Source organism: Streptomyces sp. AJS327, assembly GCF_013450295.1.
In the GTDB taxonomy this organism is placed as follows: Bacteria; Actinomycetota; Actinomycetes; order Streptomycetales; family Streptomycetaceae; genus Streptomyces.
The window spans coordinates 1-57,671 of record NZ_SKBR01000006.1 but is presented as its reverse complement, the minus strand read 5'-3'; the positions used below and the strand labels follow the sequence as shown (position 1 = coordinate 57,671).

The 57,671-nt window shown below is 74.2% G+C and carries 39 protein-coding genes and 1 riboswitch (1 of these 40 running past the window's edge); of the genes, 26 read left to right on the top strand and 13 right to left on the bottom strand.

The window, feature by feature from the left end; translation table 11 throughout:
- A protein-coding gene (gene guaA, locus E0L36_RS26420; RefSeq protein WP_180931855.1) for a glutamine-hydrolyzing GMP synthase crosses the window boundary here: on the top strand, window positions 1-1,168 show its 3' portion. The gene continues 437 nt to the left of window position 1, outside the view; 1,168 of the gene's 1,605 nt are visible here — the last part of the coding sequence; its start codon lies off the left edge, out of view; its stop codon occupies window positions 1,166-1,168.
- Between the two features lie 278 nt (window positions 1,169-1,446).
- Window positions 1,447-2,052, top strand: coding sequence for a Uma2 family endonuclease (locus E0L36_RS26415; protein ID WP_180931854.1), 606 nt, complete (start codon window positions 1,447-1,449; stop codon window positions 2,050-2,052).
- 37 nt (window positions 2,053-2,089) lie between these two features.
- Here E0L36_RS26415 and E0L36_RS26410 read toward each other — a convergent pair whose 3' ends face one another.
- Complete coding sequence (locus tag E0L36_RS26410; protein ID WP_308416952.1) at window positions 2,090-2,938, bottom strand: response regulator transcription factor; 849 nt, start codon at window positions 2,936-2,938, stop codon at window positions 2,090-2,092.
- Entirely contained in the window at window positions 2,935-4,260 is a 1,326-nt protein-coding gene (locus tag E0L36_RS26405; RefSeq protein WP_180931853.1) for an ATP-binding protein, read from the bottom strand. Before E0L36_RS26405 ends, E0L36_RS26410 begins: the two co-directional genes overlap by 4 nt.
- A 318-nt stretch (window positions 4,261-4,578) precedes the next feature.
- Here E0L36_RS26405 and E0L36_RS26400 point away from each other — a divergent pair, with 318 nt between their 5' ends.
- The gene (locus tag E0L36_RS26400; protein WP_180931852.1) at window positions 4,579-6,195 is read left to right on the top strand and encodes a PspC domain-containing protein; all 1,617 of its coding nucleotides are present in this window, start codon (window positions 4,579-4,581) and stop codon (window positions 6,193-6,195) included.
- A complete protein-coding gene (locus E0L36_RS26395) occupies window positions 6,192-6,521 on the top strand; it encodes a hypothetical protein (protein ID WP_180931851.1) in 330 nt (109 codons plus the stop codon). Before E0L36_RS26400 ends, E0L36_RS26395 begins: the two co-directional genes overlap by 4 nt.
- A gap of 145 nt (window positions 6,522-6,666) precedes the next feature.
- On the opposite strand, the gene E0L36_RS26390 is transcribed toward E0L36_RS26395, so the two are convergent.
- From E0L36_RS26390 to E0L36_RS26380, 3 genes are all read right to left on the bottom strand, one after another.
- Window positions 6,667-7,260, bottom strand: a complete 594-nt coding sequence (locus E0L36_RS26390; protein WP_180931850.1) for a DoxX family protein — start codon at window positions 7,258-7,260, stop codon at window positions 6,667-6,669.
- 261 nt (window positions 7,261-7,521) lie between these two features.
- A complete protein-coding gene (locus tag E0L36_RS26385; RefSeq protein ID WP_374705598.1) occupies window positions 7,522-8,970 on the bottom strand; it encodes a hypothetical protein in 1,449 nt (482 codons plus the stop codon).
- Window positions 8,971-9,033: 63 nt separating this feature from the next.
- Window positions 9,034-9,846, bottom strand: coding sequence for a class II aldolase/adducin family protein (locus E0L36_RS26380; protein ID WP_180931849.1), 813 nt, complete (start codon window positions 9,844-9,846; stop codon window positions 9,034-9,036).
- A gap of 172 nt (window positions 9,847-10,018) precedes the next feature.
- Here E0L36_RS26380 and E0L36_RS26375 point away from each other — a divergent pair, with 172 nt between their 5' ends.
- Window positions 10,019-10,372 (top strand): hypothetical protein, encoded by a 354-nt coding sequence (locus E0L36_RS26375; protein ID WP_180931848.1) that lies wholly within the window; start codon window positions 10,019-10,021, stop codon window positions 10,370-10,372.
- Between the two features lie 97 nt (window positions 10,373-10,469).
- Here the strand turns inward: E0L36_RS26375 and E0L36_RS26370 are convergent, their stop codons facing one another.
- Window positions 10,470-11,663 carry a C40 family peptidase gene (locus tag E0L36_RS26370; RefSeq protein WP_180931847.1) on the bottom strand — a complete coding sequence of 398 codons (1,194 nt, stop codon included), beginning with the start codon at window positions 11,661-11,663 and terminating at the stop codon, window positions 10,470-10,472.
- A 7-nt stretch (window positions 11,664-11,670) separates the two neighbouring features.
- Window positions 11,671-11,848: riboswitch (cyclic di-AMP (ydaO/yuaA leader) on the bottom strand.
- A 156-nt stretch (window positions 11,849-12,004) separates the two neighbouring features.
- Here E0L36_RS26370 and pcrA point away from each other — a divergent pair.
- Entirely contained in the window at window positions 12,005-14,473 is a 2,469-nt protein-coding gene (gene pcrA / locus E0L36_RS26365; protein WP_180931846.1) for a DNA helicase PcrA, read from the top strand.
- A gap of 106 nt (window positions 14,474-14,579) precedes the next feature.
- Here the strand turns inward: pcrA and E0L36_RS28385 are convergent, their stop codons facing one another.
- A complete protein-coding gene (locus E0L36_RS28385; protein ID WP_308416950.1) occupies window positions 14,580-16,781 on the bottom strand; it encodes a peptidoglycan DD-metalloendopeptidase family protein in 2,202 nt (733 codons plus the stop codon).
- Window positions 16,782-17,516: 735 nt separating this feature from the next.
- Between E0L36_RS28385 and E0L36_RS26355 the strand changes: the two genes are divergently transcribed.
- The gene (locus E0L36_RS26355) at window positions 17,517-17,927 is read left to right on the top strand and encodes a cobalamin B12-binding domain-containing protein (protein ID WP_180931858.1); all 411 of its coding nucleotides are present in this window, start codon (window positions 17,517-17,519) and stop codon (window positions 17,925-17,927) included.
- A 129-nt stretch (window positions 17,928-18,056) separates the two neighbouring features.
- On the opposite strand, the gene E0L36_RS26350 is transcribed toward E0L36_RS26355, so the two are convergent.
- Window positions 18,057-19,865: a DUF5691 domain-containing protein gene (locus tag E0L36_RS26350; protein ID WP_219637137.1), complete on the bottom strand. Its 1,809-nt coding sequence runs from the start codon at window positions 19,863-19,865 to the stop codon at window positions 18,057-18,059.
- 283 nt (window positions 19,866-20,148) lie between these two features.
- On the bottom strand, window positions 20,149-21,744 hold the full coding sequence (locus E0L36_RS26345; protein ID WP_180931845.1) for an SWIM zinc finger domain-containing protein: 1,596 nt from the start codon (window positions 21,742-21,744) through the stop codon (window positions 20,149-20,151).
- 244 nt (window positions 21,745-21,988) lie between these two features.
- Here E0L36_RS26345 and E0L36_RS26340 point away from each other — a divergent pair, with 244 nt between their 5' ends.
- From E0L36_RS26340 to E0L36_RS28095, 5 genes are all read left to right on the top strand, one after another.
- On the top strand, window positions 21,989-23,125 hold the full coding sequence (locus E0L36_RS26340; protein WP_374705600.1) for an AAA family ATPase: 1,137 nt from the start codon (window positions 21,989-21,991) through the stop codon (window positions 23,123-23,125).
- Window positions 23,122-27,027, top strand: coding sequence for a DUF5682 family protein (locus E0L36_RS26335; RefSeq protein ID WP_180931843.1), 3,906 nt, complete (start codon window positions 23,122-23,124; stop codon window positions 27,025-27,027). Before E0L36_RS26340 ends, E0L36_RS26335 begins: the two co-directional genes overlap by 4 nt.
- A 719-nt stretch (window positions 27,028-27,746) precedes the next feature.
- The gene (sucC, locus tag E0L36_RS26330; RefSeq protein ID WP_180931842.1) at window positions 27,747-28,919 is read left to right on the top strand and encodes an ADP-forming succinate--CoA ligase subunit beta; all 1,173 of its coding nucleotides are present in this window, start codon (window positions 27,747-27,749) and stop codon (window positions 28,917-28,919) included.
- Window positions 28,920-28,943: 24 nt separating this feature from the next.
- Entirely contained in the window at window positions 28,944-29,828 is an 885-nt protein-coding gene (sucD, locus tag E0L36_RS26325) for a succinate--CoA ligase subunit alpha (RefSeq protein ID WP_180931841.1), read from the top strand.
- 206 nt (window positions 29,829-30,034) lie between these two features.
- Complete coding sequence (locus E0L36_RS28095; RefSeq protein WP_374705597.1) at window positions 30,035-32,134, top strand: DUF6350 family protein; 2,100 nt, start codon at window positions 30,035-30,037, stop codon at window positions 32,132-32,134.
- 143 nt (window positions 32,135-32,277) lie between these two features.
- Here the strand turns inward: E0L36_RS28095 and E0L36_RS26315 are convergent, their stop codons facing one another.
- Window positions 32,278-33,132: a hypothetical protein gene (locus E0L36_RS26315; protein ID WP_180931840.1), complete on the bottom strand. Its 855-nt coding sequence runs from the start codon at window positions 33,130-33,132 to the stop codon at window positions 32,278-32,280.
- Between the two features lie 225 nt (window positions 33,133-33,357).
- Between E0L36_RS26315 and purN the strand changes: the two genes are divergently transcribed.
- Together purN and purH are read left to right on the top strand one after the other, a co-directional pair.
- A complete protein-coding gene (purN, locus tag E0L36_RS26310) occupies window positions 33,358-34,023 on the top strand; it encodes a phosphoribosylglycinamide formyltransferase (RefSeq protein WP_180931839.1) in 666 nt (221 codons plus the stop codon).
- A complete protein-coding gene (gene purH, locus E0L36_RS26305; RefSeq protein ID WP_180931838.1) occupies window positions 34,001-35,590 on the top strand; it encodes a bifunctional phosphoribosylaminoimidazolecarboxamide formyltransferase/IMP cyclohydrolase in 1,590 nt (529 codons plus the stop codon). Before purN ends, purH begins: the two co-directional genes overlap by 23 nt.
- 172 nt (window positions 35,591-35,762) lie before the next feature.
- Here the strand turns inward: purH and E0L36_RS26300 are convergent, their stop codons facing one another.
- A complete protein-coding gene (locus tag E0L36_RS26300; RefSeq protein ID WP_180931837.1) occupies window positions 35,763-36,530 on the bottom strand; it encodes an FHA domain-containing protein in 768 nt (255 codons plus the stop codon).
- A 286-nt stretch (window positions 36,531-36,816) separates the two neighbouring features.
- On the opposite strand from E0L36_RS26300, the gene E0L36_RS26295 reads away from it, so the two are divergent.
- Together E0L36_RS26295 and E0L36_RS26290 are read left to right on the top strand one after the other, a co-directional pair.
- Entirely contained in the window at window positions 36,817-37,671 is an 855-nt protein-coding gene (locus E0L36_RS26295; RefSeq protein WP_180931836.1) for a bifunctional methylenetetrahydrofolate dehydrogenase/methenyltetrahydrofolate cyclohydrolase, read from the top strand.
- Window positions 37,672-37,981: 310 nt separating this feature from the next.
- Complete coding sequence (locus E0L36_RS26290) at window positions 37,982-38,479, top strand: DUF3017 domain-containing protein (protein ID WP_180931835.1); 498 nt, start codon at window positions 37,982-37,984, stop codon at window positions 38,477-38,479.
- A gap of 99 nt (window positions 38,480-38,578) precedes the next feature.
- Here E0L36_RS26290 and E0L36_RS26285 read toward each other — a convergent pair whose 3' ends face one another.
- On the bottom strand, window positions 38,579-39,439 hold the full coding sequence (locus tag E0L36_RS26285) for an NAD(P)-dependent oxidoreductase (protein ID WP_374705599.1): 861 nt from the start codon (window positions 39,437-39,439) through the stop codon (window positions 38,579-38,581).
- A 176-nt stretch (window positions 39,440-39,615) separates the two neighbouring features.
- Here E0L36_RS26285 and E0L36_RS26280 point away from each other — a divergent pair, with 176 nt between their 5' ends.
- The 5 genes from E0L36_RS26280 to E0L36_RS26260 all read left to right on the top strand — a co-directional run bounded on the left by E0L36_RS26280 (window position 39,616) and on the right by E0L36_RS26260 (window position 47,374).
- Window positions 39,616-39,984: a helix-turn-helix domain-containing protein gene (locus tag E0L36_RS26280; protein ID WP_180931833.1), complete on the top strand. Its 369-nt coding sequence runs from the start codon at window positions 39,616-39,618 to the stop codon at window positions 39,982-39,984.
- Window positions 39,985-40,217: 233 nt separating this feature from the next.
- Window positions 40,218-41,435, top strand: a complete 1,218-nt coding sequence (locus tag E0L36_RS26275; protein WP_180931832.1) for an NADP-dependent isocitrate dehydrogenase — start codon at window positions 40,218-40,220, stop codon at window positions 41,433-41,435.
- Window positions 41,436-42,097: 662 nt separating this feature from the next.
- Window positions 42,098-43,786, top strand: coding sequence for an XRE family transcriptional regulator (locus E0L36_RS26270; protein WP_180931831.1), 1,689 nt, complete (start codon window positions 42,098-42,100; stop codon window positions 43,784-43,786).
- A 1,136-nt stretch (window positions 43,787-44,922) separates the two neighbouring features.
- The gene (locus E0L36_RS26265; RefSeq protein WP_180931830.1) at window positions 44,923-45,912 is read left to right on the top strand and encodes a malate dehydrogenase; all 990 of its coding nucleotides are present in this window, start codon (window positions 44,923-44,925) and stop codon (window positions 45,910-45,912) included.
- Between the two features lie 451 nt (window positions 45,913-46,363).
- Complete coding sequence (locus E0L36_RS26260) at window positions 46,364-47,374, top strand: hypothetical protein (protein WP_180931829.1); 1,011 nt, start codon at window positions 46,364-46,366, stop codon at window positions 47,372-47,374.
- A 32-nt stretch (window positions 47,375-47,406) separates the two neighbouring features.
- Here the strand turns inward: E0L36_RS26260 and E0L36_RS26255 are convergent, their stop codons facing one another.
- On the bottom strand, window positions 47,407-48,915 hold the full coding sequence (locus tag E0L36_RS26255; protein WP_180931828.1) for a hypothetical protein: 1,509 nt from the start codon (window positions 48,913-48,915) through the stop codon (window positions 47,407-47,409).
- A gap of 1,078 nt (window positions 48,916-49,993) precedes the next feature.
- On the opposite strand from E0L36_RS26255, the gene E0L36_RS26250 reads away from it, so the two are divergent.
- The 5 genes from E0L36_RS26250 to E0L36_RS26230 all read left to right on the top strand — a co-directional run bounded on the left by E0L36_RS26250 (window position 49,994) and on the right by E0L36_RS26230 (window position 57,609).
- Window positions 49,994-51,493, top strand: a complete 1,500-nt coding sequence (locus tag E0L36_RS26250) for an aldehyde dehydrogenase family protein (protein WP_180931827.1) — start codon at window positions 49,994-49,996, stop codon at window positions 51,491-51,493.
- A 208-nt stretch (window positions 51,494-51,701) separates the two neighbouring features.
- Window positions 51,702-53,249 (top strand): GMC family oxidoreductase, encoded by a 1,548-nt coding sequence (locus E0L36_RS26245; protein ID WP_180931826.1) that lies wholly within the window; start codon window positions 51,702-51,704, stop codon window positions 53,247-53,249.
- Window positions 53,249-54,349, top strand: a complete 1,101-nt coding sequence (locus E0L36_RS26240) for a glycine betaine/L-proline ABC transporter ATP-binding protein (protein ID WP_180931825.1) — start codon at window positions 53,249-53,251, stop codon at window positions 54,347-54,349. The genes E0L36_RS26245 and E0L36_RS26240 overlap by 1 nt, the downstream gene beginning before the upstream one ends.
- A 211-nt stretch (window positions 54,350-54,560) precedes the next feature.
- Window positions 54,561-56,492, top strand: a complete 1,932-nt coding sequence (locus E0L36_RS26235; RefSeq protein ID WP_180931857.1) for a proline/glycine betaine ABC transporter permease — start codon at window positions 54,561-54,563, stop codon at window positions 56,490-56,492.
- Between the two features lie 163 nt (window positions 56,493-56,655).
- On the top strand, window positions 56,656-57,609 hold the full coding sequence (locus tag E0L36_RS26230; protein ID WP_180931824.1) for a glycine betaine ABC transporter substrate-binding protein: 954 nt from the start codon (window positions 56,656-56,658) through the stop codon (window positions 57,607-57,609).
- Window positions 57,610-57,671 lie beyond the last annotated feature (62 nt).

Sequence of the window (57,671 nt, the reverse complement as noted above, 5' to 3'; positions counted from 1 at the left end):
GGACGCCTGCTCGGCGGCGCCGGAGGGCTTCACCGTCACCGCCTCGACCGACCTGGTGCCCGTCGCCGCCTTCGAGGACGACCGCCGCAAGCTGTACGGCGTGCAGCACCACCCCGAGGTGATGCACTCCACCCACGGCCAGCAGGTGCTGGAGCACTTCCTCTACCGCGGCGCGGGCCTGGACCCCTCCTGGACGACGGAGAGCATCGTCGACGAGCAGGTGGCGGCCATCCGGGAGCAGGTCGGGGAGAAGCGGGCGATCTGCGGGCTCTCCGGCGGTGTGGACTCGGCGGTGGCCGCCGCGCTCGTGCAGAAGGCCATCGGCTCCCAGCTCACCTGCGTCTACGTCGACCACGGGCTGATGCGCAAGGGCGAGACGGAGCAGGTCGAGAAGGACTTCGTGGCCGCCACCGGCGTGCAGCTCAAGGTGGTCGACGCCGCCGACCGCTTCCTGGCGGCGCTGGCCGGGGTCAGCGACCCGGAGGAGAAGCGGAAGATCATCGGCCGGGAGTTCATCCGGGTCTTCGAGCAGGCACAGGCCGAACTGGTCGCCGAGGCGGGGGCGGACGGCGCCGAGGTGGCCTTCCTCGTGCAGGGCACCCTCTACCCGGACGTGGTGGAGTCCGGCGGCGGCAGCGGCACCGCCAACATCAAGTCGCACCACAACGTCGGCGGGCTCCCGGAGGACCTGGAGTTCTCCCTGGTCGAGCCGTTGCGTCAGCTGTTCAAGGACGAGGTACGGATGGTCGGCCAGGAGCTGGGGCTGCCCGAGGAGATCGTCCAGCGGCAGCCGTTCCCCGGCCCCGGGCTGGGCATCCGCATCGTCGGCGAGGTGACCAGGGACCGGCTGGACGTCCTCCGCGAGGCGGACGCCATCGCCCGGGAGGAGCTGACCGCCGCCGGGCTGGACCGGGAGATCTGGCAGTGCCCGGTGGTGCTGCTCGCGGAGGTGCGCAGCGTCGGCGTGCAGGGCGACGGGCGGACCTACGGCCACCCCGTGGTGCTCCGCCCCGTCTCCTCGGAGGACGCGATGACGGCGGACTGGTCCCGCCTCCCGTACGACGTGCTCGCCCGGATCTCCACCCGGATCACCAACGAGGTCAGCGAGGTGAACCGGGTCACCCTCGACGTAACCAGCAAGCCGCCGGGCACCATCGAGTGGGAGTGACCCACGCCCGCCGGTGACCCCGGACCGGTGACCCCGGCCCCGCGACGCGGGCCGGGGTCACCGGCGTTCGGAGGCCCGCCCCCGCGCAGGGGGCCAGCCCGGCCGGTCCCCGCGTTCCGGGGTCGCGGATCCGGGGGCCGGGGGCCAGGGGGGCTCGCGCCGTGCCGCCGCCCCTCTCACCGGCGTCCCGGTTGAGCGCTCGCGCCTCGTCCACTCTTTCGAGGGGTCCTGACCGCTTTCGTATCGCTATGGTGGATGGACGGTATTGAATCCCGTCCATGGGAGGAACCTTGACCGCCGAGCCGACGCACACCACCTCACCATGGCCGGTTCCGCCGCTGGACGGCTACACCGTGGACGACCTGTTCCAACTGCCCAACCTCCCGCCGCACACCGAGCTGATCGACGGGAGCCTGGTCTTCGTGAGTCCGCAGCGGTTCTTCCACACCCTCGCGATGGATCTCCTGGTGAACGGATTGCGCGCGACGATTCCCGAGGATCTCCGGGTGCGCCGGGAGGTCGCCGTCGTCCTGGACGGCAAGAACGCGCCCGAGCCGGACATCACCGTGGCGCGGGCGAAGGCCGTCGTCGATCGGCGGCAGACGCGGTTCGATGCGGCGGACGTGGTGCTGGCGGTGGAGGTCGTCTCGCCGGACTCGGAGGCGCGGGACCGGGACACCAAGCCGCACAAGTACGCGCGGGCCGGTATCCCGCACTTCTGGCTGGTGGAGATGGCGGGTGAGCGGGAGATCCCGCTGGTGCGCACCTACCTGCTCAACCCCGTCAGCCGCGCCTACGACCCGACCGGCACCCACACCAAGCACCTCACGGTGGACGACCCGTTCCACGTCGACGTCGACCTCACCGCCATCGAGCGGCTGTGACCGCGCCCCGCGCTGGCGGTCAGCTCGGGCGCCGGGGTCAGACCAGGCGGCGGGCGGTGGCCCAGCGGGTCAGCTCGTGCCGGTTGGAGAGCTGGAGCTTCCGCAGCACCGCCGAGACGTGCGACTCGACGGTCTTCACCGAGATGTAGAGCTGCTTGGCGACCTCCTTGTACGCGTAGCCGCGGGCGATCAGCCGCAGCACCTCGCGCTCCCGCTGGGTCAGCCGGTCCAGGTCCTCGTCGACGGGCGGGGCGTCGGTGGAGGCGAAGGCGTCCAGGACGAAGCCCGCGAGGCGCGGGGAGAACACCGCGTCACCCTCGGCCACCCGGAAGATCGCGTTGACCAGGTCGTCCCCGGTGATGGTCTTGGTGACGTAGCCCCGGGCACCGCCGCGGATCACCCCGATGACGTCCTCCGCCGCGTCCGAGACGGAGAGCGCGAGGAAGCGGACGGGCTGTTCGGGGGCGCTCATCAGGGGCGCGCTGCGGCGCAGCACCTCGACCCCGCCGCCGCCCGGCAGGTGCACGTCGAGCAGGACGACGTCCGGGCGGGTGGCCTGGATAACCGTCACCGCTTGGTCCACGTCGCCCGCCTCGCCCACCACGTCGACGACGCTGGCCGTCCCCACCGGCCGGGCCGCGCCGGGGACGGCGGGGGCGCCGCTGCCCGTCGATCCGCCGATCTCGGCCTGCACCCCGGCGCGGAACATCCGGTGGTCGTCGACGAGGACGACCCGCACCCGGCGGACCTCCTCCGCGGCTCCCGCCCCGGCGGGGCCGCCGCCTCCCGGCTCGCCACCGGCGGTCTCCCCGGCACCGGGTGCCGCCGCCCGGCGTTCGTCGGACTGTCCCCGCTGGCCGCTCCGGCCCGCCGCTGACTCGCTCACGAATCCGCCGTCCTCTCCCTCTCCCGCTCCATCTCCAGCTCCACCTCGGTGCCCTCGCCCGGTGCCGAACGCAGCCGCGCGGTACCGCCGTTGCGGCGCATCCGCCCGATGATGGACTCGCGGACGCCCATGCGGTCCTCGGGTACGGAGTCCAGGTCGAACCCGGGCCCCCGGTCCCGTACGGAGATGAAGACCGTCCGGCCCTCCACCTCAGCGTAGACCTGGACGGCGCCGCCCTCGCCACCGTACTTGGCGGCGTTGACCATGGCCTCGCGGGCGGCCTGCACCTGTGCGCTCAGCCCCTCGTCGAGGGGGCACTCGCCGACGCAGACCACCTCGACGGGCACCCCGTGGTAGTCCTCCACCTCGGCCGCCGCGCCCTTCACGGCCTCGGTCAGGGTGCCCGGCCCCTCGCTCTCGTCCTCACCGGAGTCCTTCGCGCCGCCGGCAGGCCGCCGGTACAGCCACTCGCGCAGCTCGCGCTCCTGGGCCCGCGCCAGCCGGGCGACCTCGCGCGGCTCCTCCGCGTTGCGCTGGATCAGCGTCAGGGTGTGCAGCACCGAGTCGTGGATGTGGGCCGCCACTTCGGCCCGCTCCTGGGCCCGGATGCGCATCAGCCGTTCCTCGGAGAGGTCCTGCATCATCCGCACCAGGTACGGGCCCGCCAGCAGCGCGATGCCGACGAGGATCGCCAGCGCCGCCTGGAGCACGGGGCCCAGGTGCCGGGCCGACCCCTGGACCAGGACGATGCCCGCGACGCCCACCGCCACCAGCAGCACCCCGGCCGCGCTGCGCGCTATCGGCACCAGACCCTTGCGCCGGGTGACCGCCGCCCAGTGCGCTCGGCGGGCGTTGTCCGCCTGCCGCCACACCAGCGCGACGCCGACGCCGATGAGCACCACCGGCCAGAGATAGGTGTTGGCCCGGCCGAACTGGAGGTTCCCGGCGAGGACCAGCAACCCGCAGACCATCGCGGCGGCGGCGGCCAACTCGCCCTTGTCCGGCCGCCGGAAACCGTGACTCCCGCGCTTCGCCGCGGTGGGGGGTGGGGGGTGGGCCGCGCCCACGCCCCCGGCACCCAGCGGCACCACGAACCAGAACACCGCGTAGACCAGCGCGCCCAGGCCGTTGGCCATGGTCAGCCCGACGAAGACGACCCGGGTCCAGGACACCGGCAGCCCGAGGTGGCCCGCCAGCCCCCGGGCGACCCCGCCCAGCATCCGGCCCTCCGCGCTGCGGTAGAGCTTGCGCACCGGGGGGTCGTCGACGGGGTTCGGCCCGGTCGCGGCACTGGGGGGCGCGGTGGGCGGGGCGGTGGTCATGTACCGATCGTCACATGGGCGCCGGGGAAGGACATCAGGGTCGGCCCTGATCCGATCCCGGAGTTCCGCCGGTGCGCCGACGGCTCCGCCGGTCCCACCCGGTCCGGACGTGGGAGGCTTCCCCTCCGGCCGGTGCACGTTCGGCCCCGGGGCGGACGTGGGACGGGCCTCGGACGGAGGCGCGCGGACCCTGGGTGGGGCGGAGGTGACGCCCGGGGGCGGACGGGTCTCAGGGAAGAGTCCGGGGTGGCCCCCGATGCCGCCGGTGTGCCCGAGCGGAGACGATAGGCGTATGTGCGAGCGACGTGAGGCCGGCGGATGAGCCGTCCAGACCCGGTGGGCGAGGAGGGCCAGCCCCCCTCCGGCCCGGAGGACGCTGCCCGTTCGGGGTCCGCCGCCCGTGCTGGTCGGGGCGCGGCCGGTGGTTCCGGTGGGCCCCGGGCGGAGCGGGGCGCGCGGTCCGCCCCCGAGGGGGACCTCTCCGGGGGCGACGGCACGTCTTCCGGTGAGGACGCCGGGGGCGCCGGACGCCGACGGCTTACCCGTACGCGTCAGCACAAGGTGGGCGGGGTCTGCGGTGGCCTCGGCCGCTACTACGACATGGATCCCGTGATCTTCCGGGTGCCGCTCGCCGTGCTCTGTGTGCTCGGCGGTCTCGGGCTGCTCTTCTACGGCTTCGCCTGGCTGGTCGTGCCGATGGAGGGGGAGCGGGAGAACGAGGCGCGGCGGATGCTGTCCGGCCGCGTCGAGACCTCCACGCTGGCCGCGATCGTGACGGCGCTGGCCGGTTCCGGGCTGATGCTCGCCTCGCTGGGCAGCCGCACTCTGGTGTCCTCGGTGCTGCTGGCGGCCGCGGTCGCGGGGGCGGCCCACTGGTCGGTGCACCGCAGGTCGGCGGAGGCCGCCGGAGCCGAGGGCGTCCCGCTCGATCCGACGACGGCGCACGCGGTGGCGGACGCGCCGCCGGAGACGCAGGCGCCCCCGTCGCCGTCCTATCCCTCGTGGTGGCGGGAGCCGCTGACCAGGGAGGCGGGGGCGGTCAAGGGCACCGGCTACCTCTGGGGCCCCGAGGGCCTGCCGGAGTCCGCCGGGCATCCGGCGGCGAGCGGAACCCCGGACTCCCCGGGCCGTCCCGGTCCGGTCGCCTCCCCGCCGGAGGCCGCCCCCGAGCGGTGCGCCTCGATCGGCGGGCTGGTGCAGCTTCTGGCCTTCCTCACGTGCGCGGGGGGCGTGGTCGCCTCCTGGAGCCAGCGGCCGGTCGGCACCAGTCTCGCCTTCGGGCTGGGCTGCGCGCTCGCGGTGTACGGACTGGCCCTGGTGGTCAGCGCGTTCGCCGGGCGGGTCGGCGGGGGCACGATGGTCATGACCGTCCTCACGGCGCTCGCCCTGGCGGGCGCCGCCGCGCTGCCGAAGGACATCAGCACCGACTGGCGGGAGACGACCTGGAGTCCGGCCGGCGCCTCCGAACTGCGGCCGCGCTACGCGCTGGGCAGCGGCTCGGGCGAACTGGACCTGAGGAAACTGGGGTTGGAGAAGAAGGAAACGGTGCGCAGCTCGGCGCGGGTCGGCGCGGGAACCCTGCGGGTGCTGGTGCCACACGACGTGACGGTCCGGCTCACCGCGCGGGCGGACCTGGGTGCCATCCGGGTGGCGACCAAGGTCGAGACGAAGTCCGGTGGTGCGGGCGGCCATCGGGTGGTGCACGACGACAGCGGCGGGCTCGACACCGAACGCCGGATGACGCTCGTACCCGGAGACCTGCACCGGCCGAAGGGCGAACCGGTGCCCGACCGGGGGCGGTTGCACCTGAACCTGGACGTCGGTGTGGGCCACGTCGAGGTGGTGCGCGAACTGCCTACCGGCGAGCGCTCGGACCGGGTGGAGGAGGCGGCCGCGACGGCGGCGGCCCGGACGGAGGAGGTGAACCGCCCGTGACCCGGCACCCGTTCGAGCCCGCGCGGCTGCTGCTGGGCCTAGCCGCGCTCGGGTTGGCACTGGCGTACGTGATGGACGCGGTCGGCCCGTGGACCATCCCGCCGTGGACGGCGCTCATCCTGCTGCCGCCCGCGGTGCTGCTGGCCGGGTTCGCCGGACTGGTGACCCACCTCGTGCGCCGTCGCGGGGCCCGCCGTCTCGCCGGACGTGGCTCCGGCCCGCTCGGTACGGGCGATACCGGCACGGCCGACACCGACAGCGGCGGCCCGGATTCGGGCGGGCCCGGCGCGGGCGGCACCTCTCCGGGCGGCGTCGGCTCCGGCTGACCCGAGTGGAACCGGACAGCCGCCAACCTGCCCCGGCAGCTTGGCCGTTGGGTGGCGGACGGCGGTCCGGCGGTCCCGCCCCGGAACAGACCGCCGACGGGCCGCCGCGAAGGGCGGGTTGGGGCGGGGAACGGCGCTGCCGACCTCAGCCGAAGATGCGGTGCCCCCTGCGGCGTCGGCGCAGCGCGAGCAGCGCGTCCACCGAGTACGCCGGGGAGCCCGCCAGCACCAGCGGGATCCAGGCCATCAGGTACGGGAGGTCGTTGCCGTAGTAGTAGGGCTCGCTGCTCCAGCTGACCGTCAGCCAGAGGGACAGCGAGATCAGCACGCCGCCGACGGCGGCCAGCCGGGCCCACAGCCCGAGCAACGTGCCGACCCCGACGGCCAGTTCGCCCAGCGCGATGGCGACGCCGAAGCCCTCCGGGCTCTGCTGGGCCAGCTCGACCAGCCAGCCGGCGCCCGCCGTCCCGCGGACCGACTCCAGCGTCTGGGCCAGGGAGCCGGGGCCGTCACCGGTGAGGAAGGCGCTGTCGGTCAGCTTGTCGAGGCCCGCGTAGACGAAGGTGACGCCGAGGAAGAGGCGGAGCGGCAGCAGCGCGTGCCGCGCGGCGGCGGCTCTCAGCCCGCCGGTGAGGAAGCCGCCCCGGCCGACGCTGCCGGGGACGCCGCCCGACCCGCCGATCCCGCCGACGCCCGTCCGGCTCGCCGTGTCGCCGCCTGTCCGATCCCCCAGGGTCATGAGCGTCCCGCCTTCCGCATGCGTGTTCGGGGTGCGGGGGCGATTCTGCCCCCGGGATCCGGGCCGACGCCTCCCCCGCGCACCGGCCGCGCCGTCTCCACGGCACCGTGCCGTCCGTGCGCACCGGGCACCGTGCGCGTCCGTGCGCACCGGGCGCCGGAGACGGGGCGTCCCACGGGCCGGGGCCCCGCCCCGGACTCCACGCCCGACCGTAACCGCCCGCGCGCCCGGCCCGTCACCGCCCGGGGAGCCCGGTGTGGATCACTCCTGGACGTCGATCGGGCAGCGGTTGGTCTCCACCCCGGCGGCGGTGACCACCTGCACGTCCACCCGCCCCGGCTCGACCTCGACCGGGACCGGCACGGTGAGCACCGTGTCGCTCGGACTGACGAATCCGCCCTCCACGGGGATCAGCGGAACGTGGACGTGCACCGCGCCGACGCGGACCACCATCCGGGCCAGCCGCTCCGGAGTCCCCGCGCCCGGGGGCACGAAGCCGGCGCCCCGGATCTCGATGTCGTCACCGGTGCGGATGGGGGCGTGCAGATCGCCCAACTCGCGTGCCCGCACCACCGAGAGCACCACCGGCCGACCGCCCTCCGCGTACTTCCCGGCGAGGTAGACGGCGGCCGAGACCACGGTGAGCAGCGCCAGCCCCCATGGCAGGTCGGGCAGTCGTTCGGGCTGCCGCGCGAGCCGCACCGCGGTGAAGACCAGCGCGACGGCGTTCACCAGCACGTACTGCACGTCGGTGAAGGTGCCGCGCCCCGCGTCGTCGGTCAGCAGGTCGGTGGCGCGCGGCCGGTCGGCGGGGACCTTCTGCAACCGCTGCCCCGCCACCCGCACGGTCACCGTGCGCCGGACGACGACCGCCACCGCGCACGTCAGCGCCAGGACGGTCAACAGGGCCGCGCCGCGCGCCAGATCGAGCCCGGCGATCAGCGCGTCCCGCCGTCCGGGGTCCGAGCTGCCCGCGAGGATCCCGGACAGCACCAGGATCACGTAGACGGTCAGGAAGACCCAGCCCGCCGCCACCGCCCGCGAGGTGGACAGCCGGTTGTCCTCGCCGATCAGCGGGGCGAGCGCACCGCCGCGCGCCCGGTGGAAGCGGGCGGCCAGCGACAGCAGGGCGGCGGCGAGCGCCGCGGCGAGCAGCCCCGCCGTCCGCGCGACCGACCAGCCGCCGCCCACCGCGGTGAGCAACTGGCCGAAGAGCAGGGCGAAGAAGGCCGCCCAGACGCCGATCAGCGTGTGCCGCCAGAGCCGGGTGAGCCAGATCGCGCCCTCGGCCCGGCCGCGGTCGGCGACGTTCCGCGCCGAGCGGGTCAGCTCGTCGGAGATCCACTGCCGGGAGGCCCCGGCGGAGCGGGTGAGCGCGGCGGGCACACCCTCGCCGCGCGCGAACTCGTCGCGGCGGCGGGCGAAGACGGCGGCGGCCCGTTGGTGCGCGGCGCGCGCGCCGTGCGGGCAGTCGCCGCAGAGACAGCCCGAGCCGTGGCTGCCCGCCCCGGGTTCGTCGTCCTCCGCCGCCGGGCCACCACCGGACGTTCTGCCGGCCGGTGCCGGGACGGTGCCCGCCGCGCCCAGCTCGGCGCCGCCCTCGGCGGACGCGCTCCCGCGCGCGCCCTCGCGCCGCCTGACACCCCCGGTTTCCGTGCTGTCCGTATCGCCCGCGCCGTCCGCGCCGTCCCGAGCCGTGCCCACGGCCACAGAGCAACCCCGCCTCTCAACTTCCTTGGGTTGGAAGGGGATTGTGCCTTACTCGCGGCCGGTTCAGCTCAACAGGTCCGGTTCCGCGCGGGTGACGCTCGCGTACAGCGGCTGGTAGTTCATCCACGCCACGAGATCACTTCCCAGGTGCTCCCGGGTGGCGACGGCGTTCCGGTGGTCGATCAGCACCGGGTTCCCGGCGGCGCGGGCCGCCAGCTGGATCTGGCAGGCGCGGTCGAGCTGGAGGAACCACCAGGTCGCGGCGTCCACCGAGTCCCCGACGGTCAGCAGTCCGTGGTTGCGCAGGATCAGCGCCTTGTGCGAGCCCAGCGTCGCGGCGACGCGGCGCCCCTCCGCCTCGTCGACGGCGACGCCGGTGTAGGCACGCAGCACCGCGTGGTCCTCGTAGAAGGCGCAGGACTCCTGGGTGAGCGGGTCGAGCCGGACGCCGAGCGTGGCGAAGGCGCGGCCGTGGACGGAGTGGCTGTGCGCGACGGCGACGACCTCGGGCCGCGCCTGGTGAACCTGTGAGTGGACGAGGAAGGCCGCCTGGTTGACGTGCGCGCGGCCCTCGACCACCTCCCCGTCCCGGTTGACGAGTAGGAGGTCGCTCACGGTGAGGTGCCCGAACGGCATCCCGAACGGGTTCACCCACAGGCAGTCCGTGAACTCCGGGTCCCGGGCGGTGATATGCCCGGCGACCCCCTCCTCGTGCCCGTACCTGCCCAGCAGACGGAGGGCGGCGGCCAGCCGCCGCTTCCGGTGCTCCCGCTCCTCGGCGACGCTCCCGTGGCGCGGGGGAAGCGCGAACCGCAGCTGCCCGGCGGGGACCGGGGCCGGGGGAGTGGGTGGGGCGGACTCGCTGGGCTGGGACATGCGGCGGCTCCTCGATCCGGACGGTCGGCTCCGGAAGCTACCCGGGCCCGTCCCCTGCTGACCAGGCCGGTTTCGCGTGCCGGGAGAGCGGGCTCCAGGCGGCCCGGAGCGCCGCGGCCCGGCGTCCGGACCTGCCCGAGGGGGCGGTCACCGCCCCGGATACGCTCCGAGCATGGACGTACTTGTCAATGTTTTCGTCGGCCTGCACATCGTCGGTATCGCGGCGCTGCTGGGCGGGTTCCTCTTCCAGATGAAGGCGATGCGCACGGGCGAGGCGCGGATCCTCCCCGGGATGCTGCACGGCGCGCTGACCATGCTGATCACCGGCGTGGTGCTGGTCGGGCTCAACCAGGCCGACGACCAGGCGGTCAACAACGTCAAGATCGCGATCAAGCTGACGCTGCTGGTGGTGATCCTCGGACTGGTCTACGTCAAGCGGGACGAGGAGAGGCTGCCCACCCCGCTCTTCGGCACCATCGGCCTGCTGACCACGGCCAACATCTTCATCGCCGTGCTGTGGACCTGAACCGGCCCCCGGGGCCGGACCCGACCCGGCTGAACGGCCCCCGGGCGGACCGCCAGCGCCCCGGAGCCGCCCGTGGGCGGCTCCGGGGCGGCAGGGGTCAGGCGGGGCGCACCGCCGAGTGGAACGGCATGTAGTCGATCGACTCGTACTTCACGTCGTCGCCCGGCTTGGAGGCGTGGATCATCTGCCCGCCGCCGACGTAGATCCCGACGTGGCTGATGTCGTCGTAGAAGAAGATCAGGTCGCCCGGCTTCATGTCCGACTTGGCGACCTTGGTGCCGACCTCGACCTGGTCGTAGGTGACGCGCGGCAGCGAGATGCCCGCCGTCCGCCAGGCCGCCTGCGTGAAGCCGGAGCAGTCGTACGAGCTGGGGCCGGTGGCGCCCCAGACGTACGGCTTCCCCAGCTCCTTCTTGGCGAAGGCGATGACCTTCTCGGCCTTCGCGGCGTAGGAGCTGTCCGAACCGCCGGAGTCCGAGTCGCCGGAGCCGCCGCCCGAGCCCGAACCGCCCTCCTCGCGTTCCCGCGCCCGCTCGCGTTCCCGCTCACGCTCCTCAGCGGCCTCCCGCTTCCGCTCGGCCTCGGCGCGCTCCCGCGCCTTCTGCCGGGCCTCGGCCCGCTTCTTCCGCTCGATCTCCGCCAGCCGCTGCTTCTCCTCGACGGTCAGCTTCGAGAGCAGTTCCCGGGCCTCGCCCAGCTTCGCCTGGACCTCCTTCTTGCGCTCCTTGAGCGCCTGCTGCGAGGAGGAGAGGCCGCGCAGCTGCTTCGCGGCGGCGGAGCGCTTCTTGGCGGCCGTCCGCCGCATGCTCTGGTACTCGCTGACGGCCTCCTTCTGCTGGCTGGTCAGCCGGTCCATCAGGTGCGTCTGCTTGAAGAAGCCCTGCGGGTTCTTCGTCAGCAGCAGGGTGGCCGTCTGCGAGATGCCGCCGTCGCGGTACTGGGCGGCCGCGTAGGTGCCGAGCACCCGCCGCGACTCGTTCAGCTTCCCGGTGCGCTTCGCGACCTGGTCGAGCATCCGGTCGACCTTGACACGCTGGGCGTCGGACTTCTCCTTCGCCGCGTTGTAGCTCTGCGTCGCGGCGCCCGCCTGCTGGTACAGCGCGTCGACCCGGTTCTTGACCTCCTCGATGGAGGGCTTCTCGTCCTTGTCGGAGGGCGAGTTGGGGGTCGCGTTGGCGCTCTGCGAGAGCAGGGTCACGGAGGCCAGCGCCGCCGTGGTGACCCCGATGGTGCCGCGTCTGCTCGCGGCGGACTGGAGCATGCGGCTGCGCGGCTTGCGGTGCGACGCCACGATCGGCGACTCCTTCCGTACGCCGCCTACCGGGTTAGCTGTCGGGTTCGGGCGATCGGAAGGCTGCCCTACGGTGCGCGTGCCGCTGGACGCTGCTGCTGTGCCGGCGGTGCGCGCGCCGATTCACCCCTGATGATGCGGTGGGTCCCCGGCTCCGGAGTGACCGGATTCAGCGGAGGCCGCCCGTGCCGACGCTTTCGCCGACGAGCCAACCGGGCCGCCCGAGAGGGCACCGTAGCGACAGTGTGGGGTCCCTGTGAAGGCTGGTGAGCGATACGCCCGATATCTCTCCGTGACCTCGGAACGGGGATGACGGCGGGGGCGCCTAGACTCGGTCGACGATGAGCAGCCTCTTCGACGACAGCTTCCTGGAGCGGTACGAGCCCCCGGCGGAGGACACCCCGCCGCCCCCGCCGGACGACCCCGAGGGCGCGTCCGGGCGGGACGCGGCCGAGGAGATCCCGGCCGATCTCTTCGCGGGCACCTTCGAGGGCGGGGCCGCCGCCGCGCACTACCGGGGTGGTGCCCCCCGGCCGGTGGTGGACGCCGCCGCGCTGCTGGAGGGGATGAACGAACAGCAGCGGGCGGCCGTCACACACACCGGAGCGCCGCTGCTGATCGTCGCCGGGGCGGGTTCGGGCAAGACCCGGGTGCTGACGCACCGCATCGCCCACCTGCTCGCCGCCCGGGGCGCGCAGCCGGGGCAGATCCTCGCCATCACCTTCACCAACAAGGCGGCGGGCGAGATGCGGGAGCGGGTGGAGGAGCTGGTCGGCCCGCGCGCGGGCGCGATGTGGGTCTCCACCTTCCACAGCGCCTGCGTGCGCGTCCTGCGGCGGGAGAGCAAGCGGCTCGGCTTCACCTCGTCCTTCTCGATCTACGACGCGGCGGACTCCAAGCGGCTGATGGCGCTGGTCTGCCGCGACCTCGACCTGGACCCGAAGCGCTATCCGCCCAAGTCGTTCAGCGCGAAGGTGTCCAGCCTCAAGAACGAGCTGGTGGACGACGAGGACTTCGCCGGACGCGCGGCCGACGGCTTCGAGAAGACGCTCGCCGAGGCGTACCGGATGTACCAGTCGCGCCTCCGCGAGGCGAACGCGCTGGACTTCGACGACATCATCATGACGACCGTCCACCTCCTCCAGGCGTTCCCGGACGTGGCCGAGCACTACCGGCGCCGCTTCCGGCACGTCCTGGTCGACGAGTACCAGGACACCAACCACGCCCAGTACACGCTGGTGCGCGAGCTGGTCGGCCCGTCGGACGGCGAGCCCCCGCCCGCCGAACTGTGCGTGGTGGGCGACGCCGACCAGTCGATCTACGCCTTCCGGGGCGCCACCATCCGCAACATCCTCCAGTTCGAGGAGGACTACCCCCAGGCCCGGACGATCCTGCTGGAGCAGAACTACCGCTCCACGCAGACCATCCTCAGCGCCGCGAACGCCGTCATCGAGCAGAACGAGAGCCGCCGCCCGAAGAACCTGTGGACCGAGGCCGGGCAGGGCTCCCACATCACCGGGTACGTCGCGGACACCGAACACGACGAGGCCCAGTTCGTCGCGGACGAGATCGACCGGCTCACCGACGCCGGCGAGGCCCGGGCGTCCGACGTGGCGGTCTTCTACCGCACCAACGCGCAGTCCCGGGTCTTCGAGGAGGTGTTCATCCGGGTCGGCCTGCCGTACAAGGTGGTCGGCGGCGTCCGCTTCTACGAGCGCAAGGAGGTCCGGGACGTCCTGGCCTACCTGCGCGTCCTCGCCAACCCGGAGGACGCCGTCCCGCTGCGCCGCATCCTCAACGTCCCCAAGCGCGGCATCGGGGAGCGCGCCGAGGCGATGATCGAGGCGCTGGCGCTGCGCGAGCGGATCACCTTCCCGCAGGCCCTGCGCCGGGTGGACGAGGCGTACGGCATGGCCGCCCGCTCCGCCAACGCCGTCAAGCGGTTCAACGTCCTGATGGAGGAGCTGCGGACGGTCGTCGAGTCCGGCGCCGGGCCCGCCACCGTGCTGGAGGCGGTGCTGGAACAGACCGGCTACCTCGCCGAACTCCAGTCCTCCACCGACCCGCAGGACGAGACGCGGATCGAGAACCTTCAGGAACTCGCCGCCGTGGCCCTGGAGTTCGAGCAGGACCGGGCGGACGAGGAGCCGGGCACGCTCGCCGAGTTCCTGGAACAGGTCGCGCTGGTGGCCGACTCCGACCAGATCCCCGACGAACAGGACGCGGACGGCGAGGGCGAGGGCGAGGGCGGCGTCATCACCCTGATGACCCTGCACACCGCGAAGGGCCTGGAGTTCCCCGTCGTCTTCCTGACCGGCCTGGAGGACGGCGTCTTCCCGCACATGCGGGCGCTGGGCCAGACCAAGGAGCTGGAGGAGGAGCGCCGCCTGGCGTACGTGGGCATCACCCGCGCCCGTGAGCGGCTGTACCTGACCCGCTCGACGCTCCGTAGCGTCTGGGGCCAGCCCGCCTACAACCCGCCCTCCCGCTTCCTGGAGGAGATCCCCGACCAGTATGTCACCTGGAAGCGCACCGGCGCCGCCGGGCAGGGCGCCTCCGCGGTGGCCGCCTCGGTCTCCTCCTCCGCCTCGGCCACCCGCGGTGGGCCGTCCGGCTTCGCCACCCGCCGCGCGAAGGAGCGTCCGGTGGTCGCGCTGGAGACGGGGGACCGCGTCACGCACGACAGCTTCGGGCTGGGCACCGTGGTGGGCGTGCAGGGCAGCGGGGACCGCGCGGAGGCCACCATCGACTTCGGCGGCGAGAAGCCCAAGCGGCTCCTCCTGCGGTACGCCCCGGTCGAGAAGCTGTAGCCGGACCGGACCGGACCGGACGCCGGGCACACGGAACCGGCCCGCGGCGGAGGCCGCGGGCCGGGAGCGCCCGGCGGACCGGGCGAGCGCGTGGGGCGCGGGGGCGTCAGCCGATGCTGAGGCCCTTGCTCTGGAACCAGGGCACCGGGTCGACGGCCGCGCCGCCCCCCGGGCGCACCTCGAAGTGCAGGTGCGGACCCGTGGAGTTGCCCGAGTTGCCGGAGTAGGCGATGGTGTCGCCCGCCTTCACCTCACCCGAGCGGATCTTGGTGCTGCTGAGGTGGCAGTACCAGGTCTCGGTGCCGTCCTCGGCGGTGACGATCGCCATGTTCCCGTAGGACATGTCCCACTTGGTGCTGACCGTGCCGTCGGTGACCGCCATCACCGGGGTGCCGAAGCTCACCGGGAAGTCGATGCCGGAGTGGACCGACATCCAGTTGATACCCGCCTGGCCGTACCGCGCGCTGAGCGTGGTGTCCTCGACCGGCAGCGCGAACTTCGGCCGCATCGCCTCCTTGCGGGCGGCCTCCTTGATCTTCCGCTCCCGCTCGGCCGCCTGCCGCTCCTTGAGGTCGATGCGCTCCTGGGTGCGGCTGGCCCGGTCGGCGAAGTCGTCGGCGTCGGCCGAGAGTCCGGCGAGCTGGGTGTCGAGCTTGTTGTTCGCCTTCGGCGGCTTCACGTCCTCCCGCTCCTGCGCGGCCTGCGGGGCGGGCTCCTTGCTCTCCCCCCCGCTGTCCATCACGGAGGCGGCGGCGACCCCGGCGACGCCCATCACGGCGACGGACGGCACGGCGACGGTCAGCAGCGCCGAACGGCGGGGTTTGGGGGAGCGGCGACGGCCGCGGTGCGGGCTGATCGGGGCGAGCGGCGCGGGCCCGGCGTCGTCCGGGGAGTCGGTCGGCAGGTCGTCCGCGGCGTGTGCCGACCTCGCGTTCAGGGGCTCGCCGTCAGCGAAGAGCGCGTCGAACGCCTCGTCGATGCGGGGGCGTTCGTCCTCGGGGTGCTGGAGCGCGGGGGAGTGCGGGACGCCGTGCGGATCGTGGGTGTCGTAGGCGGTGTAGGGCTCGTGTCCGCCGGGCACCTCCTGCGCGGCGGCGACGTACGGATCGTCCGCTCCGTACACCCCGTGTCCCGCCCAGGCCCCGGTGGTCTCGTGGAGGTCGTCCGGGCCGAGTTGGTCCGGTGCGCCGCCGGGATGGCCGGTGGGCGGCAGGTAGGCGGCGGGGTCGTAGGCGCCCGTCTCGCCGGGGTCGCCGTAGGCGGGGTGGGTGGCGTAGGCGTCCACTCCGCCGAACCCGGCGAACTGGCCGGTCTGTTCGAAGGAGCCGGACGGGTAGGCGCCGGTGTCGAAACCGGACGGCGCCTCGCCGAGCGGTGCGCCGAGCGGGTCCGGCGCTCCGCCGGTCTCGTGTTCCTCCGCGCTCTGACCGCCGTACGCGAGGAGGTCGTTGGCGCCCCACTGGCCGGTGGCGTCCCACTGCCCGGTCGCGTCCCACTGTCCGGTGGCGTCCCAGCTGGCGAGGCCCCACTGGCCGCCGGTGTCCCACTGGCCGGTCGCGGTGTCCTGGGAGGCGCCGGGGTGGGTCTGCCACCCGCCGGTGTCCTGGCCGTCGGCCGGAGGGTAGCCCTCGGGAGACGGCCAGCCCGCGTGGGCCGACTGGGCCGGGTGCGCGGTGTGTTCGTCGGGGCCGGTCTCCCGCGCGGCGTAGCCGAGGACGTCCCACTGGCCGGTGCCGAAGACGATCTCGTCGGGCCCGGGCTGGGTGTTGATGCCGAGGTCGTCCGCGGGCGCCCCACCGGGGTAGCCGCCCTGGTCGTACCCGGCGGAGTCGTACCCGCCCGCCGGGTCGTACCCGGCCTGGGGATATCCGCCGGTGTCGTATCCGAGAGTCGCGTGTGTGCCGGTGTCATACCCGGGGCCGTCCTGGGCGCCGTAGGCGCCCGCGGCGTACCCCGCGGAGTGGTCGGCCGGATCGCCGGCGTATCCGGCGTACCCGCCCGCCGGGTCGTACCCGGCCTGGGCGTAGCCGCCGGTCTGGTAGGGGTCGGCGGCGGACGGATCGGTGAGGTGCGCACCGCCGTAGGAGCCGTAGGAGGGGTCGTACCCCGTGTGCCCGCCGGTGTCGTAGGCGTCGTACGCGGCGGGGTAGCCGGTGTCGGCTCCCTGCTGGACGTAGGTGCCGTACGTCGTCTGGCCGTAGGGCGCGTCGTATCCGGAGGGTTCCTGGGGATAGGACTCCGTCGACGACGAGTCGGAAGCGCTGCCTACCGGGCCGGAAACTCCCGGTGGCTGACGGTCGTTCACCACCAACTTCTCTTTCGCCTCGGCGACAGGGGCGGAGCAGTGCCAGGACTGTACCCGGCGGTATGCGACGCCGACAATCTTCCGAGGGTTTCCGGACTCGGGGAAGCGGGCATTCGGCTGCGTTTCGGCGGTCTACGGGCTGGTAGTCGCCCCACCGTTCGAGCGCGTTCGGCTGGGGCGGCCTTTATCGAACCCGCCGCCAACCGGAGGGCGATCCCGGCCCTTTCTCCGGCTTTCCATCAACTTCCCACGGAGATAGGGAATTTGGCCCTTCCTGGTGGAACGGCCCAGGTGACGACGGTCCGTTCGCCGTCCGCCGGGCCGCGCCCCGGCCGTCAACCTCGACCGGGGCGGCGGCGTGGCGCGCGGCGCCCCGGCGCCGGACGTGGACGACCCGGATGGGCCAGCCCCGCTCGGCGGTGGGCGGGAGCCGGGAGGAAAGCGCCGGGGAGGCCGCTCCCCGGCGGCGTTCGCCCTTCCGGCCGTGGCCCGCGCGCCGCCCGCCGTGGCCCGCGCGCCGGTGGCGGGCGCCGGGCGGGGCTCCGGGGGCCGGAGGCTTCGGAGGACGGGCGGGGAGGGGGCGGCCGGGGGCCGTCCGCGTGTGATTTCCCCCTCCCCGCGGAGCACGGACCGCGCCGGTGCGGGATGCTGGAGATAACGTTCGTTCACCTCGACGGTGCGGGCAGGGCGTGGCAACCGGTGCGGCCGGTCCGGGGACCGTGATGAATGGAGGCAGTGATGGGTGTGTCGGGGCCGATCCGTGTGGTGGTCGCGAAGCCGGGGCTGGACGGCCACGACCGTGGGGCCAAGGTCATCGCGCGGGCGCTGCGGGACGCGGGCATGGAGGTCATCTACACCGGGCTGCATCAGACGCCCGAGCAGATCGTGGACACCGCGATCCAGGAGGACGCGGACGCCATCGGCCTCTCGATCCTCTCCGGAGCGCACAACACCCTGTTCGCCAAGGTGCTGGAGCTGCTGCGGGAGCGTGAGGCCGAGGACATCAAGGTCTTCGGCGGCGGCATCATCCCGGACGGGGACATCGACGCGCTGAAGGAGCAGGGGGTCGCCGCGATCTTCACTCCGGGCGCCACCACCACCGAGATCGTGGAGTGGATCCGCGCGCACGTCGGTCCGGTCGCGGCCTGACGCTCGCGCCCCTCCCGGCGGCGTTCCCGCCGCCGGTGCCGGGCGGCGGGGACGTCCCGTCGCCCGCCCGGCCGTCCGGGCCGCCGGTGCCGTCCGGACGGGGCGGCGCCGGAGTCGGGGGCCGCCCCGTCAGGCACCGCCGCCCGCTTCCGGCCGGTCTCCGGGGGTGGCGGCCGTATCGTCCAGCTCGGCCGCACCGTCCAGTTCGGCGAGCATCACGGCCCGCAGCCGGAGGGTGCTCATCAGCCGGTGGAACGCCTCGGCCCAGTAGGTGTCGGCGCCCGGCGCCCCCCGCCGGGTGTCCGTGAGCGCGGCGAGCGGCGCGAGCCGCTCCGCGCCCGCCGGGTCCAGGCAGCGTTCGGCCAGCCCCATCACCCCGCTGAAGCTCCACGGGTGACTGCCCGCGTCCCGGGCGATCTCCAGCGCGTCCACCACGGCCCGCCCCAGCGGCGCGCTCCACGGCACCGCGCAGACACCGAGAATCCGGAACGCCTCCGAGAGCCCGTGGGCCTCGATGAACCGCGCCGCCCACTCGCTCCGCTCCGCCGTGGGGAGCACCGTCAGCAGCTTGGCCGGATCGCCGGGACCGTCGGTGAACGGCGTGGTGGGCGGCCCGATCAGGGCCCGGGCCCACTCCGCGTCGCGCTGCCGGACGGCCGCCCGGCACCAGGCGGCGTGGACGTCCCGCTGCCAGCCGTCGGCCACCGGCAGCGCGGCGATCTCGACCGGGGTGCGGCCCCCCAGGTGCTCCGACCAGATACCGAGCGGTGCCGCCGCGACCAACTGCCCCAGCCACCAAGACCGTTCACCTCGGCCCTTGGGCGGTTTGGGGACGACGCCGTCCCGCTGGGCCTCCGCGTCACACGCGGTCGGGGCGTCGACGACGATCCACGGTCCGTCCCCGGCCGCGTCCCCGTCCCGCCGCGCCTGTGGGTCCCGCTCCCCGGTGGCTCCGCCCCGCTCCCGTTCCGGCCGGGCCGGGGCGCTCGGTGGCTCCGGCGTCTTCGGGGCCTCCGCCGTGGTGGCGGCGGGTGGGGCGCCGGGCGCTGCGCCGGTGACCCGCAGATGCGCCCGTGCCCGGCCCGCCATCCGCGCGGCCAGCGCCGACTCGGGGAGTGCGGACAGCAGTTGGGCGGCGGTCGCCCGGACGGTGCTGCTGCGGTCGGCGAGCGCCCGCTCCAGGAACGGCTCGTCACCGGGGCAGAGCCGTTCACGCAGCGCGTCCATGAACATCATCCGGTCCTCGGCGCGTTCGGCGCGCCAGCCGCTCGCGAGCAGCGTCAGCCCGGCGGCCGGATCGCGGCGGCGGAGCGCCATCAGCAGCGCCACCCGCTCCGCGAACAGCCCCTCCTCCCACACCCGTTGGGTGTTCTCGTCCAGTTCCGGAGCGGCCTCCCGCGCGGTACGGGGCGAGGTGGCCGCACGCGCGGCGAGGTGCGGCGCGGGGTTGTCCCGCAGTGCGAACTTCCAGTCCGGGTTCAGCCGGGCGAGCCAGAGGGCGCGCGGCCCGGCGAAGGTCAGCGCCTCGGGACGCAGGTCGGTCCGGCCCCGCGCCGCCTCCAGCAGCGCGGGCAGCAGCGCCGACGGGGCGCGGTAGCCGCGCCGGTTGGCCGCCGCGAGCCACTGCGGCAGCAGTTCGCCGAGGTCGGGGGTGCCCCCGCCACGGCGTCCGCCCTCGTCACCCCGGCCGCCGGAGCGCTGGCTGAGCAGGGAGCGCAGCCGCCGTTCGGCGGCCTCCGGCAGCGGCGGGCGGTCGTCCTCCGGCGCGGGGGCGGGCGCGGGACGCGCCGCGAGCGGCGGCGCCCCCGCCCGCCGCTGCACGGTGCGGACGGCCGCGGCGTCCAGCAGCGCGGTGACGTCGCCGCCGGGCGGGGTGCGGCGCTGCGCTCCGAGCAGCGCCGCGGTGACGAGTTCGCTCCAGGGCACGGTGGTGGTCATCGGACGCGGCGCTCCTCGACTTCGGCGGACGTCGACTTCGACGGGACGGGTGCGGGCACGGAGACGGATGCGGACACGGAGACGGGTGCGGGGAACGGCGGTTCGGGCGCGGAGGCGGTGGGCGGTCCGCCGCCGCCCTCCGGGGCGTGGCCCAACCGCCCACCAGGGCCGTTCAGTTCACTGGGGGAGCGGCTGGCCGCGGGCCGGGGCGTGGTCGACGCCGGGATGGGGCCGCGAACCGGGACGTGCCCGATCTCCGGGGTGCGGACGGGGGTTGGCGCGGTCACAGCGGTACGGCGGTGCCGTCGGCGCTCCAGGCGCTGTACGGGGCGAAGCCCCGGTGCCCGTGCTCGCCGAACACGGTGAGCGGGGCGCCGCCGGAGAGCGCGAGGAGCTTCCAGAGCGCGCCGGACGCCGTCTCCGGATGGACGGGCACCGCGACCCACGCGCGACGCTGCCCCAACTCCTCAGTGGACGGGGCGGCTTCGGGACCCGTCTCCGTCTCCCGTCCGCCCGCGCGGCCCGCGTCTTCCGGGGCGGGCCCCTCGCCGGAACGGCCCTGCCCCGCCGCCTCGTCGGCCGGAGGCACGCCCAACTCCCAGCCTTCCGGGGCGGGTTCGGTGGCGAGCTGCCACTCCTCCGGACCGCCGTCCACCCCGGGCGGGATCGGCAGCACCCCGCGCAGCACCACCGGCCAGCCCTCCAGCCAGGGGTCCTCGGCGAGCGCCCGTGCGTACGCCGCCGGGGCCTCCGGGAGCGCCTCGCCGTCCGGCACGAAGCCCGCGCCGGGTGGGCCGTACCGCTCTCCGAGCGCGGCGCGGAGCGGCGGGGCTCCGGGGTGGAAGGCCAGGTCCGCCTCGACCGACAGGCCCACGGGGAGGGCCAGTTCGGGCGCGCCGCCGGGCGGGCCGAAGGACAGCAGGAGGGCGGTGCGCCCCGAGCGGTGGCCCCGGAGCCAGATCCGGCGGGCCGTCAGCCGCCCCATCGTCTCGTCCCGCCGCCCCAGGACCAGCCACTCGTCGCGGACCCGGGCCGCCGGGTCGGCCAGCAGCTCGGCGGAGTCCACCGTGTGGCCGACCCGGGTGCGGACCGTGGCCGCCAGCGGCTCGGGCAGCTCGTCCAGCCGCAGGCAGCTGACGTTGAGCAGGTGCAGCAGCGCGCACTCCGACAGCAGCCGCCCCGGCCAGTCGGCGCCCGTGGTGTGACTGCCCAACTCCCGTACACGGGAGGCGAGTCCGGGTGCCTGGGCGTCCACCATCCGGGCGGCCATCTCGTCCCACCGGGCGTATCCGGCGCGGTCGGCGCCGGCGAGTCCGCCGTTCAGCAGGTCGGCCAGGCGCTGTTCCAGCTCGGTGGCGCCCGCCGCGACGCGCTGGCTCCGGCGCTCCGCGCGGCGCCGGGCCGCCTCCGGGTCGGCGGGTGCCCGGCGCCGGGCACCGCCCGGAGTCTCGCCGCCCGCCGCGCCCTTGGCCGGTTCCCGGCCCGTGCCGCGCGCCGCCGCACCGTCCACGGCGCGTTCCGCGCGCGCCCGGCGGGCGTCCAGCCACTCCCGCGCCCAGTCCGGGCGTCCGGTGGCGGGCGCCACCGCCGTCTCCCCCTCGGACCAGCGCAGCAGCAGCGCCAGCGCGTGCTTGCAGGGGAACTTCCGGCTGGGGCAGGAGCACCGGTACGCCGGGGCCGGGTTCCCCAGGAGGTCGACGACGGTCTGGTAGCGCGTGCCGCCGCTGCCCGCGCAGCGCCCCCACACCGCCTCGCCGTCCGCCCCCGTCTCCGACCACGGTGACGGCGTCGCGAGCCGGTTCGCCGCCGAGCGTGACGAGGCGTCCGGAGCCAGCTCCAGCACCTGCTCCGACGTCCAGCGCAACCCCTGTGCAGTCATGCGAACGACGGTAGGAGCCGCCACTGACACCCGCCCGGCCCGAGCCGGGGACGGAGCGCGAGGACGGGCAGGGGAGGGAGCACGGGGACGGCCGTGTGCGTCCGTCGAGGGGCGTCCGGTCGCCGGGGTGGTGGTCACCCGGGGTGGTCGTCCGTGGCGGGGTGGTTGTCAGTGGTGCGGTGCAGGGTGGTCGGCACGTCGTTCCACCGCGTGTCGAGGGGGAGTTGTGACCCGTTCCCAATCCGTGGCTGAGGCCGCCGCACCGTCGTCCGGTGCTCCCACCGAGGTGTCCGGCGCGGCGCCGAACGCCCTGCGGCCGCACGCCGAGGACGCGTTCGCGGAGGAGCTGGCCGCGCTGGCCGAGGCGGACGACCGGCCGCGCCCGGAGCGCTGGCGGCTGTCCCCGTGGGCGGTCGCCACCTACCTGCTCGGCGGCGAACTGCCGGACGGCACCGTCATCACGCCGAAGTACGTGGGCCCGCGCCGGATCGTCGAGGTCGCCGTCACCACCCTGGCGACGGACCGGGCGCTGCTGCTGCTCGGCGTTCCGGGCACCGCCAAGACCTGGGTCTCCGAGCACTTGGCCGCCGCCGTGAGCGGCGACTCGACCCTGCTGGTGCAGGGCACGGCGGGCACCGCCGAGGAGGCCGTGCGGTACGGCTGGAACTACGCCCGGCTGCTGGCGGAGGGCCCCAGCCGGGAGGCGCTGGTGCCGAGTCCGGTGATGCGGGCCATGGTGGAGGGGAGCACCGCCCGGGTCGAGGAACTGACCCGTATCCCGGCCGACGTGCAGGACAGCCTCATCACCGTCCTCTCGGAGAAGACGCTGCCGATCCCCGAACTGGGGGAGGAGGCGCGGGCGGTCAGCGGCTTCAACCTGATCGCCACCGCCAACGACCGCGACCGTGGGGTCAACGAGCTGTCCAGCGCGCTGCGCAGGCGGTTCAACACCGTGGTGCTGCCGCTTCCGGCCTCCGCCGAGGAGGAGGTCGACATCGTCTCCCGCCGGGTGGACCAGATCGGGGGCTCGCTGCGGCTGCCCGCCGTGCCGGAGGGCGTGGAGGAGATCCGGCGGGTCGTCACCGTCTTCCGTGAACTGCGGGACGGCGTCACCGAGGACGGCCGCACCAAGGTCAAGTCCCCCTCGGGCACGCTCTCCACGGCCGAGGCGATCTCCGTGGTGACCGGCGGGCTGGCCCTCGCCGCGCACTTCGGGGACGGCGTGCTGCGCGCCTCGGACGTGGCCGCCGGAATCCGTGGCGCGGTGGTGCGCGATCCGGCCGCCGACCAGGTGGTCTGGCAGGAGTACCTGGAGGCCGTCGTCCGGGAGCGGGCGGGCTGGAAGGACTTCTACCGCGCCTGCCGTGAGGCCGCCGCGTGACGGCCCCGTCCGGGAGGGACGCCGCGCGGGCGGGCGGGGCGGACGCCGAACGGCCGGACGGGCCCCTGCTGTTGGGCGTGCGGCACCACGGCCCGGGCTCGGCCCGCGCGGTGGGGGCGGCGCTCGCCGCGTACCGGCCGGAGGTGCTGCTGGTCGAGGGCCCGCCGGAGGCGGACGCGGTGGTGTCGCTCGCCGCCGACGAGGGGATGCGGCCGCCCGTCGCGCTGCTGGCGCACGCGCGGGGCGAGCCGGGCCGGGCGGCCTTCTGGCCGCTCGCGGAGTTCTCCCCGGAGTGGGTCGCGATCCGCTGGGCCCTGGAGGCCGGGGTGCCGGTGCGGTTCGTCGACCTCCCGGCGGCGCACTCGCTCGCCCTGGCCGCGCCCGCCACCGAAGGGGACGCCCAACCTCCGTCGGATGAACCGGAGTTGGATAAGCCGCCCGAGGCCGGGGAGCCGTCCGCCCCCATGGAGCCGTCCACCCCCGGGGAGTCGTCCGAGGGGGCGGAGTTGCGGGCCGACCCGCTGGCCGCGCTCGCGCGCGCCGCCGGGTACGACGACGCGGAGCGCTGGTGGGAGGACGCCGTGGAGCACCGCCTCCCGGCCCCGGCACCCCACCCGTCCGTCCCCGCTGACCCCTCCGGTCCGGCCACCTCGTCCCAACCACCCAGCCCCTACGCCCCGTTCGCGGCGCTCGCCGAGGCGATGACGGCGCTACGCGAGAGTTTCCCACCCTCCGGGGAGACGGACGCCGCCAGGTCGGCGGGCCCGGGCACGGAGCGCCGCGACCTGATCCGGGAGGCCCATATGCGGCTCCGACTCCGCGAGGCACAGCGGGAGTTCGGCGCCGGGTCGGTGGCCGTGGTCTGCGGTGCCTGGCATGTGCCCGCGCTGGCCCGGCGGTCCACCGTCACCGCCGACCGCGCGCTGCTGAAGGGGCTGCCCAAGGTGCGCGCCGAGGTGACCTGGGTGCCGTGGACCCACCGCAGGCTCGCCCGGGCCGGGGGGTACGGCGCGGGCGTCACCTCGCCCGGCTGGTACGCGCACCTATTCCACTCCCCGGACCGGCCGCTGGAGCGCTGGATGACGCGGGTGGCCCGGCTGTTGCGGGCCGAGGACCACAGCGCCTCCTCCGCGCACGTGATCGAGGCGGTGCGGTTGGCGGAGAGCCTGGCGGCCCTGCGCGGCCGACCGCTCGCCGGGCTGGGCGAGTGTGTGGACGCGGTGCGGGCGGTGCTCTGCGAGGGCTCGGACGTACCGCTCGCGCTGGTGGAGGATCGGCTGGTCGTAGGGGAGGCACTGGGCGAGGTCCCGGAGGGCGCGCCCGCCGTGCCGCTCCAGCGAGACCTGAGCAGGGCGCAGCGCTCGCTGCGGCTCACCCCGTCGGCGGCGGAACGGCGGCTCGACCTCGACCTGCGGGGCGAGACGGACGCGGCGCGCAGCAGGCTCTTCCACCAACTGCGGCTGCTCGGCGTCGACTGGGCCCGGCCGGTCGCGGAGCGGGGCGGCACCGGAACCTTCCGGGAGAGCTGGTCGCTGTGCTGGGAGCCCGAGTTGGCGGTGCGCGTCGCGGAGGCCGGGGTGTGGGGTACCACGCTGCCCGGCGCGGCCACCGCCAAGGCGGAGGCGGAGGCGGTGGGCGCGGAGTCGCTGGCCGAGGTCACCGCGCTCGCGGAGCGCTGTCTGCTCGCCGGACTGCCGGACGCGCTGCCCGTGGTGATGCGCGCCCTCGCGGACCGCGCGGCGCTGGACACCAACGTCGGGCAGCTCGCGGAGGCCCTGCCCGCGCTGGTCCGCTCCGCCCGGTACGGGGACGTACGCGGCTCGGACGGCGCGGCGCTGACCGAGGTCGCGGCCGGGCTGGCCGAGCGCGTCCGGGTCGGACTACCGCCCGCCTGCGTGGGGTTGGACGCGAGCGGCGCGGAGGCGATGCGGGCGCACCTCGACGCCGTGCACCAGTCGGTCAGCCTGCTCGCCCAGACCGCGCCCGTCGACGACGCCGCGGACCCGGGCTCCGGCGTCCCGCCCAACCAGCCCGAACAGAGCGGCGCGGGGCGGGAGTTCGCCCCGGAGGGGCTGGCCGGGCTGCCAGCGCGCTGGCGCGCCGTACTGCGCGCGCTGGCCGAACGGGACCGGATACCGGGGCTGTTGCGCGGGCGCTGCGTCCGGCTGCTGCTGGACGACGGGCGGTTGGCGGACGCCGAGGCGGCGCGGCTGATGGGCCTCGCGCTGTCCTCCGGGGCCCCGGCGGCGGGGGCGGCCGCCTGGATCGAGGGGTTCCTCTCCGGCGGCGGGATGCTGCTGGTGCACGACGCGCGGCTGCTCGGGCTGGTCGACGGCTGGCTGGGCGGTGTTCCGGAGGACTCCTTCATCGACGTACTCCCGCTGCTGCGGCGCACGTTCGCGGACCTGGAAGAGGGAGTCCGGCGCACGGTGGGCGAGTTGGTGCGCCGTGGCCCGCGGGCGGGGAACGGCCCGCCAACGTCCGGGGGCGGGGGCCGCGATCCGGAGGCGGCGCTCGACCCGTCGCGCGCGCGGGCGGTGCTGCCGGTACTGGAGCGGCTGCTGGGCGCCCCGCCCACGGCGGTCGCGAGGGTCCCCGCGACACCGGACGCCGCGACGGCCGCGCCCCCCACCGGGCCCCGGCCCGACCCCGAACCGGCGTCCACGGCTGGGCCGTTCGCGCCATCCGTCGCGGGGCCGCTGGCCGAGCCGGAGGTGGACCGGGCCGGGGTGGTGCGCCGCTGGCGGCTGGTGCTGGGCGGTTCCGGTGAGACCGACGGCACCGGCTGCGTCCTCGGCGGCCGGGACGCCGCGCTGGACCGCACGCTGGAGGCGCTGTACGGCGCCCGTACCGGCAGGAGCGGCGGGTACGGCGCCGTGGGGCGCGGCCGCTCGGGCCGCTCGGCCGGGCTGGGCGGCTCGGCGCCCGACGTGGCGCGCTGGCTCGGGGACATCCGCGCCTACTTCCCCAGCTCCGTGGTCCAGGTGATGCAGCGGGACGCGATGGACCGGCTCGGGCTCTCCGCGATGCTGCTGGAGCCGGAGTTGATGGAGGCAGTCGAGCCCGACGTGCACCTGGTGGGCACCCTGCTGTCGCTGAACAAGGCCATGCCGGAGACCAGCCGGGAGACGGCCCGGGCCGTGGTGCGCCGGGTCGTGACCGAACTGGAGCGGCGGCTGGCCGGGCGGACCCGTTCGACGCTCGGCGGGGCGCTGGACCGTGCGGCGCGGATCCACCGGCCGCGCCACCGGGACATCGACTGGGACCGCACCATCCGCGCCAACCTGCGGCACTACCTGCCCGAGCACCGCACGGTGGTGCCGGAGCGGCTGGTGGGGTTCGGGCGCGCGGCGAACGCGGCGAAGAAGGAGGTGATCCTCTGCGTCGACCAGTCGGGGTCGATGGCCTCCTCGGTGGTCTACGCCTCGGTGTTCGGGGCCGTGCTCGCCTCGATGCGGTCGCTCAGCACGCGGATCGTCGTCTTCGACACCAGCGTCGTCGACCTGACGGACGCCATCGACGACCCGGTGGACGTCCTCTTCGGCACCCAGCTCGGCGGCGGCACGGACATCAACCGGGCGCTCGCGTACTGTCAGTCGCGGATCAGCCGTCCGAACGAGACGGTCGTGGTGCTCGTCAGCGACCTGTACGAGGGCGGTATACGGAACGAGATGCTGAAGCGGGTCGCCGCGATGCGGGCGGCCGGGGTGCGGTTCGTCTCCCTGCTCGCCCTCTCCGACGACGGTGCCCCGTCCTACGACCGGGAGCACGCGGCGGCGCTGGCCGCGCTGGGCGCCCCGGCCTTCGCCTGCACCCCGGACCAGTTCCCCGAGGTGATGGCGGCGGCCATCGAACGCCGGGCCCTGCCCGCCCCGGAGGCCACCGCGACGGGAGCCGCCTGACCCCGGGGAACGAGCCCCCGCCCCGCGCCACCCGCCCGGTGACCAGCGCGCGTCGAACCGATACGCGCCGAACCAGTACGCCTGACCTGACCTGACCTGACCTGACCTGACCCGGACCGGTCGTCCCGTCTCCCACGGGGCGGCCGGTCCGCCGTGCGTCCGCCCCCGGCCGTCCCGCTCTCCCCTCCCTACCCGGTCCACCCCGGCGGCGCATTCCCCGGGTTTCCGGGAATTCCCCTGAGTTTCCGCCGAGTTCGCGCGAATTCCCCGCTGTCGCGGGTGGGTTCCGGGTGTTCCGGGTGTTCCCGGCGGCCTCCGGGAGGTGCCCGCCGCCCGCCTCTCCCGGCCGGTCGCCGGGTGGGCGCGTTCCGTCGGTCGTCGCCTGCCGCCAACAGGCCACCGGTTCCGTCGCTGGTGAGCCGGGGTGGCGCGGCTGCGCCCCGGGTCCGGGCCGGGGTGTGTGGCGCTCGTGCCCCGGTGCGGGCGGCTGAATGTGGACGGCTCCACCCCGCTCTGTGACGGGTTTCACCGCTCCGGTGTGAGCTGGGATTTATGAAGCGCAGACGTGCGGAGCTAATCTGCAAGACGGACATGCCGCGTACCTGGGTCTGAGCGGAAGATCGTGTGCGCCCTCGTAGTGACCGCGTCGTCACGCCGCCCCAGCGGCACGCCCACGCTGAGAACGACCGCGATACCACTGACTAAGGGGACGGACGCGCGTGGACCTGTTCGAGTATCAGGCGAGGGACATCTTCGCCAAGCATGACGTTCCGGTGCTGGCCGGTGAAGTCATCGACACCCCTGAGGCCGCTCGTGAGGTGACCGAGCGCCTCGGTGGCCGCGCCGTTGTGAAGGCCCAGGTCAAGACCGGTGGCCGCGGCAAGGCCGGCGGTGTGAAGCTGGCTTCCGACCCGGCCGAGGCCGTCGAGAAGGCCGGCCAGATCCTGGGCATGGACATCAAGGGCCACACCGTCAACAAGGTGATGCTGGCCCAGACCGCGGACATCGCGGAGGAGTACTACGTCTCCTTCCTCCTCGACCGCACCAACCGCACCTTCCTCGCGATGGCATCCGTCGAGGGCGGCGTGGAGATCGAGGAGGTGGCCGCCACCAACCCGGAGGCGCTCGCCAAGATCCAGGTCGACGCGCTGGACGGCGTGACCGAGGCGAAGGCGCGGGAGATCGCCGAGGCGGCGAAGTTCCCCGCCGAGCTGATCGACCAGGTCGTCAACGTGCTCCAGAAGCTGTGGGGGGTCTTCGTCAAGGAGGACGCCCTGCTGGTCGAGGTGAACCCGCTGGTCAAGACCGGCGACGGCAAGGTCATCGCGCTGGACGGCAAGGTCTCGCTGGACGCGAACGCCGAGTTCCGGCAGCCCGACCACGCCGCGCTGGAGGACAAGGCGGCGGCGAACCCGCTGGAGGCGGCGGCCAAGGCGAAGGGCCTCAACTACGTCAAGCTCGACGGCCAGGTGGGCATCATCGGCAACGGCGCCGGGTTGGTCATGTCGACGCTGGACGTCGTCGCGTACGCGGGCGAGGCCCATCAGGGCGTCAAGCCCGCCAACTTCCTCGACATCGGGGGCGGCGCCTCCGCCGAGGTGATGGCGAACGGGCTGGAGATCATCCTCGGGGACCCGGACGTGAAGTCCGTCTTCGTCAACGTCTTCGGTGGCATCACCGCCTGCGACGCGGTGGCCAACGGCATCGTCCAGGCGCTCGAACTGCTCGCCTCCAAGGGCGAGGACATCTCCAAGCCGCTCGTCGTCCGGCTGGACGGCAACAACGCGGAGCTGGGGCGCAAGATCCTCACCGACGCCAACCACCCGCTGGTGCAGCAGGTGGACACCATGGACGGAGCGGCCGACCGCGCCGCCGAGCTGGCCGCCAAGTAACAGGGACGAGGACACCGACACACCATGGCTATCTTCCTCACCAAGGAGAGCAAGGTCATCGTCCAGGGGATGACCGGCTCCGAGGGCCAGAAGCACACCAAGCGGATGCTGGCCTCCGGCACCAACATCGTCGGCGGGGTCAACCCCCGCAAGGCGGGCACGACCGTCGACTTCGACGGGACCGAGGTCCCCGTGTTCGGCGGCGTCAAGGAGGCCATGGAGGCCACCGGCGCCGACGTGACCGTCATCTTCGTCCCGGAGAAGTTCACCAAGAGCGCCGTGATCGAGGCCATCGACGCCGCGATCCCGCTCGCCGTGGTGATCACCGAGGGCATCGCGGTGCACGACTCCGCCGCGTTCTGGGCCCACGCGGGCAAGCACGGCAACGCCACGCGCATCATCGGCCCGAACTGCCCCGGTCTCATCACCCCCGGGCAGTCCAACGCGGGCATCATCCCGGCCAACATCACCAAGCCGGGCCGTATCGGACTGGTCTCCAAGTCCGGCACGCTCACGTACCAGATGATGTACGAGCTGCGCGACATCGGCTTCTCCACCTGCGTCGGCATCGGCGGTGACCCGGTCATCGGCACCACGCACATCGACGCCCTCAAGGCGTTCCAGGAGGACCCGGAGACCGACCTGATCGTCATGATCGGGGAGATCGGCGGGGACGCGGAGGAACGTGCCGCCGACTACATCAAGGAGAACGTGACGAAGCCCGTCGTGGGGTACGTCGCGGGCTTCACCGCCCCCGAGGGCAAGACGATGGGCCACGCGGGCGCCATCGTCTCCGGCTCCTCCGGCACCGCGCAGGCCAAGCAGGAGGCGCTGGAGGCCGCGGGTGTGAAGGTCGGCAAGACGCCCTCCGAGACCGCGCGGCTCGCCCGCGAGCTGCTCGCGGGCTGAGGAGCGTCCCCTGCCCGCGGTCCGGCCGCGAGCAGCGCGAACCGAGGCGGCGACCGTTGTCCGGACGGGCCCGCGCCGAGTGCGGCGCGGGCCCGTCCGACGTCCGGTGGCCAGGCCCGGCGGTCTCGAGGGACCGGACCCGCGCCGACACCACGATGGATACGGACGTACCGGGGTAAATAGGGCGCTGTTGGCAGCATGACGGGGTGAGTCAGACGACGCGTCCCAGCCAGTCACCGCCCCCGAGCCGCCGCTCACTCCGCCACCGGGCCCCCGCCGTGACCGGCTGGCTGTTCGCCGGCGCGCTCGCCGCCGTGCTGGGGCTCGGGCTGATCGCCGCCCTGGTGCTCCTGCTGTGGACCCTCTCGCCCTACCCGGACAGCGGTCCCAGCGGCGCCCTGCACATCGCCGCCGATCTCTGGCTGCTCGCGCACGGCGCCGACCTGCTCCGCACCGGAACGCCCTCCGGGGTGCCCGCGCCCATCGGTCTGACGCCGCTGCTGCTCAGCCTCCTCCCCGCCGGACTACTGTTCCGCGCGGCCCAGCAGGCCGTCGCGGAGGCCGAGTTCGCGCGTGAGCACGCCGCCGACCGGGCCGTCCCGGACGAGCGCGCGGTGTCCGAGGGCCGGGCCGTCCACGGCCGCCCGGACGGGGACGGGCGGGGCGCGGCGGAACCGGACACCGACCGGCACGCGGGCCGGCCGGGGGAGCGGGTGCCGGAGCCGCTGGAGGGCGCCACCCCGCGTCGCATCCTCGGCTGGGTGTGCGCCGGGTACCTGCTGGCCGCCACCGCCGCCGTCGGCTACGCCGCCTCCGGCCCGATCCACGTCGACGTGGTCACCGCCGTGACCCACCTCCCGCTGTTCGTCCTGATCGTGGCCGCCGCCGGTGCGTGGATCGGCTGCGGCAGCCCCGTACCGGAACCGCCCGGCACCCGTGGACGCTCCGGCTTCGTCCGGCGCGGGCTGGCGCGCGAACCCCGGGAGCGGCTGCTCACCGCGCTCCGCGCGGCGGGCTGGACGGGCGGGGTGCTCTGCGCCGGTGGCGTACTGCTCACCGCCGCCGCGCTGGTGTGGGACGCCAACTCCACCAGCGCGCCGCCACCGCTGCTGACCAGCGCTTTCTCCGGACAGCTCGGGGTGCTGCTGCTGGTGTGCGCGCTGGTGCCCAACGCGGCGGTCTGGGCCGCCTCCTACCTGCTGGGCCCGGGGTTCACGGTGGGCGGCGGAAGCCTCGTCACCCCGCTCGACGCGCGAGGCTACCCGGACCTGCCCAACTTCCCGCTGTTCAGCGCCGTTCCGGCGGAGGGGACACACGGCCCGTACGCGATGGCGCTGGCCTGGGCGCTGCCCGCGCTGGCGGGCGTGGTCTGTGGCTGGAGCGTCGGCCGCGACACCGTCCCGGTCCGTGGACGGCGGTGGGTCCTGCGCGGCTGGCGCGGCACGCTCGGCACCGCGCTGCTCGCCGCCTGCGCCGTCGGCGCGGGCATGGCGGCGCTCGCCCTGCTGGCCGGGGGAGCGATGGGTACGGGCGAGCTGGCCCGACTCGGGCCGCGCTGGTGGTACACCGGGCTGGTCGCGCTGGGCTGGGCGGCGCTCGCCGGACTGCCGAGCGCCCTGGTCGTACGCGGCTGGCGGCTGCGTGGCACCCGGGCACCGCACACCCCCTCCGCCGGAGCCCGCACCCGGCACCTCCCCGCCGCGAGCGCCGTCCCGCCCGGGGGCCCTGTCCCGTCCGGCGGCCCGATCCGGCCCGGAAGGCCGGTCCCGTCCGGAGCGTCGCGGGACCCGCGCGGCGCCGGGGAGCGGCCGACGAGGAGGACCGGGGCCACCACCCCGGCGCCCCCGGCGCTGTCGGTACCCCCAGCGGCCACGACCTCCGGAACCGGCGTGACCACGGTGGCGCTCGCTCGCCCGCCCGCCACGGCCCGCGCCTCGGGAACGTCGCCCGGAAGCGGGGTGGCCGCCGACGGTGCCGCCGGGGCGACCCCGGAGCCGCGCGAGGACCGGGGCGCGCGACGGCGCTGGTGGGGAGGGCGCCGCACGCGGGCCGCCAGCCCGGTCCCACCGGAGACCCGCCCCGCCACCGCGACCACCCCGAGGAACGCCCCCGCGACCGCGTCGCGGAACACCACCGCGACCGCGTCGCAGAACGTCACCGCCCCACCAGAGGCCACCGCCGACGGCGTGGCCACGGGGGACACCGCCCGGTGGCACGAGACCGGGGCCCGGCAACGCCGGTGGGCCGCGCTCCGCGAGGCGTCCGGCGGGCTGGTGCCCGACTTCGAGCCCCGCCACCCCGACTGACCGGTCCCACCCCGACTGACCCGGTCCGACGGCCGCCCGGACCGAGGGCCCGGACCGAGGGCAGCCCGGCGCGGAACCTGGCCGGGGTCCGCCGGAATCCGGGGCCGGGAAGGGCTACCGCTCCCGGCGTCGGGGCGTCCGGGTCAGGGCCGGTTGTCCAGGATGGACCGGAGATTGTCCGGAAGGAGCCGGTCACACTCCTCGCGGGACGCGGTGGTGAGCGAGTCCTCCTCGCAGGCGTAGTAGTCGCGGTAGACCAGCTCGACGGTGAAGGTCGCGGCGACCAGACAGAGCGCGAGGCCGGAGGTCACCAGACCGCTGATCGCCGCTGTCCGCTGCGCCTTGGCCGCCTGCGCCGGGCCCACCGCTACCGGCGGCCCGCCCGGAGTGGGCTGCCGCTCCCCCTCGGGCTCACCGTGCCGGTCGGTTCCGGCCACGTCCTCCGGCTCGGCGCCACGACGGCCGCGCCCGCCGCGCCGCTCCCGCTCCTCGCCGTCCTGCGGCTGCCTCCGGCCGCGCAGCGCGTTGATGCCCCAGTACAGCGAGAGCGCACCGAGCAGCAGCGCGATCTGCGGCAGGCTGAACAGCACGAAGAACAGCGCCCAGATGCCGGTGTGCAGGGAGTAGCGGGCGTGCCGCTGGAGCCGGTCTCGCGGGTCCCAGCGCATACCGCGCCCGCCGGAGCCGTTGCCGCGCCCGCCGTCGCCCTCGTCCTGTCCGTTGGAGGGGCGGCCGAAGCCGCCGCTGCCGCGACCAGGTTGGCGGCTGCTCCACTGGCTGCCCCAGCGCCCGCCGTTCTGCCCGGAGCCGGAGTCGCCGTCGGAACCGGAATCCTGGCCGGAGGAGCCGTCTCCCTCGCCGTTCGAGGAGTCCCCGGGATCGCGGGGCTGCCACGGTCGCTCCGGCCGCCCCTCCGGCGGAGGCGCGAAGGGGTTGTCCTCGCGGGGCTCGCGGGAGGAGCTGTCGGATGGGGCCGCACCGCGGCGTCGGTCGGTCATGTGGAGAGTGTCTTCCCCTTGTTGTTGCTTCGGCACATGCGGACACGTGGCTCCGACGCTACCTGGCGTGTGCGCCCCCGTCCCGTGGGGGCCCGAGTGTGTGCCGGTATCGTTGCCGACGGTCGGGGGCCGTCCAGAGTTCCCCGGGAACCCTCGTTCACCGGCTCGTTCGTCCGCATCCGTGTCCGCACCGACCGCGCAACCAAGTGCGAGAGGGAGCCCGCCGTGGCCGCGCAGCACCCCCGGCAGTCCAGCCCTCCGGCCCGGCTCGCCGTACTCGTCTCCGGTTCCGGAACCAACCTCCAGGCCCTGCTCGACGCCGTCGAGGCGCGCGGCGCCGAGGCGTACGGGGCGCGGGTCGTCGCGGTCGGCTCCGACCGGGAGGGCGTCGAGGGGCTGCGGCGGGCGGAGCGGGCCGGGATCCCCACGTTCGTCCGGCGGCTGCGGGACTATCCGGACCGCGCCGCCTGGGACCGGGCCCTCGCCGAGGCGACCGCGGCCCACGCGCCCGACCTGGTGGTCTCGGCGGGGTTCATGAAGGTCGTGGGGGCGGAGTTCCTGGCGCGCTTCGGCGGCCGGTTCGTGAACACCCACCCCGCGCTGCTGCCCAGTTTTCCCGGAGCCCACGGCGTGCGGGACGCGCTCGCGTACGGCGCCAAGGTCACCGGGTGCACCGTCCACTTCGTCGACGACGGCGTCGACACGGGACCGGTGATCGCGCAGAGCGCGGTCGACGTCCTGGAGGGGGACGACGAGTCCGCTCTGCACGAGCGGATCAAGGACGCCGAACGACGGCTCCTCGTCGACGTCGTGGGTCGCCTCGCGCGCGACGGCTACAGCATCGAGGGACGAAAGGTACGTCTGGGACATGAGCGAGCACGACATCAGTGAGAGCCCCGACCCGAGCGACCGGCGGCCGATCCGCCGCGCGCTGATCAGCGTCTACGACAAGCGGGGGCTGCCGGAGCTGGCCCGCGGCCTGCACGCGGCGGGCGTGCGGCTCGTCTCGACCGGCTCGACCGCCCGGCGGATCGCGGAGGCCGGGGTGCCGGTGACGCCGGTCGAGGAGGTGACCGGCTTCCCGGAGTGCCTGGACGGCCGCGTCAAGACCCTGCACCCCCGGGTACACGCGGGCATCCTCGCCGACCAGCGGATCGAGGACCACCGCGCGCAGCTCGCCGAGCTGGAGGTCGAACCGTTCGAGCTGGTCGTCGTCAACCTCTACCCGTTCCAGGAGACAGTCGCCTCCGGGGCAGCCCCCGACGAGTGCGTGGAGCAGATCGACATCGGCGGCCCCTCGATGGTCCGCGCCGCCGCGAAGAACCACCCCTCGGTCTCGGTGGTCGTCAACCCCGCCCGCTACGGGGACGTGCTCCAGGCCGTCGCGGACGGCGGCTTCGACCTCGCCACCCGCAAGCGGCTCGCCGCCGAGGCGTTCCAGCACACCGCCGCCTACGACGTGGCCGTCGCCGGATGGTTCGCGCACGGCTACGCGGCGGTCGACGACTCCGGGCTGCCGGACTTCGTCGGCGCCACCTTCGCCCGCACCGGGCTGCTGCGCTACGGCGAGAACCCGCACCAGCCCGCGGCGCTCTACTCCGACGGCAGCGGCGCCGGGCTCGCTGGCGCGGAACAGCTGCACGGCAAGGAGATGTCGTACAACAACTACGTCGACACGGAGGCGGCGCGGCGGGCCGCGTACGACCACGCCGACCCCTGCGTGGCGATCATCAAGCACACCAACCCCTGTGGAATCGCCGTCGGTTCGGACGTGGCCGAGGCGCACCGCAAGGCGCACGCCTGCGACCCGCTCTCCGCCTACGGCGGGGTCATCGCCGTCAACCGGACGGTCAGCCGGGAGTTGGCCGAACAGGTGGCGGAGATCTTCACCGAGGTCATCGTCGCCCCGGACTACGCGGAGGGCGCCGTGGAGGCGCTGTCCCGCAAGAAGAACATCCGGGTGCTGCGCTGCGCCGGGGCACCGGGCGCCACCGCGGAGTTCCGGCCCATCGAGGGCGGAACCCTCGTGCAGGTCGCCGACCGGCTCCAGGCGGAGGGCGACGACCCGGCCAACTGGCGCCTGGTGGCCGGGGATCCGCTCACCGGAGACGACCTCGCCGAGCTGGCCTTCGCCTGGCGGGCGAGCCGCGCGGTGAAGTCCAACGCGATCCTGCTGGCCAAGGACCGGGCCACCGTCGGCGTCGGCATGGGCCAGGTCAACCGGGTCGACTCCGCGCGGCTCGCGGTGAGCCGGGCCGGGGAGGAGCGGGCGGCGGGCTCCTTCGCCGCCTCCGACGCCTTCTTCCCCTTCCCGGACGGCCTGGAGGTCCTCACGGCCGCCGGGGTGCGAGCGGTCGCCCAGCCGGGCGGATCCGTCCGGGACGAGGCGGTGGTGGAGGCGGCGAAGGCCGCGGGCATCACCATGTACCTCACCGGCACCCGGCACTTCTTCCACTGAGCCGTTCCGCCACCGGTCCCACGGGCCCCGGCGCGCAGCCGGCCCCGTGGGACCACGGCACGCCAACCGCTCGCACGAACACGCCCCGCCCGTCGACGAACACGTCCCGCGTGACGAACAGGTCCCGCCCTGACGGGAGTTGGTGACTGTCCCGGGTCGGGGGGTGTTGGGGTCAGAGGGGGACGAGGGAGGGGTTGAGGACCTCCAGGTCGTCCTCGGTGACCAGCTCGAAGCGGAGGGCGAGGGCGGCGAGGGTCTCGGCCAGGCCCTGGCGTCCCCGGTCGTCCTCCGCGCCGCCGGGCGCGGGGCGCAGGCCGACCTTGACGGCGAGGTAGTCGAGGTTCCACTCGACTCCGGCGCGGGAGATGCCGGGCCAGAGCGGGCGGAGTCGGCGCACGACCTCCTTGACGCTGGGTGGCGGGGCGGTGGGGTGGTCGCGCAGTCGGGGTTCGCAGAGCGCGGCGAGCACCAGGAAGTACCGTTTGTCCCGGTCGAGGGGGAAGGCCGGGGTGGCGGCGGGGGCGACGCCCGCCGGTTCGGCGTCGTCCGGCCCCTCCAGGTAGTCGTGGCGGGGTGCCCACACGTCGAAGGTCAGCCGCTGGTTCGCGGCGGGCAGGACGACCCGGGAGAACTCGAAGGGCACCGGGGCGTCCGCCCGGCCCGGCGCGATCCGGACGTGTTCGCCGGGGCTCTCCGGGTTCTCCACCAGGTACGTCAGATCCCGGCTGAGGTTGGTGAGCGTCCAGAAGGCGCCGGTGGCGGTGATCAGCCCCGCCGAGCGGGGGATGGCACGGTGTCCGAGGGTGAGACTGCCGCCGCTGCCCCGGGTGAGCGGGGAGACGGCGGGCATCCGGCCGAACCCCAGGGTCTCCCCGGGCGCGAGCCGGAACTGCCCCTCCAGCGCACCGCCGCTCTCGGGCACCACGATGATGCTGTACATGGTCCGTCCTTCCCCCACGGATGCGGTTCAGCGTAGGGAATGGGCGGGCGTCGCCGCACGGTTTCCCCGCGCGTCACGTCGATCCGCCGCAGGGCTGTCACCGTCGCCGTACGCCTGTCACCGGTGCGCCACCGCTGTCACGGGAGTCGGACACTCCGTTTGGTGCCCGCTCGCGCCGCGCGCCCACGCGCCCCGGCGTGGCCCCGTCGCGCCGTCCCGGGGGCCTTCCGCCGCCCAGCGTGAGACCCGTTGGTGAGCGGTGCCGTCCATCCGGGAGGATGGACCCATGACGGCGCAGATTCTCGATGGCAAAGCAACAGCGGCCGCGATCAAGGCCCAGCTCACCGAACGGGTGGCGGCGCTCAGGGAGCGGGGCGTCACGCCCGGCCTGGGCACCCTGCTCGTCGGGGACGACGTGGGCAGCCAGAAGTACGTGGCGGGCAAGCACCGCGACAGCCAGCAGATCGGCGTCCACTCCATCCAGCGTGAACTGCCGGGCACGGCCACCCAGGAGGAGATCGAGGCCGTCGTCCGGGAGCTGAACGAGGACCCGGCCTGCACCGGGTACATCGTCCAGCTGCCGCTGCCGCGCGGTATCGACACCAACCGGGTGCTCCAGCTGATGGATCCGGCCAAGGACGCGGACGGACTGCACCCGATGAGCCTCGGGCGGCTGGTGCTGAACGAGCCCGCGCCGCTGCCCTGCACCCCGCAGGGGATCATCCGGCTGCTCCGGGAGCACGACGTGGAGATCGCCGGGGCGCACGTGGTGGTCGTCGGGCGCGGAGTGACCGTCGGCCGCTCGCTCCCGCTGCTGCTCACCCGGCGCAGCGAGAACGCCACCGTGACCCAGTGCCACACCGGCACCCGCGACCTGCCGGAACAGCTGCGGCAGGCGGACATCGTGGTGGTCGCGGCGGGCGTGCCGCACCTGGTCCGGCCGGAGCACGTGCGGCCGGGCGCCGCCGTGCTGGACGTCGGCGTGAGCCGGGACGAGAACGGCAAGATCGTCGGCGATGTGCACCCCGGGGTGCGCGAGGTCGCGGGCTGGGTGGCGCCCAACCCCGGCGGGGTGGGGCCGATGACCCGCGCTCAGCTGCTGGTCAACGTCGTCGAGGCGGCGGAGCGCGCGGCGGGCTGACCCGGCGGCCAGGCCCGTGCGGGCCGGTGTGACGGCCCACCCCCGGAGCTGGCGTGCTGGGGCTGGCGCCGGGTCCGTGCCGGCCGGGTGGCTCGACGGGCCGCGCCGGGGCGGCCGTTCGGACGCGGCGCTCCGCGTCCCGGCGGGCGGCCACGACATCCCGTGGTGCGCCCGGGGCGGCGGAACGGGGCCGGACCCGTCAGGGTGAACCGGTGCGGGGTGGCGGAACCGGGGCGGGACGCGCGGGCGTCGGCCCCGTCGGTGGAGCGGACATACGCGGACAGGCAAGGACGGGAGAGGGACTCGGCCGATGGCTGAAGAGAACGAGCGGGCGGCGGAGGCACCGTCCGGGGAGGAGCGGCCCGGGCAGGCGCCGTCCGGGGAAGCGCCGTCCGGGGAGGACGCCCCGCCCGTCGCCACGCGGACGAGGTCCCGCCGCTTCCCCGTGCTCACCCGGGGAACGTCCCGGCCGGAGGGCGGCGGCCGGGCGCTCGGCGGCGAGCACGCCGCCCCCTACCGGCAGTGGCCGCTGCTCGTGGTGTGCCTCGGGGCGCTGGCCGGACTGCTGGTCACCGTCGTCGAGTTCCGGGCGGGGATGCTGATCGTGGGGCTGTCGCTGCTGGCGGGCTGCGTGATGCGCTGGACGCTGCCCGCCGTCGGCATGCTCGCGGTGCGCTCGCGCTTCACCGACCTGCTCACCTACGGCGTACTGGGTTTCGCGATCGTGCTGCTGGCGATGATGGCCCAGCCGAACCCCTGGGTGTCCATCCCCTTCCTGGAGGACATCGTCCGCTTCCTCATCCGCTGAGGCCGCGCGGCCTCGGCCCCCGCCCCGCCCCCGCACCCGCTCCCCGGGTGTGGGGGCGGGGCGTGTACGGGGCGCGGGGCGGGTGGTGGTCCCGCGCGGTCAGCGCGGGGAACGGATGCCGTCGACGACGCGGGTCCAGCCGTCGCCGCCGTGTCCGTCCCCGATCGCGCGCCGGTAGTGCGCCTGTACGGCCCGGGGGAGCGTGGTGTCGAGGCCGAGGGACGTGCTGGTCTCGACGATGTGGTCGGCGGTCGCGCCCATCATGGTGACCGAGCTGAGGTCACCGGGGTGCTCTCCGGCGTCCATCGCGGCGCCCAGCTCCTCCTCGGCACCGCGCAGCATGTCGCCGATCGAGGCGACCAGGCCGAGCATCGCGGGCAGCGTCTCCACGGCCCGCACACCGGCGGTACCGAGCATCGCGGTGCCCTGCATCATCGCGGACAGGGTGCTGAGGAACACCGTGAGCTGGGCCTGGTACATCAGCTGGGCGAGGCCCGGGTCCTCGCCCAGGTACCTCGGCGTGCCCAGCGGGGTCAGCGCCGCCAGGTGGCGGTCCATCGTCGGGCCGGGGCCGCTGTAGTAGACGTGCGACGCCTCCGTGCCGACCATCGGCGCAGGGACCATGACGCCTCCGGTGAGGAAGGTGGCGCCGTGGCCCGCCGCCCAACCGGCCGCCTCGCGTGTGCGGTCGGGGGTGTCGGAGCTGAGGTTGACCAGCGTCCGTCCGGCGAGCGAGGCGGTCGCGTCGTCGAGGATCTCGTACATCGCGCGGTAGTCGGTGAGGCTCAGGATCACGAGGTCGCTCGCCTCAACCGCCTCGCCGGGCGTCGCCGCGCGCCGCGCCCCGTCGGCGACGACGCCGTCCGCCCGGCTGGCGGTGCGGTTCCAGACGGTGACCGGGTGGCCGGTGGTGAGCAGGGTGCGCGTCATCGCCTGGCCCATCGGGCCCAGCCCGATCACGGTGACGGCGGCCTTCTGGCTGTTCGGACTGGTCTGGCTGGTCTGGCTGTTCGGACTGGTCTGACTGGTGGGGTGGTGCTGTTCGGCGTTCACCCCCTCATGGTCAGAGAGCGTCACTACGCTCGGAAGTACCTACTTTTTTCTGCGGTACTCACCTTTTGGTAAGGGGGATCAGGATGGCCAGAACGCCCAGACGCGGGCCGTACGTCTGCGGTGTCGACGCCGCGATCGACGTCCTGAACGGCAAGTGGAAGTCGACGATCCTCTGGGAGCTGGACTCGCACGGCGTGCGGCGCTTCGCCGAGCTGCGCCGTGCCATGGCCGGGGTGAGCGAGAAGATGCTGACGCAGCACCTGCGGGAGCTGGAGGAGGACGGTCTCGTGCACCGCGAGGTCTACGCCGAGGTGCCGCCGCGGGTGGAGTACTCCCTGACGGAACACGGGCGCACGCTGAACCACGCGCTGGTGCCGCTCGGCCTCTGGGGGGACGAGCGGATGCTCCGGGAGCGCTCCGAGGTGATCGCGGTGGAGCCCGCGCGCGAGTAGGCGTTCGCCGGCCGCCGGACCGTCGCGGCGGTGGGGTGGGCGCGTCGCGGTGGCGGGGTTTCGGCGGCCGCCGGGGCTACGGTGGTTCGGGATCTTGTGGGACGTATCGGCGGAAAGCTTCTCCTTTCGGTGATTTCCAACGGTTTTCGCCGATCTCATCGGTTTCTGCCGTGTGCCCGCCGTGATCCCGCCGGTTACCGGAGCCACCGCCGCGCGAGAGGGACGTACACCCCATGGCCAAGATCAAGGTCGCCCGCCCGGTCGTCGAACTCGACGGCGACGAGATGACCCGTGTCATCTGGCGGCTCATCAAGGAGAAGCTGGTCCTGCCGCACCTCGACGTCGAGCTGCGCTCCTACGACCTCGGCATCGAGAACCGGGACGCCACCGACGACCAGGTCACCGTCGAGGCGGCGAAGGCCATCCGGGAGCACGGCGCGGGCGTCAAGTGCGCCACGATCACGCCGGACGAGGCGCGGGTCGAGGAGTTCGGGCTGCGCCGGATGTGGCGTTCCCCGAACGGCACGATCCGCGACCTCCTCGGCGGGGTGCTCTTCCGCGAGCCCATCGTGATCCGGAACGTGCCCCGGCTGGTGCCGCGCTGGACGGAACCGATCATCATCGGGCGGCACGCCTTCGGCGACCAGTACCGGGCCACCGACCTCCGGATCCCCGGGCCCGGCACGCTCACCATGAACTTCGTCCCCGAGGGTGGCGGCGACCCCGTCGAGCTGGAGGTGCACGACTTCCCCGGCCCCGGCGTGGCCCTGGGCATGTACAACCACGACGCGTCGATCCGCGACTTCGCGCGGGCCACCTTCCGCTACGGGCTCGCCCGGAACTACCCGGTCTACCTGTCCACCAAGAACACGATCCTCAAGGTCTACGACGGCCGGTTCAAGGAACTGTTCCAGGAGGTCTACGACACCGAGTTCGCCGAACGGTTCGAGGCGGCGAGGCTCACCTACGAGCACCGGCTGATCGACGACATGGTCGCGGCCGCGCTCAGGTGGCCCGGCGGCTACGTCTGGGCGTGCAAGAACTACGACGGCGACGTCCAGTCCGACGCCGTCGCCCAGGGCTTCGGCTCGCTCGGGCTGATGACCTCGGTGCTGATGACCCCGGACGGCGGCACGGTGGAGGCGGAGGCCGCGCACGGCACCGTCACCCGGCACTACCGGCGCCACCAGCAGGGGCTGCCGACCTCCACCAACCCCATCGCCTCGATCTTCGCCTGGTCCCGGGCCCTCGCCCACCGGGCCGAGCTGGACGGCACCCCGGACGTCGGGGAGTTCGCGCACACCCTGGAGCGGGTGTGCGTGGAGACGGTGGAGGGCGGCCGGATGACGCGGGACCTGGCGCTTCTCGTCGGCCCGGACACGCCCTACCTGACCACCGAGCAGTTCCTCGACGCGCTCGCCGCCGAGCTGACCCGTCGCCTCACGTCCTGAGCCGGGTCAGGTCCTGAGCCGGGTCAGGTCCTGAGCCGTGGCACGTGCGGAGTCGGGTCGCGTGCGGGAACCGCCGCACGTCCCGAGCCGGGGCACGTGCGGGAGCCGCGAAACGGTCCGAGTCGCGGCGCGTCCGGGCGGGCCGCCCCTCCCGCCGGGGGTTTCCAGCCCCGGAGCTGTCCGGTTCCCGTGGGATCCCGGCTCGCCCGTGGGGCGGGGGCGGCGGTCCGCCGGGCGGGCTCTCACGGGTTCGGGGGCGTGGGGCGGGGCGGGCGGATGGCCGTGTGGGGCGGGCGCGGGAGCCGGGTGGCGCGGTGGCCGGATCCCGGGCCCTCGCGCGGCTCCGTGGCCGGATCGTGGCTTTCCGTGCCGGGAATTTCATGGCGTTACGGCCGGGTATGCCCGGCGGGCATCGATCGTACGGCCGAACAGATCACAGTCGGGGGCCGGGGGACGGACGGTGCACGAGTGGCAAACTGGGGGCGGCGCAGTGCCAAGGGGGGCGTGCGCAGGTGTGGCAATCTCGCACGAATTGCCCCCGTGCGCCCCCGAACTCGGAACTGACATCCTGGCTTTCTGCATCCCCCTGGACAGCCAGTGCGTCGTCCGCAGGGCGTGCGGCACGGGGGGAGTCGGGACATTCGGGGGACAAGGGGGAGGCAATGCCTCGTTGGAAGGCGCTACCGGAGGAACTGGATCCGCAGATCCACGAGTTCGCGAGCCAGCTGCGCGGACTCGTGGACCGCAGCGGGCTGAGTATCGCCACGGTCGCGGACCGCACGGGCTACAGCAAGTCCTCGTGGGAGCGGTACCTCAACGGCAGGCTGCTGCCACCCCGGGGCGAGGCACGGGCGCTGGCCGAGGTCACCGGCACGGACGTACGGCACCTCGCCACCATGTGGGAGCTGGCCGAACGGGCCTGGAGCCGCAGCGAGATGCGGCACGACGTCACGATGGAGGCCATCCAGGTCGCGCAGGCGCGGGCCGCGCTCGGTGAGATCACGGACGAGCCCGCCAAGGGCCGTCGCCGCGGCCGCGGCAAGGACCGGAGCGCCACGGCCCGGCCCGTGGCAGAGGGGCCCGTCGCGCCGCCCGCCGCCCAGCCGCCCGCCGCCGCGGGCCGTCCGGCGGCCTCGGGGTCGCCCGCCGCCTCGGCTTCCACGGGGTCCCCGGCCGCCGCGCCCGCGGAGTCGACCGTCCCCGCTCAGCGCGGGCCGGGCGCCCGTCCGGAACCAGCCACCGAGGCCCCCACCACCGCCGTGCCGTCCGTCGGCGCCGGGACGCCCGGGCCGTCGGGGCGGCCGTCCCCCACCGGTGGCCCGGCGCGGAACACGCCCGCCGGGGACGGCTGGCCGGAGATGGACGACCGGACGACGGTGCTGCGCCGCAGCGCCATCCTCGGCCACGGCCCCGGCGGCGCCCCGACGGGCACCCCGCCCGGCGGTGGCGCTACCACCCAGCTGCACTGGGGCACCGGAACCACCCAGGAGCCGGGGGCCCGGTCCGCCTCCGCCTCCGCCTCCGCCTCCGCGCCCACGGCCTCGCCCGCCCCGGCGACCGCGCCGCTGCCGAAGGTCCCGGGTTCCGGGGCGGACGGCCCGCAGCGCGACGTCGCGTCCTGGGGCCGGGAGCGCGCCCGGCGCGAGGCGGCGGGCACGGAGGCGCGGAGCGCTGGCGGACCCTCGTCCGGCGGGTCCCCCTCGGGGCGGCCCCCGGCCGGAAGCGAGGCGCTCACCACGGCCCAGCCCTCGGTGAGCGGCGTCCGCCCCGCGTCCGGGGGGAGCGGCGCGGGGGTGCCGGGCCCGCCCGCCGGTGCCGAGCCGCCCGGTCCGCCCGCCCCGGAGATACCCGGCTCCGCTTCCCGGGGTTCCGGGAAGCGGAGGGTCACGATGTTCCTCGTCGGCGCGGTGGGCGCGCTCGTCCTGATCGCGGGGGCCGTGTTCGCCTTCGACCGGATGGGCTCCGAGAAGGAGGCGGCGCCCGCCAAGCCCTCGCCGACGGCGAAGGACCCCGACCTGCCGAAGGGGGTCAAGTGCCAGGGCGCGGACTGCTCGGGCAAGGACCCCGAGGACATGGGCTGCGGCGGGCAGTACGCGAAGACCTCGACCTCCGGCTGGGTCGGGCAGAGCTATGTCGAGGTGCGCTACAGCAAGGTCTGCCGAGCGGCGTGGGCCCGCATCCAGAGCGCCGTCAAGGGCGACAAGCTGGTGATCACGTCCGGCGAGCAGTCCGAGACCGACACCGTGGGCACCACCAACGACGCGTACACCGCGATGGTCTCGGTCACCCGGGGCAAGCAGGCCCGGGCCTGCGCGACGCTCGCCGCGGGCGGCAAGGGCTGCACCAAGTAGGCCGCGTGGGCCCGGGAGGCCCCGCGGGCCGGTTGGCCCCCGTGGGACGCGCGTGCCGTGCGGGCCGGACGTATCGCGTGGGCCGGACGCCTCGCGGGGGCTGAGCGCGTGCGGGCTGAGCGCCGTCTTCCGGGCGGTGTCTCCCGGGCGCCCCCGGGGCGTGGTGGCCCGGGGCGGGGGCGCTCGCGCCCCTCGCCCGCCGGACGCGGGGCTCCGGCGGACCGGCCGCCGGTTCCACCCCGCCCGGCGCCTCCGCACACCCGTCCGGCCCGGCCGTGCGCGTCCGGTGGCCGGTCGGCCGGTAGCGGCCGCCGGGGAGTTCCGCGCGCCGCCCGGCCGTCCGTCCGGCGCTGGCCACCGTCCTCCTCGGCCCCTCCGCCTTCCGGTCCGCCTTCCGGTGGCCGTTCCCGGCGGGTCGTTATCCGTACGGGGGACATCCGCGTGGTTTCCGGTGCGCGCACCATCCGGGCGGGGGAGTCGGGGAATGCGGCGGCCGGAAACGGGCAGATCCCTGGTGGCCCTTCGGGGTGCAGGCCGTCGGCGGCAGCCGTCCGGTTTCCCCTCCTTGACGGACGGCTGCCCCTCAGACGGTCCGGTGCCACGCGGTGGCGGGTCGCCAACCCGCCTCCGACACCCGGCGACCGGCCCGCCCGGCACGGGCGGGCGGTGGCTCCGGCCGCCCCCCCCGCGCACGTCCCCCGGACCCCCGGAACCCCCCCGGGGAGTGGAGCTTCTCGGGCCCGTGTAGCGACCCACGGGACGCTCCCCTCGGCCCTCCCGTGGCTGGGTGGGTCACCGGCGGCTGCGCGGGCCCGTACCGGTCAGCTCGCCGCCTCGCTCGCGGGGCGGAGCGCGCGCCGGGGGCGAGGGCCGATACCTCGCGCGGGGGGCCGTCGGATAGCCTGCCCTGGGTCTCTTGATGTAGAGAGACCCGCCGCCAGGCCGGGGCCGAGCCAGGACGCCCGCGGGGTCGGTGCCCGCAGCGGCCGTTCCCCGGGACTCCCGGCCACCGTCCCGGAGGGCGCTCCGGGGCCGAACGCCCCGGGGGCACCTCGGGGTTGACGCTCCGGGGAACCCGGTCCCTCGCGCCTCGGCTCGGGGATACCTCAACGACGTCAGGTACTACGGAGATCGCCATGACCCGCACCCCCGTCAATGTCACCGTCACCGGAGCCGCCGGCCAGATCGGTTACGCGCTGCTCTTCCGTATCGCCTCCGGCCAGCTGCTCGGTGCCGATGTGCCGGTGAACCTCCGGCTGCTGGAGATCACCCCGGCGCTCAAGGCGGCCGAGGGCACCGCCATGGAGCTGGACGACTGCGCCTTCCCGCTGCTCAACGACATCAGGATCACCGACGACCCGAACACCGCCTTCGACGGCTGCAACGTGGCCCTGCTGGTCGGTGCCCGGCCGCGGACGAAGGGCATGGAGCGCGGTGACCTGCTGGAGGCGAACGGCGGGATCTTCAAGCCGCAGGGCCGGGCGATCAACGACCACGCCGCCGACGACGTCAAGGTGCTGGTGGTCGGCAACCCGGCCAACACCAACGCGCTGATCGCGCAGGCCGCGGCGCCGGACGTCCCGGCCGCGCGCTTCACCGCGATGACCCGCCTCGACCACAACCGCGCGCTGACCCAGCTGGCGAAGAAGACCGGCAGCCGGGTCGCGGACATCGAGCGGCTGACGATCTGGGGCAACCACTCGGCGACCCAGTACCCGGACATCTTCCACGCCACCATCGCGGGGAAGAGCGCCGCTGAGGCCGTGAACGACGAGAAGTGGCTGGCGGAGGAGTTCATCCCGACCGTCGCCAAGCGCGGCGCGGCGATCATCGAGGCGCGTGGCGCCTCTTCCGCCGCCTCCGCCGCGAACGCCGCTATCGACCACGTCCACACCTGGGTCAACGGCACCGCCGAGGGTGACTGGACCTCCATGGGCATCCCGTCCGACGGTTCCTACGGGGTTCCCGAGGGCCTGATCTCCTCGTTCCCGGTCACCACCGAGGGCGGTCAGTACCGGATCGTGCAGGGGCTGGAGATCAACGAGTTCTCCCGGCCGCGGATCGACGCCTCCGTCCAGGAGCTGGCCGAGGAGCGCGACGCGGTGCGGGGCCTGGGCCTGCTCTGATCCCGGGGCATCCCCGCGTCCGCGCGTCCGCCCCGCCCGGAACCCTCCGGGCGGGGCGGACGCGCGTGCGGGGGGCCTGACCGCCGTGCGGGGCGGACGGGCGCCGGGGAGTTCCGGAGCCCCCAACCCGTCGCGCGTACCGTCTGGTCGGCCCCGGCGCGGGACGCCGCGAGGTGGCCCGGAGGTGTGGCCTTGGAGCGATGCCGGTCGAACGAGGGGCGGTACATTCGTGGCTATGGGGACACCGGGGGAACAGCCGCACGCACAGCAGCCGAATCCGTACGTGAACGACCCACCGCAGGGGCCGCCGCGGGCCGCTGGGCCACCGGGGGCGCTACCGGGGCAGCAGGCCGGGCCGCCGCCGCCGAACGCGCGGGAGACCCGGGGGTTCGGCCCCCCTCAGGCGGGGGAGCAGGGGCAGCAGGTTTCGGCCAACCCGTATCAGGCTCCGGTGCCCCCCGCGGTGCCGGGCTCCAGCCAACAGACCGCCTTCCAGGGTGGGTTGGGACAGCCGGGAGCAGGGCAGGGCGGGTTCGCGCCACCCGGATTCGCTGGCGCGGGGGCCGGGGCCGCCGTGCCCGGTGGGGCGCGCGGCCCGGCCGGTTACGGCGGGACGCCCCCGAAGCGCGGCTGGGGCTGGCTCTGGGGCGGCGTCGCGGGAGCGGTGTTCACGGCCCTGGTCGGTGGCACCACGCTGGTGGCCACCGGGAACTGGGGCGGCCCGAAGTCCGCGGAGCCCGACTTCGCCGGCAACAACTTCCACAGCGACCTGTGCGCGATCACCGAACTGGACGCGCTGAAGAGGGACCACACCGTCCGGGAGTCCAGCGGTTCCCCCGACGGCTCCGCCTCCGAGCGGAACACGCTGGACCAGAGCCACTGCACCAAGTCGCTGTCGAAGAGCGACTCCAGCGGCTCGGGCACGGTCTCGGTCAGCGTGGAGTGGCACAAGAAGCAGGAACCGCTCATCGAGTTCGAGGACCGGCAGCGGGCCTTCAGCGACCGGGAGAGCGGTTCGGACGGGTACCGGGTCACCGGGCTGGAGGACGTCGGGCACGACGCCTTTCTCATCACCCGGCTGGGCGACGGCGGCTCGTCGGACAGCTTCAGCACCGCGACGCTCGCGGTACGGGAGGGCTGGGTGACGGTCGAGATGCGCTGGACCTGGCTGACGGGAGGGAGCGGAAGCTCCTCCTCGGCCACGCCCGACCGCCAGCAGGTGTCCGACTGGCTGGAGGAGGACACCAAGGGCCTCCTGCGCGGACTGAAGGAGGCGCCGGGCTCCGGGAGTTCGGAGGACTCGGAGTCCGAGGAGCCGGAGGGTCCCGACGGGGACGCGCCGGACGACGGTTCGGACCCCGGTGACGGGCCGGAGCCCCCGTCGTCCGGCGGCAGCGGCGGGCTCGACCAGGCGCGCTCGCCGGACCGCCGCGCGGCGGTCGGCACCGTCCACCCCGGGTAACCCGGCGCCGCGCCTCCGGTACCGGGCCCTGGTCAGGGGCGGTGTGTGGTGGGGATGGTGACGGCGGTGGTGGGCGCCCGGCCGTCGGCGGGGTCCGTGGTGGGGACGGTGCCGGTGTCTCCCGGGGTGCGGCCGAGGGGGTGCCGCCCGGTGGCGTGGACCCGCTCGGTGGGCGGTTCGCCGGGCTCCCCGCCCTCCTCGGAGGGTTTCCCGAGGTGCTCGTTCAGCTCCTCGGGCGGGATGGTCCGGGAGCGGTCCGGGGCCTGGGGGCGCACCGGTTCGTCGAAGGCGCTGAGCCGCAGCTCGCTGCGGCTCTCCTCGCCTCCGGAACCCGGACCACGCTGGCCTCCGGAGTCCGCCTCCTCCCGCACCACCCGCAGCGGGTAGGGCTTCCCCTCGGCCGCGACGACCATCTCGACCCGGGCTCCGCTCTCCGTCCGGCGGACGGTCACCGTCGGTTCGCCCCGGTAGTCGGTCCGTTCGCCGAGCTTCCAGCCCGGGGCGCGCGGGGCGTCCCGCCCCGACTGGTCCCCGGCGCCGGTGCCGCCGCGCAGCGCGTCCAGATCGCAGGTGCCGGTGATGCCCTGGAGCGCGGAGTCCTGGGCGGAGCCGCGGATATAGCGGCCCGCGAAGCGTTCGGCGGCTTCGGCTCCCCGCGCGCCGCCGAGGTCCTTCTTCCAGAACGCCGCGTCGGGCTTGAGCCACACCGCGTCGCCGCGCTTGACGATGTCCAGGCGCCCCTTGCCGCGCAGCGCGACGGAGCCCGCGCAGTCGCCCCCCTCGTCCACGGACATCCGTAGGTCGTAGGCGGGTGCGGTGATGCGCAGCCGGACGGAGGAGAGCGACTCCATCTGCTCCTGCGCCCGGTCGGCTACCTCGTGCGCGGGCACCCCGTCGAGCGTGGCGCCGGAGGGCCGCTCCCGGTCGCCCTCGGCGGCCCGACTCCCCTTCTCCCAGGGGGTTTTCGGGAATCCGGGCGTCCCGGTGCCGAAGCGTTCGGCGGCGCTTTCCCGGCCGTCGGCTGATCCCGCTTTCTCCGCCTTTCCCGATGTCCCGGACCTCCGGGGGTTATCCGCGCTTCCCGCGGTTTTTCTCTCCGGCGAGCGGTCCGCGAACCCCGTGAATCCGGTGCTTTTCGCGTTCTCGGTTCCGGTGTCCGTCACCGGGGTTGTCCTGCTGCCGGTTCCGGCGGTCGTTTCGGTGTCCATCCGGTGGCGTGCCGCGTGGTCCGTGTGCCCGTCAACGAGCCTTCCCGCGACATTAGTTCCACGGCCCGGGGCATCAGCGGTGCCGGGGGAGCCGGGGTGTGGGGTGCCCTCTTTCCGGGGGCCCGCGCTGTTCCGGTCGTCGTCCTCGGTGAGGTGCGCGGTGGGGAAGGCGAGCGCGGCCGGGGTCGCCGGGACCAGCAGGAGCGCGCTGAGCGTCGCGGTGAGGACCGTCGCGGTCCGGTGCCGGGCCGCGCGGGGGCTTCGGGGTGTCCGCGATGCCCCCGGTGTCCGGCTCCGGTGGCTGGTGTTCGCGGTGGGATGGCTCTCTGGCATGGCTCGATACCTCCGGTCGCCCCGTATCCCCCCACCGAACGGTCACGCGGTCGGACGCGCGGCGGGCGCCCGGCGGAGGCGGGAGCCCCCGGCCCCCTCTCCCCTCCGCCCTGTCTGCTCCGGCCCCGTGCGGGCCGAACGCCACGGGGGCGCCGCCGGGAGGGAACGCGGGTCAGGGGTGGGGTCGGTGCCGGGTCGCGCGGCCGTGCCGGTCGGTCGTGTCCGGGCCGTGGCTCGGGTGTCGGGCGGCCCGGCGGGCGCCGTCGGCTGTCGCGTCCCCGATATCGCCACGCGAGGCGGCGATATCGGCTATACCGCGTTAACCGTAGATATCGGGCGCGGGGTCCGCATGTCGATCAGCGTCGGCCGTGCGTACGCGGGGGTCCACGGCGTCCGCCGGTGGTCCGGGAGTGGTCGATTTCCGGTCAGTCGAATCCGGCCAGCGGGGCACGTCCGCCCGCCGGTGGCCGGACGCGGTCACCGGGGTGCCCCAAGGCGGGGCGGGTCCCCTCCGGGTGATCCGGGGGTGAGCCGGTGATCCGGTTGGGAGGGTTCCGGTGGTGTCCCTGAGCTGGTCGTCGGGTGGGTTCTGGCTGGTCGGGGGCGGTTCCCGGGGTCGTGGCCGCGTGGGCCGGGCGGGGCCCGGGGTGGGTGCTGAGGCTGTGCGCTGCACGGCTGTCGTGACGCCCGGAACGTGGTGTACGTTCCGCGCGATCCGGGCACCGTTCGTCGCCCGCCGTGACGATCTTCGGCGGCCCGCTCTTTTTCTGCCGCGCCCTTGCCTCTACGCTGTCGCGCAGTTACGCAAGCCGGACAACTCTGCCCGGTTTATACATTTTCTGCACTGGTCATCAGTGTTCGCCTTTTGCCGTACGTTTCGCAGTGATCTGTTGCGTCTGGGTAAGTGAGGAAGGCCACTTATTTTCGTTCGGCCGACATGGGAACCGATCGGCGGGGCAGGGGTCTTCTTTGCCGTGCGTCCGGTTGAAGTCGTAAACCACGTTCGGGGCGGCGCACAGGCACGGCATTGGGGGGTGCCCGAACGCGGAACTGAGCGGTAGGAAGGCAGAGCGAGACGGTGTCCGTCAACGAGAGCAACTACATAGACGGTGTGTGGCGTCCGGCCGCGGCCGGAGGAACGCGCGAGGTCCTCGACCCCGCTGACGCCAGCACGCTCGCCGTCGTCGCGGAGAGCGACGCGGCGGACACCGACGCGGCGATCGACGCCGCCCGGCGCGCCTTCGACGCCGGGGACTGGCCCGCCACCCCCGTCGCGGAGCGCGCCGAGGTGCTGCGCCGCGTCGCGGGACTGCTCCAGCGCGACCGCGAGGAGATCGCGCTGACCGAGTCCCGGGACACCGGCAAGACGCTGGAGGAGGGCCGGGTCGACGTCGACGACGTCACCGCCGCCTTCCGGTACTTCGCCGACCTGGTGGTCAACGAGACCGGCCGGGTGGTCGACGCGGGCAGCGCCGAGGTGCACAGCGTCGTCACGCACGAGCCGGTGGGCGTCTGCGCGATGATCACCCCGTGGAACTACCCGCTGCTCCAGGCCAGTTGGAAGGTGGCCCCGGCGCTCGCCGCGGGTGACACCCTGGTGCTCAAGCCGAGCGAGGTGACCCCGCTCTCCACGATTCACCTCTTCCGGCTGCTCGCCGAGGCCGGAGTCCCCGCCGGGGTGGCGAACCTGGTGACCGGAGCCGGTGACCCGGTGGGCGCCCGGATGTCCGAGCACCCCGACGTGGACCTCGTCTCCTTCACCGGCGGCCTGCCCAGCGGCGTCAAGGTGGCCCAGGCCGCCGTCCCGACCGTAAAGAAACTCGCGCTCGAACTCGGCGGCAAGAACCCCAACGTGGTCTTCGCGGACGCCTGCGCGACCGAGGAGGGCTTCGACACCGCCGTCGACCAGGCGCTGAACGCCGCCTTCATCCACAGCGGCCAGGTCTGCTCGGCCGGTGCCCGGCTTATCGTCGAGGAGTCCGTGCGGGACCGCTTCGTCGCCGAACTGGTGGCGCGCGCCCAGCGGATCCGGCTCGGCCGCGGCACCGAGGAGGGCGTGGAGTGCGGCCCGCTCGTCTCCCGCCAGCAGCTGGAGAAGACCGAGGCGTACGTGGCCGGGGCGCTGGCCGAGGGCGCCACGCTGCGCTGCGGCGGAGCCCGCCCCGAGCCCTCCGAGAAGCGCCCGGCCAGCGGCTACTTCTACCTTCCGACGGTGCTGGACCACTGCACCCGTGAGATGACCGTGATCCGCGAGGAGACCTTCGGCCCGATCCTGACGGTGGAGACCTTCCGTACCGAGGACGAGGCCGTGGCGCTGGCCAACGACACCGAGTACGGGCTGGCGGGCGCCGTCTTCTCCCGAGACACCGCACGGGCCCGGCGGGTCGCCGGACGCCTCCGGCACGGCACCGTCTGGATCAACGACTTCCACCCCTACCTGCCGCAGGCCGAGTGGGGCGGATTCGGCAAGTCCGGCATCGGTCGCGAACTCGGCCCGCACGGACTGGCCGAGTACCGCGAGACCAAGCACGTCTACGAGAACCTGCGGCCCGCCCCGGTCCGCTGGTTCGGCGGCTGACGCGGCACTGAGCACGGCGACCGCCGCCGGCCACACGAGGCCGGGCGGCGGTCGCCACCGTGGCGGGCACACCCCGGCCCGCCACCACCCGGAGTGACGGCCCGCCCCTACCCGGGGGCCGGGCCCCGCCCCGGGACCGGCCGGGCCCCCACCCGGCAACCCGAGCACGCGCGGTGAGGCGCGTGGATCCTCAAGGAGCAACCCCCCTATGTCCAGCTACGACTACGTCATCGTCGGTGGCGGAACGGCGGGCTCGGTGATCGCCTCACGGCTCACCGAGGACCCCGACGTCCGTGTCGCCCTCATCGAGGGTGGCCCCTCCGACATCGACCGGCCCGAGGTGCTGACCCTGCGCCGCTGGCTCGGTCTCCTCGGTGGCGAGCTCGACTACGAGTACCCGACCACCGAACAGCCGCGCGGCAACTCCCACATCCTGCACAGCCGCGCCAAGGTGCTCGGTGGCTGCTCGTCGCACAACACGCTGATCTCCTTCAAGCCGCTGCCCTCCGACTGGGACGAGTGGGAGAGCAACGGCGCGGCGGGCTGGGGCGCCGCCGCGATGGAGCCGTACTTCGGCAAGCTCCGCAACAACGTGGTGCGGGTCGCGAAGAAGGACCAGAACGCCATCGCCAGCGACTGGATCGAGGCCACCAGGGAGGCCCTGGGCGTCCCCGAGGTGGTCGGCTTCAACGACCGGCCGTTCGAGGAGGGCGTCGGTTTCTTCGACCTCGCCTATCACCCGGAGGACAACAAGCGCTCCTCCGCCTCCGTCGCCTACCTCCACCCGCATATGGAGGCCGGTGACCGCCCCAACCTGGACATTCTGCTGGAGACCTGGGCGTTCCGGCTGGAACTGGACGGTACCCGCGCCACCGGCGTGCACGTGCGCGGGACGGACGGCGTCGAGCGGCTGATACGCGCCGACCGGGAGGTGCTGGTCTGCGCCGGTGCGGTGGACACCCCCCGGCTGCTGCTGCACTCCGGGATCGGCCCCGCCACGGACCTGGAGGCGCTGGGCATCCCGGTGGTGGCGGACCTGCCGGGCGTCGGCGAGAACCTGCTGGACCACCCGGAGTCGGTGGTCGTCTGGGAGACCCACGGGCCGCTGCCCGGCAACTCAGCGATGGACTCGGACGCCGGGCTGTTCGTGAAGCGTGACCCCGAACACCAGGGCCCCGACCTGATGTTCCACTTCTACCAGATCCCGTTCACCGACCACCCCGAGCGACTGGGCTACGAACGGCCCGAGCACGGAGTGTCGATGACGCCGAACATCCCCAAGTCCCGGGCGCGCGGGCGGCTGTACCTCACCTCGGCCGACCCGGAGGTCAAACCCGCCCTGGACTTCCGCTACTTCGAGGACGAGGACGACTACGACGGCCGCACCCTCGTGGACGGCGTCAAGCTCGCCCGCCGCGTCGCGGAGGCCCAGCCCTTCGCGTCCTGGCTCAAGCGCGAGGTCTTCCCCGGCCCGGAGGTGACCGATGACGCCGAGATCAGCGAGCTGGTGCGGAAGGCCGCCAACACCGTCTACCACCCGGCGGGCACCTGCCGGATGGGCGCGAAGGACGACGAACTCGCCGTTGTCGACCCTGAGTTGAAGATCCGTGGCCTCCAGGGCATCCGGATCGCCGATGCCTCTGTCTTCCCGACCATGCCCGCCGTCAACCCGATGATCGGAGTCCTGATGACCGGTGAGAAGGCGGTCGATCTCATCCGGAACGATGCCGCCACGACACCGGGAGGTGTTGCCTGATGTCCGATACCGACAGCCGCGCAGCCGACGGGGGCGCGCCCGTCTTCTCCGTCCGTGAGCTGTGGAAGGTCTTCGGCCCGAAGGCCGACCGCGTCCCGGCCAACGAGGAGCTGCGCGGACTGACCGGACCCGAGCTGACCGAGCGCACCGGCTGCACCGCGGCCGTCCGGGACGTCTCCTTCGACGTGCACCGGGGCGAGGTCTTCGTGGTCATGGGCCTCTCCGGCTCCGGCAAGTCGACCCTGGTGCGCTGCCTCACCCGGCTCATCGAACCCACCCACGGCACCGTGGCGTTCGACGGCGACGACGTGCGCGCCATGGACAAGGACGCGCTCCGCCAGCTCCGGCGCCACCGCGCCTCGATGGTGTTCCAGAACTTCGGGCTGCTGCCGCACCGCACGGTGACCGACAACGTCGCCTACGGCCTGGAGATCCAGGGCATGGACAAGGCCGGACGCCGCGCCCGCGCCGCCGAGATGGTGGAGAAGGTCGGCCTCGCCGGACTCGGCGACCGCCGCCCCGGGCAGCTCTCCGGCGGGCAGCAGCAGCGCGTCGGCCTCGCCCGCGCCCTCGCCGTCGACCCCGAGGTCCTCCTGTTCGACGAACCGTTCAGCGCCCTCGACCCGCTGATCCGCCGCGACATGCAGGAGGAGGTCATCCGGCTCCACCACGAGGAGGGCCGGACGATGATCTTCATCACGCACGACCTCAGCGAGGCCCTGCGGCTCGGCGATCGCATCGCGCTGATGCGCGGCGGCGAGATCGTCCAGCTCGGCACCCCCGAGGAGATCGTCGCCAACCCGGCCGACGACTACGTCCGCGACTTCGTGCGCGACGTGCCCCGGCAGGACGTGATCTCGGTGCGCCGCGCGATGCGCCCCGCCACCGGCGCGGAGGCCGAGACCGGCCCCGCGCTCGCCCCCGGCACCCTGGTCTCCGAGGCCATCGAGGCCGTGGCGCGCAGCGGCGAGCACTGCCGCGTCGTGGACGACGGCCGCACCCTGGGCGTCGTCGACCACGCCCAGCTGCTCGGCGTCGTCGCGGGAGTCACCCGGGACACCGCCGCGACCGGCCGGGACGAGGAGGTGGCCGGCGTATGAGCGCCTCCCACACCAGCGCCGCCCGGTCGGTCAGCGACCGGGCCACCGACCGGGGGAGGACCGCGTGAGTACCTCCACCGCGCCGCCCACCGGCGGCAAGAGCGACAAGAACGGCAAGGGCGGCCAGCGCCCCGCCAAGGGTGAGCACCGGTCCACGCCGGGCCGCGGCTCCGAGGCCGACGGCTCCCCGGCGCCCGGCACGCTCTCCCGGATGGCCGGGAACCCCCGGGCGCTGCTGCTGACCGCGGCCGTGCTGCTCGTCGTCGTCAGCGCCAGCCTCACCGACAGCGCCGGATGGCCCAGCGCGCTCACCTTCGACATCGAGACGCCGCTGACCGACCTGGACAACTGGCTGGTCGACAACCGCGAGACCAGCCCACTGTTCCTCTACTTCCTGCTGCACATCAGCAACTTCGCGGACAGCTCCTACGACTCCATCCTGGAACTGCTGGAGTCCATGGGCTGGATCGGCGTCACCCTGGTCGGCACGCTCACCGCCTGGGCGGCCGGAGGCTCCGACCTCTCCCGCCGCGCGCTGCGCACCGCCGCCACCGCGCTCGGCGTGTTCGTCGCCTGCGGCGTGCTCGACATGTGGGAACCCACGATGGAGACGCTGGCGCTGATGGCCGTCGCCGTCCTGTGCGCCGCCGCCGTCGGCCTGCTGCTCGGCCTCGCCTCCGGGCTCTCCGACCGCTGCGAGCGGATCCTGCGGCCGGTGTTCGACACCATGCAGGTCATGCCGGCGTTCGCCTACCTGCTGCCGCTGGTGCTGATGTTCGGCATCGGCGTCCCCTCGGCGCTGATCGCGACCGTCATCTACGCCGCACCGCCGATGGCCCGCCTCACCTCGCTCGGGCTGCGCGGCGCCGACCCGGCCGCGCTGGAGGCGTCCACCTCGCTCGGCTCCAGCGCCTGGCAGCGGCTGTGGACCGCGCGGGTGCCGCTCGCGCGGAAGCAGATGATGCTCGGCCTCAACCAGACGATCATGATGTGCCTGTCGATGGTCGTGCTCGCCTCGCTCATCGGCTCCGGCGGCCTCGGCGACGAGATCTACCAGTCGCTCGGCAGCCTCGACATCGGCACCGCCCTCACCGCGGGCATCGCGGTCGTCCTCGTCGCCGTGCTGCTCGACCGCACGACGGCGGCGGCCGGGGAGCGGCTGGACGACTCCGTCGCGGCGGGCACCTCGCGGATGCTGGCCCGGGTGCGGCTCGGCGTCTGGGGCCTGGTGGTGGCCCTGTTCGCGCTGTTCGCCGCCGTCGGCACGGCGATCGGGGAGAGGTTCTGGCCCACGGCCTGGACGGTGGACATCACCGACTCGCTCCAGAGCGCCGTCGACTGGTGCACCGACCACCTCGGCTCCGGCATCCCCGTGCTGGGTGGCACCGTGACCTGGGCACAGGGCTTCACCGAGCACGTGCTCAACCCGCTGCGGGACGGGCTGACCGCCACCCCGTGGTGGGCGCTGGCGCTGCTGGCCGCCGTCATCGGCTGGCTGGTCGGCACCTGGCGGGCGGCGCTCACCGCCCTCGTCTCGCTGGGCCTGGCCGGATCGATGGGCCTCTGGGCCAAGTCGATGGACACGCTCTCCCAGGTCCTCGCGGCGCTGGTGCTCACCGTGCTCGTCGGCCTGCTCGTCGGCGTCCTGTCGGCGCGAGTGGACCGCGCCGAGCGGATCCTCCGCCCGGTGCTCGACACCATGCAGACCATGCCGCAGTTCGTCTACCTGATCCCGGTCATCGCGCTGGTCGGCCTCGGACGCACCGCGGGCATCATCGCCGCGGTCATCTACGCCTCACCGGCCGTCATCCGGATCACCGCGCAGGCGCTGCGCCACGTGGACCCGGCGGCGATGGAGGCGTCCCGCTCGCTGGGCGCCACCGGACGGCAGCAGCTGTTCCAGGTGCAACTCCCGCTCGCCCGCAAGGCGTTGCTGGTCGGCGTCAACCAGGGCGTCGTGCTGGTGCTGTCGATGGTCGTCATCGCCGGTCTGATCGGCGGCGGTTCGCTCGGCTACGACGTGGTGCAGGGCCTGTCCAAGGGCAACCTCGCGCAGGGCCTGCCCTCCGGCATCGCCATCGTCTGCCTGGGCATCCTGCTCGACCGGCTGACCCAGCCCGCGCACCGGCGCGCCCGGACCTGACCCGGAGCCCACGGCGGACCCCACCCGGGCCCGCCGTGGGCCCGCCGAAGACCGCCCCCGTCGCCCGCACCCCCCGGTGATCCCGGGCGACGGGGACACCCCCACACCCCCCGCGCGGGCGGAGCCCATCCGCCCGCCACCCGAGAAGAGAAGACGAAGTCACATGATTCTCACCCGTACCCACAAGATCGCCTTCGCCGGCGTCGGCATCGTCGGCGCCCTCTCCCTGACCGCCTGTGGCGCCGCGGACACCTCCGCCGGTGGCAGCGACAAGGTCGTGCTGGCCGAGCCGTCCTGGGTGGGCGCCACGGCCAACGCCGCGGTCGTGAAGAAGCTCATGGAGGACGAGCTCGACGTCAAGGTCGAGGCCAAGCAGATGGACGAGCCGGTCGCCTTCGACGCGCTGAACAGCGGCAAGGCGGACGCCATCCTGGAGGACTGGCACGGCGTCCCCAAGAAGGAGAAGAAGTACGTCGACGAGAAGAAGACCGTCGTCTCCGGCGGTGACCTCGGCGTCGTCGGCCACATCGGCTGGTTCGTGCCGAAGTACTACGCGGACAAGAACCCCGAGGTCACGGACGTCAAGAACCTCAACAAGTTCGCCGACGACTTCAAGACCCCGGAGAGCGGCGGCAAGGGCCACTTCATGGGCGCCGCCCCGTCGTACTCGCAGCACGACAAGGGCCTGATCAAGAACCACAAGCTGAACTTCAAGCACGTGCCGACCGGCACCGAGGCCGCGCACCTGAAGGAGATCCAGCGGCTGTACAAGGCCAAGAAGCCGTTCCTCACCTACTGGTGGGAGCCGCAGTGGATGAACAACGAGATCGACATGGTCGAGGTCAAGCTGCCGAAGCACACCCCGGGCTGTGAGGTCCCGGAGGAGAAGGCGACCTGCGGCTACGAGACCAACCAGCTGGAGAAGTTCCTCAACCGCGAGTTCGCCGAGGGCGGCAGCGACGCGGCGAAGTTCCTGAAGAAGTTCAAGTGGACGACCAACGACCAGAACGAGGTCGCCAAGATGATCGCCGGTGAGGGCATGAAGCCCGAGCAGGCCGCCGAGAAGTGGATCAAGGCGAACAAGTCCACCTGGGAGAAGTGGATCCCGAAGAAGTGACACCGGGCCGCGCTGGCCGAACCCCGCCCGACCGGGCGGGAGTCGGGGCCACGCGGCCAGCT

What these genes read in the sequence shown, in the direction of transcription:
- E0L36_RS26415 (WP_180931854.1), top strand. Translation starts at nt 1,447, where the DNA reads ATGGGAGGAACCTTGACCGCCGAGCCGACGCACACCACCTCACCATGG.
- E0L36_RS26405 (WP_180931853.1), bottom strand. Translation starts at nt 4,260, where the DNA reads ATGACCACCGCCCCGCCCACCGCGCCCCCCAGTGCCGCGACCGGGCCG.
- E0L36_RS26400 (WP_180931852.1), top strand. Translation starts at nt 4,579, where the DNA reads ATGAGCCGTCCAGACCCGGTGGGCGAGGAGGGCCAGCCCCCCTCCGGC.
- E0L36_RS26390 (WP_180931850.1), bottom strand. Translation starts at nt 7,260, where the DNA reads ATGACCCTGGGGGATCGGACAGGCGGCGACACGGCGAGCCGGACGGGC.
- E0L36_RS26380 (WP_180931849.1), bottom strand. Translation starts at nt 9,846, where the DNA reads ATGTCCCAGCCCAGCGAGTCCGCCCCACCCACTCCCCCGGCCCCGGTC.
- E0L36_RS26375 (WP_180931848.1), top strand. Translation starts at nt 10,019, where the DNA reads ATGGACGTACTTGTCAATGTTTTCGTCGGCCTGCACATCGTCGGTATC.
- pcrA (WP_180931846.1), top strand. Translation starts at nt 12,005, where the DNA reads ATGAGCAGCCTCTTCGACGACAGCTTCCTGGAGCGGTACGAGCCCCCG.
- E0L36_RS26355 (WP_180931858.1), top strand. Translation starts at nt 17,517, where the DNA reads ATGGGTGTGTCGGGGCCGATCCGTGTGGTGGTCGCGAAGCCGGGGCTG.
- E0L36_RS26350 (WP_219637137.1), bottom strand. Translation starts at nt 19,865, where the DNA reads ATGACCACCACCGTGCCCTGGAGCGAACTCGTCACCGCGGCGCTGCTC.
- E0L36_RS26345 (WP_180931845.1), bottom strand. Translation starts at nt 21,744, where the DNA reads ATGACTGCACAGGGGTTGCGCTGGACGTCGGAGCAGGTGCTGGAGCTG.
- sucD (WP_180931841.1), top strand. Translation starts at nt 28,944, where the DNA reads ATGGCTATCTTCCTCACCAAGGAGAGCAAGGTCATCGTCCAGGGGATG.
- E0L36_RS26315 (WP_180931840.1), bottom strand. Translation starts at nt 33,132, where the DNA reads ATGACCGACCGACGCCGCGGTGCGGCCCCATCCGACAGCTCCTCCCGC.
- purH (WP_180931838.1), top strand. Translation starts at nt 34,001, where the DNA reads ATGAGCGAGCACGACATCAGTGAGAGCCCCGACCCGAGCGACCGGCGG.
- E0L36_RS26300 (WP_180931837.1), bottom strand. Translation starts at nt 36,530, where the DNA reads ATGTACAGCATCATCGTGGTGCCCGAGAGCGGCGGTGCGCTGGAGGGG.
- E0L36_RS26295 (WP_180931836.1), top strand. Translation starts at nt 36,817, where the DNA reads ATGACGGCGCAGATTCTCGATGGCAAAGCAACAGCGGCCGCGATCAAG.
- E0L36_RS26290 (WP_180931835.1), top strand. Translation starts at nt 37,982, where the DNA reads ATGGCTGAAGAGAACGAGCGGGCGGCGGAGGCACCGTCCGGGGAGGAG.
- E0L36_RS26280 (WP_180931833.1), top strand. Translation starts at nt 39,616, where the DNA reads ATGGCCAGAACGCCCAGACGCGGGCCGTACGTCTGCGGTGTCGACGCC.
- E0L36_RS26275 (WP_180931832.1), top strand. Translation starts at nt 40,218, where the DNA reads ATGGCCAAGATCAAGGTCGCCCGCCCGGTCGTCGAACTCGACGGCGAC.
- E0L36_RS26270 (WP_180931831.1), top strand. Translation starts at nt 42,098, where the DNA reads ATGCCTCGTTGGAAGGCGCTACCGGAGGAACTGGATCCGCAGATCCAC.
- E0L36_RS26265 (WP_180931830.1), top strand. Translation starts at nt 44,923, where the DNA reads ATGACCCGCACCCCCGTCAATGTCACCGTCACCGGAGCCGCCGGCCAG.
- E0L36_RS26255 (WP_180931828.1), bottom strand. Translation starts at nt 48,915, where the DNA reads ATGCCAGAGAGCCATCCCACCGCGAACACCAGCCACCGGAGCCGGACA.
- E0L36_RS26245 (WP_180931826.1), top strand. Translation starts at nt 51,702, where the DNA reads ATGTCCAGCTACGACTACGTCATCGTCGGTGGCGGAACGGCGGGCTCG.
- E0L36_RS26240 (WP_180931825.1), top strand. Translation starts at nt 53,249, where the DNA reads ATGTCCGATACCGACAGCCGCGCAGCCGACGGGGGCGCGCCCGTCTTC.
- E0L36_RS26235 (WP_180931857.1), top strand. Translation starts at nt 54,561, where the DNA reads ATGGCCGGGAACCCCCGGGCGCTGCTGCTGACCGCGGCCGTGCTGCTC.
- E0L36_RS26230 (WP_180931824.1), top strand. Translation starts at nt 56,656, where the DNA reads ATGATTCTCACCCGTACCCACAAGATCGCCTTCGCCGGCGTCGGCATC.